Raw genomic sequence first — 57,671 nt, forward strand, 5'->3', positions numbered from 1 at the left:
TTCAAGGCCCATCATTTGGCTTAGTTCGGCAGATAAAACACCTCGATCTGGTCCTTATGCCTTGCGAATCAGGCCTTGACCGGCATGCCGTAATGAACCCGAAGGTTGTCGAGGATCAATAACACCTTCTTGTCGGCGCCCTTGATGAGGCGCCGCAGGAAGTCGATCAGGATGCCGACATTGAGCGCGCCCTCGAAAATCTTCCAGCGCATCGTCCCTTTGTTGTTCACGCTGGAGATGATGGACATACCTTCCCACTTGCTGTTGATGCAAACGACCGGTGTTTCCTCTTGGGGGCAAAGCTTCCCCAAAAAATTAAGGTAACGTTTACTGGAAAAATCTCGGAGTCGATTAAACGGTCTATGGTTCGGGTTCGTGCCAAATTTCTACTGAGTTTTCCAGTTTTGAGCATAGTGCTCTTTTCACCCGATATTCGAGATTGCTGGGGTCAATCTGCAAAGCCTGCTCAAAATACAATCCACTTTTCCCATAATCCTGAAGTTTAAAATAACAGGTGGCCAATTCACTCAAGGGAAATACATCCAGGAGCCGCTTGTCATATGCAATCGCATGTTCAGGGCTGCCAAATGGCCAACTGAGAATGCAGCAATGATAAAGGCTGAAATTCCGGGATGGAAGGACTGCTGAAAATCCGGATGCCCGGAAGTGCCCCGTGTGCGAGGCTTCTTTACGAAAGATACAGTTTTACCGAAACATCGGAAGATGCCTGGTAGGCACGATTGGACTCGAACCAACGACCCCCACCATGTCAAGGTGGTGCTCTAACCAGCTGAGCTACGCGCCTGTATGCCGAATTAGAATTGTAACCGAATTGCCGGGATGGTTCAAATTTCACCGGGGCATGCCGGGTACTACAAGGCTACCGCAGATTACAGGCACGGCAAGCCCATGCGCCTCGGCTCACATTGCTGTGGTCCGGGCGGCAAGGTGGCGTAAAATGCACGTTTTGTTCCTGCATGAATTTCTCTGGCTACCTAATTATGACCATACGCACACGTTTCGCACCCAGCCCTACCGGCTATCTGCATATTGGCGGCGCACGCACCGCACTATTTTCCTGGGCTTATGCCCGCAGGCACAAGGGAGCCTTTATCCTGCGCGTAGAAGACACCGACGTAGAGCGCTCGACGCCCGAAGCAGTGCAGGCCATTCTGGATGGCATGGCATGGCTCAACCTGGATTACGACGAAGGCCCGTTCTATCAGATGCAGTGCATGGGCCGATACAAAGAGGTCATCCGCAACCTGCTCGACCAGGGCTTGGCCTATTACTGCTATGCCTCTTCGGAGGAACTCGATGCGATGCGCGAGGAGCAACGTGCGCGCGGAGCCAAACCGCGCTACGACGGCCGCTGGCGGCCGGAGCCGGGCAAGGTGCTGCCGCCTCCCCCATCAGGCGTAAAGCCGGTCGTGCGATTCAAGAATCCCGTATCCGGCGTGGTTGCATGGAATGATCTGGTAAAGGGACAGATCGCATTCGACAATGAAGAACTGGACGACCTCATCATTGCGCGGGCCGATGGCACCCCCACCTATAATTTCTGCGTGGTGGTGGATGACTGGGACATGAATATCACCCATGTGATCCGCGGCGATGACCATGTCAACAACACCCCGCGCCAGATCAACATTCTCAGGGCACTGGGCGCCAGCGTGCCCCAGTACGCGCACCTGTCGATGATACTGGGGGACGACGGTCAGAAGCTTTCCAAACGGCATGGCGCAGTCAGCGTGATGCAGTATGAAGAAGACGGCTATCTGCCGGAAGCAGTCATCAATTACCTGGCCAGGCTGGGATGGTCGCACGGCAACGAAGAAATCTTTTCGGCGCAGCAGTTCTGCTCCTGGTTTGACCTTGACCATATCACTCCGTCCGCCGCGCAGTTCAACACCGAAAAGCTGAACTGGCTGAACCAGCACTACATCAAACAGGCCGACAACGGAAAGCTGGCAAAACTGGTTGCCCCCCGCCTGCACGCTCGGGGAGTGCTGATCAGCTCCCGACCCGACCTGGAATCCATCATCGCCCTGTACAAGGAACGGGTGGCAACCCTGAATGAGCTGGCAGACGCAGCGGAGGTCTTCTATATCGACCTGCACCCCAACCAGGAGCTGCTCGATGCCCAGCTTTCTGCCGAAGCGCTGCCCGCCCTGCGCGACCTGGCGGAACACCTGAAGGACACCCCCTGGGAAACCGCGGCCATCGGAGCCGCGATCAAGGGAACCATCACCCGGCACGGGCTGAAAATGCCCAGACTGGCCATGCCGCTGCGGGTGATGCTAACCGGGCAGACACAGACGCCATCGGTGGATGCCGTAATTGCCCTGTTCCCGCGCGAAGAAGTACTGGCGCGACTGGCGCGATATATTTAGCATTTAATCGGGCATCCGCCTTTACAAGGACAGGCCCGATCATTATAATGCGCGCACCTTTCGGGGGTATAGCTCAGCTGGGAGAGCGCTTGCATGGCATGCAAGAGGTCAGCGGTTCGATCCCGCTTATCTCCACCAGAATGGTAACAAAAAGCCCTTTAGTCCCCATCGTCTAGAGGCCTAGGACACCGCCCTTTCACGGCGATAACACGAGTTCGAATCTCGTTGGGGACGCCAGACATATCTGCGTATTAGTTTTTACACCTGCCTGTTATTTGTATCTGCTCCCTACCCGGGATTGATTCCGGAGTATATTTCCAGAACGCAGGTCATCCCCTGCTAAACCGTTACCGCACATGGCTCATTTCACGAATTAGAAGAAAATTCACTGCTGACGGCCAGGGCATTTCAATCCCCCACCGGCTCCATTTGATTCCGCACCGGTTCCTGCGCTGAATAAACCCGGCATGGTTTCCCACAGCCTACCCAGACTGCAATTCCCCCTCAGCCTTGAATTCCGCCTGTAATGCAACGTACAGCATATTTTAATTGAGATCACTGATAAAATTAGCTTGTTTATCATATAACCCATTTCTTCAACGATCATGACGGATCCCACTATGCCCAATGACCTCCCCGCTCTTGAAGATAAGCTTGAGTGGCAAACAGAGAAAATGCGTATTCTTGAACATATATGCAAGTGTGAAATGCCTCACATTATGGGTGTCCATGGGGACTGGGGCAGCGGCAAAACCAGTTTTATGCGTCAACTGGAAAAACTCTTGAAAGAACGCTTACTACCTAACGGCGAACCACTCGACCTTCCAGATACAATCATCCCTATCTGGTTCGATGCATGGCAATATCAAAATGAACCGGTTCCGGTTGTCGCCTTGCTCCACGAAATACGCCGTCAGATGCAAGGCATTGAACGGTTGAAAGCTAAATTCGAGGAAATAGGTACAATCGCTCTCTACTCCTTATTAGACGGGGTCTCTGGTATAAGCAGGGCAATCGGCCTAGAGGGGATCAGTGCCGAAAAAATCGAGCAACACGCTGAAAAATGGGAACAGCAACACCACGCACAAGCCCTCGCCTCTGACACCATCCGCAATCAATTAAAAAAAACCATTCAATGCCTGTTGCCCACAAAAGAATACCGCCTGGCGGTATTCATCGACGACCTCGATCGATGCAACCCGAAAGCCGCCTTTCGCTTGCTTGAAGGTTTAAAAATTTACCTCAGCATTCCCAATTGCGTATTCATCCTAGGCATGAACGAAAGAATTCTGGTGGATGCAATACGCGAGGAAATCTCCGCACCCAAAGATACCTCCGGGGAAGAACTTAAACTTCGTGCGGCCCATTATCTTGAAAAAATTTGTACTGACATCTACCGGTTGCCCATTCCGAACGATCCCCTGAAATTTTTATTACATTTTATACCAGACGAAAACCACAAAACCGCTCTACGATGTGCGATTCTCAATAAAAAATCCGATTCAAAGCCAGCGATTCCTTGTCTGCCCCCCAACCCGCGCCGACTCAAGGCGTTAGCCCGTCAATGGCTCTGTTTTTCGCAATACCTGGACTTTCCAGAAGAAAACACCGAACAGCAGAAATACTGGGCGGCGCGCATACTGATTGCAGCTTATGTACATCAATTTCACCGGGATCTGTGGGAACGCTGGCATTTCAATCCAGATTTCTTCATGCAAATCTCGGCATGGTGCAATAACCAGATCACCGAGGAAACTCACGACAAGTACAAATGGATCGGGGCGCTTAAACTCTCCGGAAAGCAAAATAACGACGGAACATGGACATCCGGGTTTCCTAATCCAGGCGATATCGACACTTTCTGGATGGACAGCCTGATCAATGAACATCCCAACCTTGTTGCGCGAGATTTCACGTCTTTGCTGAATCGCACCCGCTTACTCCAAACCTCATCATGACCATCAAACCGCTCGACCCCTCCCTGCCCAAACTTTGGGACGACTTCACGCTACGCCCCTATCTGGGCGAAATCCGTCGCCGCCACGGCATCGTCGAAACGCTTGCGCTGCCATCCATGCGCGACTTACCGCCGCTTCGAATTGAAACCACTTTTGTATCACCGCTATTATCTGAAAAACAGGTATATCCGGACACCGACCCCAGCCAATGGCCCAAAGGGCAAAATCTACTGGATGCATTGGGAGCTTCCCAGCAATTGGTCGTTCTGGGCGACCCCGGTGGCGGCAAAACCACGCTGAGCAAGTGGCTGGCGTGGCGCCTGTCATCGGGGTTAACCTCGCCTCTTCCTCCTGTTCTTGAAGGGCGCATGCCGCTGCCTTGCATTTTGCGTGAAATGCCGCCAGCAGCGTTTACACCAGATATGACTTTACCCGATCTAGCGGGTCTGATGGCAGACATATTGCTCGGCGTCAAAGCCGACGACAACCTCAAAGCCAGCCTACACGCGCGTATGCGTTCAGGACATTATGTCCTCATCCTGGATGGCGTAGATGAAATCCCCGTCGCACACAGAAAAATCGTTGCCGAATGGATCAAACAGGCAAGGTTTCAGAAAGCCTGCGTACTTGCCACCTCCCGGATCGTTGGCTATAAAGACTGCCCGGTTGACCGCAGCATTCCAGAACCCGATGATGACCTGAAAATCCAATCCTATCCGAGCTCCCATGGAGAGCTGCCAGTTTGGCTGGATGCAAAAACAGATATACCCGGGTTCGAGAAATGGGCGAAAATCCTTTACCTGATGCCATTTGACCAGCACCGCATCAACATTTTCGCTGAAAACTGGTACCGGCAACGCTGCGGAACGGAACTGGAAGCAAAACAAAAAACCGAGGATCTGCTTGCCTCTTTAACGAAGTCGGAAGCAACCAGGCAATTGGCCCGCACCCCCAACCTGCTCAGCCTGATGGCCATTGTGCATCGCGAACGCGCCCATCTGCCGGATGGCAAGGCACTGCTCTATGATGAGATTGCCAACGCCTACATCAATACCATCGACCAGCAACGCAATATCCTGCCTGGGGATGCCCTTGCCCCTTATGGATGGAAAGAACGCAAGACATGGCTGGCTTATATCGGCTTCCAGATGCAGCAACTCCGAATGAATCCAGACATAACAGAGTTTCCGATAAGAGAAATAAGCGACGATGGCCTTCTGGCACAAAAAACAGACGTGGAAGCATGGCTGGCAGAAGCCATGGAAGATTCTGGAGTAAAAGCTCCAATTTCAGCTGCAAGAGAATTTCTCGCGTGGGTGGCGCGCCGTAGCGGCCTGTTATTACCTCGCGGAGAAGATCGCTATGCCTTTGTACACCTGAGCTTCCAGGAATATTTCTGCGCCTGCTACCTTGATTCCCGCATCGTAAGGCCCACCTTCTTTTCCGGGAACACGACAAACCCAGACTCGGTTAACCCAAAAAATCTGCGTACCTGGAGTGGACTTTCCATCTGGCGCGAAACTTTTGTTTACCTTTTTGAACTTCTCTCAGCAGAGCGCGGCTCCGACTGGGTAGATGCCCTGGCAGATATCCTGTTTAGCCAAAGTTCTGATAAAAACCGGGATTTCGAGAAAAATCTTGGGACGCTTACTGGACTCATTCTCGCGAATCAACACATCCGCAGCAACGGAAAATGGAAAGAACAGCTAAAACATATTGATTTTCGCGGCACTTCTGTCTCCGACCTCTCGCCTCTGGCAGGGCTAGGAAATCTGGAGACGCTTGATCTTGAGAGCACTTCTGTCTCCGACCTCTCGCCTCTGGCAGGGCTAGGAAATCTGGAGATGCTTAATCTTGAGAGCACTTCTGTCTCCGACCTCTCGCCTCTGGCAGGGCTAGAAAATCTGAAGACGCTTTTTCTTAGTAACACTTCTGTCTCCGACCTCTCGCCTCTGGCAGGGCTAGGAAATCTGGGGATGCTTGATCTTAGGAACACTTCTGTCTCCGACCTCTCGCCTCTGGCAGGGCTAGAAAATCTGAGGGTGCTTTTTCTTAGTAACCCTTCTGTCTCCGACCTCTCGCCTCTGGCAGGGCTAGAAAATCTGAGGGTGCTTTTTCTTAGTAACACTTCTGTCTCCGACCTCTCGCCTCTGGCAGGGCTAGGAAATCTGGGGATGCTTGATCTTAGGAGCACTTCTGTCTCCGACCTCTCGCCTCTGGCAGGGCTAGAAAATCTGAAGACGCTTTTTCTTAGTAACACTTCTGTCTCCGACCTCTCGCCTCTGGCAGGGCTAGGAAATCTCTCAATCCAGTATGAGTGATTATAACCTGCGCTCAACCATTAACAGACGAACAGCTGTTCCAGATACTGCAGCGCCAGTCTCGCAGCACTGGGGTATGCTACTGCGGGCTGGCCAAAATACAACGCAATTGTTACACACTGTTTGCACGAGGTAAGCTTGTAGCATATCAGGGGAATCTTACGGGTGTCAGGAATGTAGTCTGCCAGAAAAACAGGGAATCCCCAGGGAAATCGCAATCTGGAAGAAGACTGCTGTTTCAGACCGAATTCCAATCAAGACTCGGCGTTGATCCGCCATCTTAGAAACCTGAAGCACCGGATAGCTGCTTGTTAAACACTTCACCGGGGCATTGCACCCCTGGGGATGGAAACCTGCGGCAGGCAACCCATACTCCGCCTGCCGCAAATTTTGGGAACGAAAGCGGATTTTTATTTCTTCTTGATTTTTGCGCTGGCAACTGCGTCTTTCAATTTGCTGCCAACCTTGAACTTGACGACATTTTTGGCAGCAATCTTGAGCTCCTTGCCGGTGGCCGGATTGCGACCGACCCTGGCAGCACGCGTTTCAACGGCAAACGTGCCAAAACCAATCAGCTGAACGTTGCTTCCTTTGGTCAGCGAGGTCTGAATCGTGGCCATCAATGCGTTCAGGGTTTCCTCCACGCTGGCCTTGGTCTGCTTCGTGGATTTGGCTACTGCATCAATCAGCTCGGTTTTATTCATAGTATTGACTCCCTAGTGGTTGAAAAGACGGTGCACTGTACCAAGTCATGCCATCAATTACAAGAAATTATAAAAACTATTCATGCGTTGAGTAACATTTTTTTAACAGATGGCGTGGGTTTTACCCATTTAAAAACCTATTCTGCAAGGAACAAGGCCGAAAAACACCGCACAACAACCCAGGAGATGGCGGCACGGACCAATATAACATTTTGATTTATAATAATCTAATATTTACCACCCTGATCATTCTCCACCAACGATCCGGTTTGCGGCTACCGTCACGCCAGCCTTTAACCACGCCAGCAGCAAAAACCCTCGTGAATGCAGCATTTATGCCATCAGGATGGCGTCGCATGCCAGAGCACCTCCATCCCGGCTTCGCCCGGCTGTGCCTGGTACGTGCTGGCTATGGCTATGCCGGGAATGCACACCAGGACATCACCGCAAAACAGCAGCGGCAGTGCATCGCGTTGCCAGGGCAATATTTCATGCTGCTGCAGCAGATTTTTCAGGCTATGCTGGCGACTCGCAGCCCCCATGCGAATGCGCTCTCCTCCCCTGCGTGGACGTATCCTGATTTCCCCGGGGTGGAGTTTGTCGAGACGGATGCCCTGCCCGGTGACCGGCATGAAAATAAGCGTGCCATGGGGAACAGGCAGGGATATTTCGGGTTCGCCATGCCAGACCAGGCAGAAATCTGCCACGGGCGGCAGCGCAGGCATGGTATAGGCACGGTTGCGGTATCGCCGCATTTGCCAGCCCTGCCAGTCGATGCACAGCTGTGCATCGTCACGCGCATTGCACAATTGCCGGTGCATTTCTTGTAACCGCGTGCTGTCCGGGATAGGCGCACCCTGTACGGCCAGAAAATAGCGCAACAGATTTTTGCCGCGGGCAATCTCCAGCGCGCGCAGCTGGCTTACCTCCAGACGATGATCTGCAACCGCTTCGCGCGCATCCTGTCTTGCCAGTTCGTCCAGCAGCCCGGCCGCTTCGGCAAACAGCCGCGCGCTGCGTGCGAGCGTTTTCCGGCAGGCGGGGAAACGCTGTTCCAGCAGCGGAAGAATGCGGTGACGCAGGAAATTGCGCGGGTAGGCTTCATCGGCATTGCTTTCGTCTTCGACCCATTGCAGGGCGTGCTGACACGCATAGTCAAGCAGCCGGGAGCGCGGCACATCCAGCAGCGGTCGCAACAGGACCGGCGCACCTGCGCGATGCTTCACCGGCGGCATGGCGCTGGCTCCGCGCACGCCTGACCCGCGCAACAGTTGCAGCAGCAGGGTTTCCGCCTGATCATCCTGGTGGTGCGCCAGCGCCAGATAATCCGCCTGTTGTTGCGAGAGCGCATCGTGCCGCAGCTTGCGTGCCGCCGCCTCGATGCCCAGCGAGCGCAGCGGCTGGATGTCCACCCTTTGAATTTGCAGCGGCACGCCGTATAACGCGCATAGATCCCCGCAGAATGCTGCCCAGTCGTCTGCCTGCGAGCTGATTCCATGATGCACGTGCATTGCACCTAGACGCCATGCAAAGCGCAGGGAAAGCTGGTAAAGCAGGTGCAGCAGCACCACCGAATCCAGCCCGCCGCTCAGGCCGAGCAGGATGGAGCTGCCGCGGGGAATCAGGGGGGCAAGGACTTCGGCGACGTGCCCGGACAGGTCAAAGTTCGGTTTCCCTGAATTTGCCATAGCCCATGATGCGGTTGAAACGGGCTTGCAGCAGCTCGTCCATGGATTGGGATTGCACCTGCTTGAGCACCTCCTGCAGGTTTTTTTTCAGGGTTTGCATCATTGCCTGGGCATCACGGTGTGCGCCCCCGGTCGGTTCGCTGATGATCCTGTCTATCAGCCCCAATGCTTTCAGCCGGGTTGCGGTGATGCCCAGGGTTTCTGCTGCATCGGCGCATTTGTCCGAGTTTTTCCACAGGATGGCGGCGCACCCTTCCGGCGAGATGACCGAATAGGTGGCGTATTGCAGCATCAGCAGAGCGTCCCCGACTGCAATGGCCAGCGCGCCCCCGGACCCGCCCTCACCGATGATTGTGCAGATGATCGGCACGCGCAGTTCTGCCATGACATACAGATTCTTGCCGATGGCTTCGGACTGGCCGCGCTCTTCGGCGCCGATTCCGGGATAGGCACCCGGCGTATCGATGAAGGTCATGACCGGAATACCGAATTTCTCCGCCAGGCGCATCAGCCGCATGGCCTTGCGGTAGCCTTCGGGACGCGGCATGCCAAAATTGCGGTATTGCCTTTCCTTGGTATCGCGCCCTTTCTGGTGGCCGATGACCATCACGCTCTGGCCTTTGAAACGCGCCAGCCCACCGACAATGGCCGGGTCATCTGCAAAGGAACGGTCTCCGTGCAGTTCCTGAAAATCGGTAAACAGGTGCTGGATGTAATCCAGGGTATAGGGCCGCTGCGGATGGCGTGATACCTGGGAAATTTGCCATGGGGTGAGTTTGGCGTAGATCTCCTTGGCAAGGGCAAGGCTTTTCTGTTGCAAGCGATTGATCTCGTCGGAGATATCCACCGCCGAATCGTTATGCACAAAACGCAGTTGCTCGATTTTGTTTTCCAGCTCGGCAATAGGCTGCTCAAAATCCAAAAAAGTGGCTTTCATAAATTCCGTAATGGTTTGCTTGTTGAAATGATACCGTATCCGGCCCGTTACCATCCAGAAACATCCGGGGCTGCGGGCGTAGCAGAATGTCCCGGCCAGTTCGGGCGCTCACCGGCGATGCCGGGCAGTGGATTGCTCCGGCATGGTTCTTCCTTATCCGCCAGCCGGTCCGGGAATCGCTCATCCCCGGCATTTTACCAGTTGACCCGGACCGGGGAAATTCTTGCGGGAGCGGTATTTTATTTTAACTACCGCAACGCGTATTTCTCCAGGGGCTTTGCCAGCCGCCATAGCTTCCATGCCGCGTTATTTTTCAGTACAAACCGGTAACCGAGCCTTGCGCCGGGCAGATCCAGCGATAGCTGCCTGACCCTTCCGTTGCGCAATGCTTCCCACAGCGGAACCAGATACCCCTGTTCCAGGCGCAGGACGGAATCGCGCCAGGCATGCAGGTCGCCCTGCAGCAGCGGACGCTGCAAACCTTCCCAGGCAACCAGCATATCGCCATCCAGGGCAGGCAGGCGGGTCCAATCTCCCGCTGCCGGCCCGGGATCAATACCAGCCGTGCGGGCAAACGCCCCCGCCAGGAAACTGTCACCGCAAACCCGTTCGTAAGGCGAAGCGATTTTCCCTGTCGCTCTTCCCCCGCCCCATAGCCACACGCTATTGACAGGCAGATCGCCGCGCGTCTCGCGCGTTCGGTTTACCTCATGATCAAAAAAGATCATCTGGATTTCATTGAATATCTTGTGCCAACGCAAGGCATCCTTGCCTTTCGGCAGGTGCATTTGCACGCCTCTGCCGGATGCCTGGGCCAACGGGGTAGTCACAATTTCCGGAGCATTTTCCACGCGCAGGTACCAGCGCTGCGGGCTGGGCGCGAAAAAATGCAGGCCATCGGCATTAAAATGCAGGTTCAGGCTGGCGCACAACTGTGCCGCCTCTTCCGCGCCCAGCACAAGATCGGGTTGCAGAAGCAGCTGCGTGCGCCGCATCTGCAAATGCACCGGGTCCGCGCGCAGCCAATAGCCGTCTCCCGGCTGCATCCCGTCTGCTGTCAGGGTAACTAGTGCGATGGGTTCATCCTGCTGCCGTTCCATGACGAATTTCTGGCAAAGCCATTGTTCCAGCGTGTCACATGAATACCCATTCTCCGGCAGCGGTTGCAAAGTGGCTCGCGCCAGCATTTTTTCCAGAAACGGCACCGGCAACCCGGCGCAGGCATCGGCACAAATCTCCTGCGGCAAAAACAAGCCGGGAATAACAATGTCTACATTTCTCATGGCGAATTGACCCGAAAAACAGGATGCGAAGCGGAAGCAGCCCGGCTGTACCCCTCTACACCGCTGAAATGGAACAGGAAGTCGCCGCAAAGCCAGCCTTGCACGGCGAACGGCATGTTATTTGCGGAAAGGAAATTTTCTGCGGGCGCCCGTTTCCCGCCCCACGATGCGCCCTCTTGTGGCAAACTAGCACACAATCTGTTTCCCATTTTTTCAGGCATTCATAATTTGCGTCCTTACGAACTCTTTATCGGTCTGCGTTATACCCGTGCCAAGCGGCGCAATCATTTTATCTCCTTTATTTCGCTGATCTCCATGCTGGGCATGGCCCTGGGCGTGGCCGCGCTGATTGTTGTTCTCTCCGTGATGAACGGCTTCCAGAAAGAGATCCGCGCGCGCATTCTGGGTATTGCGCCTCACCTGCAAATCAGCGTGGAAGGAAGCTCCATGTCCGACTGGCAGCCCGCACTGCGACTTCTGTCCGGATACCCGCAGATTGCGGCTGCTGCGCCCTTCGTGAACGGGCAGGGCATGTTGTCGTTTAACCAGAATGTGCAGGGGGTCATGGTACGCGGCATTCTGCCACAGGATGAGCTCAAAATTACAGACCTGACCGACAAGATGAAGACGGGTTCGACGGATGCATTGCAGGAAGGCGGCTTCGGTATTGTGCTGGGCTCCGACCTTGCGCGCACGCTGGGGGCCAGGCTACATGACAAGGTTTTGCTGATCTCGCCGCAGGGGCAGATTACCCCGGCCGGGATGATGCCGCGCCTCAAGCAGTTTCGCATAGTCGGCATATTCGAGATCGGCATGGCACCCTACGACAGTTCGCTTGCGCTGGTTCATCTCAAGGACGCCCAGAAGCTCTATCAAATGAATGATTCTGTCAGTGGCGTCAGCGCCCGCCTGCATGACCTTGACCTCGCCCCGCAGGTAGCAGCCGAGATTGCGCAGCACCTGCCTCTCACCCAGTATGTCAGCGACTGGACGCGCCAGCACGCCAACTATTTCCGCGCGGTACAGATCGAAAAAAAAATGATGTTCATCATTCTTTCCCTCATTGTGGCGGTAGCCGCATTCAACATTGTCTCCACGCTGGTGATGGCCGTTACCGACAAGCAGTCCGATATCGCCATTCTGCGCACGCTGGGTGCCTCTCCTGCCAGCATCATGAAGATATTCATCGTCCAGGGCGCACTGATCGGCCTGATCGGCTCAGTACTGGGCGTAACGGGCGGCATCCTGCTATCGCTGAACATTGATACCGTCGTTCCATTCATTGAAAGAATGCTGGGCATGCAATTTCTTTCCAAGGATGTATATCTGATCAGCGAATTGCCCTCGGACCTGCAGCGCAAGGATGTCCTGACCGTGGCGGGCTTTTCCTTCTTCACCAGCCTGCTTGCGACGCTGTATCCCAGCTGGCGCGCATCCAGGACGCAACCGGCGGAGGCGCTGCGCTATGAATGAAATTGTCATTTCCTGCCATGGCTTGCGCAAAACCTTTGTACAGGGCGAACTGAACGTGCCGGTGCTGAAAGGTGTCAACCTGGACGTCATGCGCGGCGACCGCATCGCCATCCTGGGCAGCTCCGGCTCCGGTAAGAGCACCCTGCTCCACTTGCTGGGCGGGCTGGACAGGGCCAGCGAAGGCAGCGTCTCCATTCTCGGACAGGACGTACAGGCCATGAGTGAAGCGGAACGCGGCATTCTGCGCAACCGGACACTGGGCTTTGTGTACCAGTTTCATCACCTGCTGGCAGAGTTCACCGCGCTGGAGAACGTGGCCATGCCGCTTCTGATCCGGGGCATGAACCGGGAACAATCCGCTCCGGTTGCAGCCCGTATGCTCGAGCTGGTCGGCCTCGCCCAGCGTACCGGGCACCTGCCTGCCGAACTGTCGGGCGGCGAGCGACAGCGGGTCGCCGTCGCGCGCGCGCTGGTGACCGAACCTGCCTGCGTGCTGGCAGACGAGCCGACCGGAAATCTGGATCGCACCAGCGCGCAGGCATTGTTCGAACTGATGCTGGAACTGAATACCCGGTTGCACACCAGTTTTATTGTAGTCACCCATGACCTGGAGCTGGCGGGAAAAATGCAGCGTCAGCTTCGCCTGATGAATGGAGTGCTGCACGAAACCTGACGCAGCGTAATCCTTCCGCAACAGAATCCGGAAAGTTACGATGACGGAACCACGGAAACCTGCAAACGCTCTTACGGGCTGATCCGGCCTGCATGCAGCGCCTGATGTGGACAGGACGGGACGTCGACCGGACTCTCCGGCATGGCCGTCCTGATATCCCCCTACGGTTTCAGTACGAAATCGACGCGATTCGGCTTGCCCTGATCTTTTTGATCTTTCGCCACTTTCCCGGGAGCCACCAGGAACATTCTTTCGTTCGACACTTTCCCACGTTCTTCCAGATGCCGTTTGACTACCAGCGCGCGGCGCTCAGCCAGTGCCTTGAGTTCATTTTCCCCAATCGGCGCGTTGATATACATCAGGTTTTCCATTTCCTTCGCCGGAATGGATTTCGGCAAGCCGATGAAATTGCGTGGTTTGGAGAAACTTTCCGCCTTGTAGGCGAGTTTCAGATATTTTACATATTCATCAGGCCCGACCGTCACCTCTTCAGGGTTAACAGACTCATCGCCCCCCAGTTTCAGCTTGAGAATTTTTTGCGCCTTGACCTTATTTGCAATATAGACACGCCGCGCGCCATCCAGGTCTGTAACCGGATCATAGCGGCCCATGATTTCCAGTTTAAGCGCAGGACGGTCGTTCAGCGCCTTGGACAAGGTGGCAAGCCTCGTCTCTGCCGCAGGCGACAGGTTGCTCAGACCGGGTTCGAACTCCACATAGGCCAGTTCGTCTCCTCCGCCTAGAGCCGCAGCCAGCAGTGAAAACGGTGAGATGATCGCTTTGGTCAGCAGGTTGATGATAACCTTGAAAATAAGCCCGCCGATGCTAAATTCCGGGTCGGACAGGGAACCGGAAATCGGCAGGTTGATATCAATCTCGCCGCGGCTGTTTTTTAACAACGCAACGGCAAGCAATACCGGCAGCTTGGTGGCATCCGGGCTGTCCACCTTTTCGCCAAAGGTCAGCTGATCAATAAAAACGTTGTTGCTGGCATCCAGCTTGCCATTCTGGATGTTATATTTGACATCCAGTGACAATTTTCCCTTTGTGACCGGGTAGCCGGCATATTTCGCCGAATAGGGAGCAAGCCGCGTCAGCTCGATCCCCTTGGCATTGGCTACCAGATCGAGGAAAAGCTGGGCACCCAGCGGATTGAGCTTGCCGGTAATGGCCAGCGAGCCATCATCGTCAATCTTTCCGTTCATGATGACATCCGCCGGCGTGGGATCATCCGAGGCAACCTTGGAAACCGATCCCGCCAGCCCGGTCAGATTGGCAGTGTAGCTAGGCTTGATGAAATTGTCCGTAAAGTTGATGTTCCCGTCCTGCAGTGTAATCTGTCCGATGCGAATCAAGGGTCTTGAATCGGCGCTCTGGCTGCCTTCCACCTTTCCGGCATTTGGTTCCTGCTGGGCTGCGCGGGCAGGCATGGAGGTGCCGGACAATCCTTCCGCTGGCGGCAGCTTGCCCGGAGAAGGTGCGGATTGCGTCAGACTGGTTGGTTTGGATTTTCCCTGGTCGTTTTTTACCAGAATATCCTGCAGGTTAAGGTGTCCATCGGTATTGACAATGATCCGTGCATAAAAATCGGAAAGCGCGATATTGCCAAGAGAAACTGCCAGCGGATTTTTCTGCGTATTGACCTGGGCGTTGACATTGCCGAAATACAGCGATTTCCAGCTCACAAAATCATCCCCGGTAATTTTATCCAGTGTATGGATATCCGCCAGGTTGAGCGAACCGGCATAGCTGGCGCGAACCGGGCGATGTTCCGGAAGTTGCAGCATCAGTTTACCCTTGGCACCTATGCTTCCGCTGGTGAAAACGGCATTAATCTGATCGGCAAAATACGGCTGGAATGCATTCACTGCCAGTCTCTTTCCATCGATTTGCAGATTTGCGCCAAACGGGCTCAAAGTCAGGCTGCCGTTCGCGCTCAGGGTGCCACGCTTGTTGTGGCTGAGTTTCAGGCTCAACGGGGAGGGGGAAGCGGCAGTACCTGGCGGTACCAGAGCAAGGTTTCCTAGGGTTATATCGACATTGCTCAACTGCTGCACTGCCGGTTTTCCTTCATTCCTGGAGGCCACCTGTTCGTCAGCAAACTGGAGATCTGATTGCTCGATTTTCAATTGTTTTAATGCAGCCTGCCATGGCCTGGATGCGACAGGGGGGACACTTTCCGTTGCGGGTTGCTTACCGGACCCGGAGCGATCAGCAAGCATCGACATCAGATCAATTTTCCCATCGGGGTCGCGCTTGACCCTGATTTTTGCGGCATTCACGGTAACGCCGTCCAGCGTGGCAATTTGCTTTGCCAGATCGAACTCCAGCCCATCGAAGGCAATATCGCTGGCAGAAATGCTGTTGTTTTTTTCCTTTGGCAATTTTACCTGGAGGTTATGCAGGCGGACGCTGGCTTGGGTGAACAGCAGATTGATTCCTGTATCAGGCCACGCAAGCTGGTAAGGCAGTTTGGCATCCAGCAGCGTGCCCCCCAGATCTGCTGTGAAGAATGGGGCAAAGTATGGACGCAGGTTTTGCGGCTTCAGGGATGTGATCACCACCTCGCCCTGCATGGACTTTCGGCGGAGCGACAAAGACCCCTGATGATCCAGAATCTCGCCCGCTTCCGTTTCCAGCCGGGCATTAATCTGCGCAGGAAAATCAATGTCAGTGCGTAGCTTGGACAGGCTTGCATCCAGGCGCTTGACCACCAGCGCTGCAGGGCCGAAGGCAGGGTCGGTTGTCCCATCGCCCCAGCTCAAACGCCCGTTCACAATTTCGGCACGTTCAAGCGAAAAGACAAACGGCTGGGGCTGCGATTTTTCAGGAGATGGTTTAGGGGCGGCCGGCTTGCTGTCCCGCCCTGTTGCAGGCAGTTTGAACGCATGCAGCAAATTAAAGGAGCCATCCTTCATCCGGCTTACTTCTATGTCAGGCCCTTCCAGTTTAATCTGGCGCAACCTTGCCAGATTGTTCAAAGGTTCCACTCTATCCAGCAGAACCGTAAGTTTGTCCCACTGGATCAGCGGTGCTCCTGATTTTTCCTGCAGATGCAGCTTGCGTATGCCGGCCTGTCCACTGAGAACAACCTTTTTCGAGCTGCTTGTCTGTTCAAAACCAAGGTTCAGGCGCGTATCCAGCAAACCGGAAGTCAGCTCGAAATTAAGCGGTACCGGAACAAAAGGCATGTACGCCGGAAGCGCCAGACCATCAAGATTGATCTGCACGAAAGTTTCAATGGACGACGTAAAGGGCTTGGATTTCCCCTTGATCACAAGTGGAGTGCCATTGATCTTCGCGCTGAAGGCAGGCAATGTGAAAATTTCGACCTTGTGCGGCAAATTAGATAGAAACGGGATGGACAAATTCAGATCGGAAATGGCATGGCGTGATTTCAGCACGCGATCGTCATAATCGATGCGTCCCTGCTGGACACTGATATTATTAAAAGAAAAGTACGAAGGGGGTTCATCCGGCTTCTGTTTAGCCAGTTTTTCCAGAATCCTGTTTACGATGTCAGAGAAATTGAAAAGATTCTCCCCGGTACGGATGATGCGCACAACCGGTTTTCCGATCCGGATTTCGTTCACTACTGGCGCCAGATGGATAATGCTGGCCGTAGAAAGATTGGCATAAAGTTCATCTATGGCCAGGATCTTTGCCCGCTGATCCAGTTCATAGACGGAGATGTCACGTATCGTTGCCGTCAGCCCGAAGGGATTGATCGAGACTTCCCCGAAATCTACCCGTCGCCCGATTTCTTCGCCAATTTTTTTGGCTACGAATGATTTGACTATCGGGGGGCCGACAAAAAACAGAAGAGCGCAAAAAACAATAAAGACAATAGCAGCGATCCGACCCGCCGATAACAGCCTGCGTTTGCGCTCAGGGGTGAGGTTCAATGCAAGTTTGTTCATAGCAGTGGGTGTCATTTGCCATCCTGTCAGGCCATGCTCAGGCCGCTTAACTGCGCACCACAGGCGCAGATAAAGATACAACCAGCCCAGGCTGCAATGCCATTAACTGTTTCACATGGCGGCAGATGGCGTCCGGCCGTAAACTGGTATTTTCAGTGCGCAATCCCCCTGCGGGGAACATGGGGGGAAAAATACGAACCCGACGCTCCCCGTGAAAAAACGATTTGCCCGGAAAAACAGAAAGATTGCCGGCAAAAACAGGGGCATGTACAGCGATCAAGGATCTTTCAGAAATTTTTTCTTCCCGCCGGTTTAACGGGGATCTAATTATCCGTGTATTCCCAGATCCGGAATCCCGAGTCTCAGGATTCCGAAGCAACCATCAGCGACGAGAAATAATGGCACCCAGAAGAAGGCCTACTGCTGCGGCAATACCCACGGCCTGCCAGGGGTGAACATGCACATAATTATCGGTCGCCGTGGCAGCTGCCTTGGTTTTTTCGACTACTGCAACCTGGGCATTACCCAGACGTTCCTTGGCAGCCTGCAAGGATTCCCCTGCCTTGGCCCGCGCGGCCGCTATTCTTTCCCCTGTCTGATTGGCAGTTGCCTTCAGCAACTCCTCTGCATCTGCAACTACGACTCTCAAATCATCCATGAGCTTCTCCTTTGAAATATCCACTGTTGCGGTTGTCACTCCAAACGTACTTCCTGAAGTTTTTGCTTCTGGCATGTTCATGATCCAGTTCCTTCCATTAAGAAACGCCCGTGGCGTTAGGGTTTTACTCCTGTAATCACCTAAACCGTTTTCACTATAACAACCAAAACTGATCAAAGCAAGCATGTTCATGGCTCTGTGCGATCCATAATCGGGAATATACCTTCCATTCGCTCCTGTAGCTGCGGATTTTCAGCGGGTCCTGCCGTTCCCAAGCAGGTAGCGCGGATATCATGATCTTCTGCGCTGCCTCACTGCTTCGAACAGACATATGGCTGTGGCCGCGGCAACATTCAGCGATTCACAGCTGGCCGACATGGGAATGGTGATATGCTGGCCTATTATGGTCCGCAGGCTGTCTGACAGGCCTGCCCCTTCATTTCCGATGGCAAAGGCAATATTTCCGCGGAGACAGCAATCATACAGGCAGGCCGCTGCATTCACTTCCATAGCAAAAATATTCCCCTGGAATGCAGCCGCAATTGCATGCAAGTCCATGGACTCGTAGATGGATAGTGCAAAATGTCCGCCCATCCCCGCGCGCAGCACTCTGGGTGACCATACATCCGCACACCCTCGGGATAAATATATCGTATCGCAGCCTGCCGCTGCAGCAGAACGCAGAATGGAACCCAGATTCCCTGGGTCCTGGACATCCTCCAGTAGCAGGGAAAAGCGGTTTTCTACCGGAATGGCCGGAACATGCGGCAACGGAATGAGGGAAAGGATTCTGCTGGTCGATTTCAGTTCGGACAGATCGGCAAACAGCCCGGCATCCAGTTGCAAACGCGGCACATCAGGAAACATGTCCAGTAAATTCGTTACCTCCTGATTCTGCATGGAATTTTCCGTCAGAATCATATATAACGGTTGCTGGTTGCAGAACTGATGATAAGCCTGTAACAGATGGGTGCCATCCAGTAAGGTCTGCCGGATTTTCCGGCGATAACGTGCCGAACCCGCCAGCCTGAGCAACTCTTTAAAAAAAGGATTACTGCGGGAATGAATGAATTTCATGACTCAGTTCGCACGTGCCATTCACGCTTCGTCCTGTTCGAGAAGGACACTGATTTCTTCCAGCGACGGCAGTTCCTGCAAGGAACGCAGATTGAGATCATCCAGAAATTTTTTAGTGGTAGCGTACAAAGCGGGTTTTCCGGGAACATCGCGCGTGCCGATTATCTCAATCCAGCCACGCATCTCCAGTGTTTTCAGAATTTGCGAAGATACCGCAACACCGCGTATTTCCTCAATATCACCGCGCGTCACCGGCTGTCGGTAAACAATGATCGCGAGGGTCTCCATAACTGCCCGCGAATAGCGGGGAGGTTTCTGCGGGGAAAGACGGTCCAGGTAAGGCTGCATTTCAGGCCGCACCCGAAAACGCCAGCCATTGGCTACCCGGTTGAGTTCCACTCCCTTTTCTGCATATTCCTGTGCCAGCTGCTCCAGGTTCTGTTCAATAAAACGGCTTTCCAGTGGAAAATCGCTTAGTTTTTTCAGTTCCACCAGCGACAAGGGCTCCGTGGAAGTCAATAGGGCAGCCTCCAGGATTCTCCTGAATTGCGCCGCATCCGGCAACGTATTTGTCCCTTTACTCTGCGGTAAGGCTTCTACTTGCCCGGACATAGATACATCCCAAGGTTTCCGTTTGCATAATTTCGACCAGTGTTTCCTTGGCCAGCTCCAGAATTGCAATAAAAGTCACTACCAGGGACGCAATACCACCCTTCATATCGAACAGATTCGCAAAGGGCTCAAACTCGCCATGCCGCAGCGTGCTTAACACCCGGGTCATTTGTTCGCGCACCGACAATTCCTCACGGCGAATCTTGTGGTGAATATTCCGTTTGGCGCGTCCCAGCAGGACCATCCAGGCTTGCTGCAGATCTTCCGCAGTAAGATTCGGCAAATTTTGCGTTGTAACCCGTTCGATCACAACCTGAACCAGTTGGAAATCGCGCCCGGCCTGCGGCAGCTCGTCCAGTTTTTTCGCGGCCATCCTGATCTGCTCGTATTCCAGCAGGCGACGCGTCAGCTCGGCACGCGGATCCTCTTCTTCCGCATCCATTTCTTTCGGCGGACGTGGCAACAGCATGCGTGATTTAATCTCCATCAGCACCGCAGCCATCAGCAAATATTCGGCGGCCAGCTCCAGGCGGTTGCGCTGCATGATCTCAATATAGGCCATATATTGCCGGGTAAGCTGGGCCATGGGAATATCGAGCACATCCAGATTATGCCTGCGAATCAAGTACAGCAATAAATCCAGGGGCCCCTGAAAAGTCTCAAGGACGATTTCCAGGGCATCCGGAGGAATGTAGAGATCGTGTGGCAGTTCCAGCAATGGCTCGCCATGAATGTGAAATCCCTGCGCACTCCCTGAAGATTGCTCCTGATTTTTCACGTTTTACGAGTACCTGACTGATAGACCAGAGAGTGGCATGTTCACTGGATCAACGATAAGCAAGTCCCATCGCTTCGCGTACCTCTCTCATCGTCTCAGCAGCCAGCCGGCGTGCCTTATCGCTTCCCTCTGCAATAATGCTGCGTACCAAGGCAGTATCCTCCAAAAATAGCTGGGCTCGCTCACGCATCGGCCTTTGCTCCGCCAGCACTGCATCAACTACCGGCTGCTTGCATTCGATGCATCCTATGGATGCACCCCTGCATCCCTGCTGCACCCAGTTCCTGGTGTCTTCACCCGAATAGACCTGATGTAGCTGCCACACCGGACAGTGATCAGGATTGCCGGGGTCGGTTCGACGCACGCGCGCCGGATCGGTAGGCATGGTGCGGATTTTTTTTGTCACGCTAGGCTCGTCCTCACGCAGACTGATTGTATTATTGTAGGATTTGGACATTTTATGCCCGTCCAGCCCGGGCATTTTGGAAGCTGCGGTGAGCATGGCATGCGGTTCGGATAAAATCATTTTTCCACAGCCTTCAAGATAACCGAACAGTCTCTCGCGATCAGCCGAACCGAGATTCTGCTGTTCTTCCAGCAATGATCTGGCAAATTGCAGCGCCTCGTCATCCCCCTTCTCCTGGTAACGAAGACGGAACTCATTATACAGTTTTGCATTTTTGCCCCCCATTTTCCTGACGGCAGCCTGTGCTTTTTCTTCGAAATCCGGCTCACGGCCGTAAATATGGTTAAACCTGCGCGCAATTTCTCGCGTGAACTCGATGTGTGGCACCTGATCTTCGCCTACCGGTACCTGGGTGGCACGATAGATGAGGATATCCGCGCTTTGCAATAGCGGGTAGCCGAGAAATCCATACGTGCCCAAATCTTTGTCAGACAGTTTTTCCTGCTGGTCCTTATAGGTCGGAACACGTTCCAGCCAGCCACGCGGAGTAATCATGGAAAGAAGAAGATGTAGCTCGGCATGCTCGGGAACCCTGGATTGAATGAACAGTGTTGCCCGGCTCGGGTCCACTCCAACCGCCAGCCAGTCAATGACCATATTCCACACGCTTTCTTCAATGATCCTGGGGGAATCATAATGCGTAGTCAGCGCATGCCAGTCTGCAACAAAAAAATAGCACTCGTATTCCTGCTGCATTTTCACCCAGTTTTTCAAAACGCCATGATAATGTCCAAGGTGCAGACTACCGGTTGGTCTCATGCCTGATAAAACACGATCAACAAACATAATTTTTACTTTATAGTCCGAAAATAAAATTAATTAACTGAATCAATCCCATCACGGGCGGACCCAGTATCCATCCCAAAACAGGCGTAACCGCAAGAAAAATCAAAACAAACATGCCATATGGTTCTACTCTCGCCAAGGTCAGAGCCAGCCGGTGCGGCAGCAGGCTCACGGCCATGCGCCCGCCATCCAGGGGCGGGAGCGGCAGCAGATTCAGCACCATTAATACCACGTTGATTTTGATCCCGATCTGCGCCATCTGCAATAACGGTTCAGCAAAGTAATTTCCGTGCAGCGTCAATGCCAGCCTGGCAAGAAGGGCCCAGAATAAAGCCATGAACAAATTGGCAATCGGACCGGCAAATGCAACCCACAGCATATCCTGCTTGGGGCGGCGCAATGCGGAAAAATTCACCGGGACAGGTCTGGCCCACCCGAACAGAATACCGCCCATCCATAACGTCAGCAACGGCAAGAAAATTGTGCCCACAGGATCAATATGGCGAATCGGGTTCAAGCTGATGCGCCCCTGATTATAGGCTGTCATATCCCCAAAATGCCGGGCAACATAACCATGCGCCGCCTCGTGCAGGGTAATGGCAAACAAAACCGGAATCGCCGCAATTGCAATAGTCTGTATCAGCTGTTCAGCCTGCATTTATTTCTCGATTATAAATGGCGAAACATCGCCTTTTCCCGATCTTACAACCACTGGAATATCCTGGGTCAGGTCTATCACAGTGGTTGGATCCAATCCAACAGCACCACTATCTACTACCAGATCGACCTGATGCTGCAAACGCTCCCGAATCTGTTCTGGATCATTCAAAGCAAATTCTTCATCAGGCATAATCAGGGTGGAACTGATTAGCGGTTCGCCCAGCTCTTCCAGCAATGCCAATGCAACCGGATGCTCAGGAATGCGAACCCCGATCGTACTACGCCGGGGATGCTGCAGGCGCTTTGGAACTTCCTTGGTTGCCTCAAGGATAAAGGTATAACTTCCTGGAGTGTTATTCTTCAACATTCGGAACTGAATATTGCTCACCCTGGCGTAACGAGCCAGCTGGGACAGGTCACGGCAAACCATCGTCATGTGGTGTTTGTCATCCACTCCACGTATTTTCCGGATGCGTTCCACGGCATTCTTATCCCCAAGGCAACAACCAAGGGCATAACAGGAATCGGTCGGATAGGCAATCACTGCCCCATTTTTCAGCAGGGCGACAGCCTGCTTTATCAATCTGGACTGTGGATTGGCTGCGTGTATAGTGAAAAACTGCGACATGGTTAGCGTTTCGCTTCCCACGCCAGCCATATGGGACGGCAATCCAGAGGAAAATCGGGCAGGCGTCCCAAATCCCGGTAGCTTTCTCCTGGCCCGTGAAAGTCGGATCCGCAAGAGGCCAGTAAATTAAATTCCTTGGCATAACGGGCAAACTCGACATACTGTTCCGGCGTATGGCTGCCGCATACCACCTCGATTCCTTGTCCGCCCAAATTGATAAACTCGCCCAGCAATTCGCGCATGGTCTTCTGTCCCATTCCCTTGCGGGCTACGGTATAACGGCCTGGGTGCGCCAGCACGGGAAATCCGCCGCTGCCGCTGATCCAGCTTACCGCATCCTGCAGGGAAGCCCAGTGATGCGCCGCATATCCGGGTTTATTTTTTACCAGATAATTCTTGAATACGCTACGCACATCCCTGCAGTGGCCTTGTTCAACCAGAAACCGGGCAAAGTGGGTACGGCCGATCATGCCGCGGTTGCCTGCATACCGGTAAGCCCCTTCCAGCGACCCGTGAATGCCGGATTTAGCCAGTGAATCGGCCATCAGCTGCGCACGAGCGCCCCGACCATCTCGGATACTGCGTAAACCTTCTGTCAGCGGCCTGTGTGATGGATCGATGTGCAGGCCAATAATGTGCAGGGTATGGCTACGCCAGGTCACGGAAATTTCCACGCCGTTAATGAACTGCATGCCATGCTGTTTAGCTGCATCAGACGCTTCAGTTAACCCAGAAAGATCGTCATGGTCAGTCAGGGCAAGAAATTTAACCCCACGTTCCGCTGCTCGGGCAACCAGGGCTGTTGGCGACAGGAGTCCGTCCGAAAAAGTTGAGTGACAATGCAAATCGTAATCTAACATTTAGTAACCATAAATATTCTCACCCACTCTATCTATCCGGATAGACGTTCAAAGCCGAGAACCTGAGGCTTCATTCCGGTCGGGTAAAACCGGTTTCTTATTCTCGAAAGCAATTCTTCTCCACAGCGCAAAAGGCCGGATTCCTGGTCAATCTGTATTACCTTCTTTCCTGTCATTTAATCGATTTTTTCTGAATAGATTGTTTCAGCACGATGTACAAAGGCATCTACAAAGCTATTGGCTATGTAGTGAAAAATTGGGCCAAACACTTTTTCTAGTAGTTTGTTTGAAAATTCATAATGCAACTGGAATTCTATTTTACAGGCAGCTTCCGAAAGCGGTATAAAATGCCAGTCTCCGTCAAGATGCTTGAATGGACCGTCTTTCAGCGTCATTTCGATGTGATGGGGTGTCTGGCGCACATTCTCAGTGGTAAAACTCTGCTTTATATGATGATAATTGATATGGACCGTCGCATGTACGGTACTTCCGTCTACCGAGGTAACGCTGGCTCCACCACACCAAGGCAAAAAATGCGGATAATCTTCAACATTATCAACCAGCACGAACATTTGTTCCGCACTGTAGGGAACCAGCACTAATTTCTCAACCAAAGCCATTCTAGCAGTACATCCGTGCAAAGCTGGTAAAATATGTCAATTATGAGCATAGTTCAAAATAAAAAAGCATTCCATGACTACTTCATCGAAGATCGCTATGAAGCAGGTATCATCCTGGAGGGATGGGAAGTCAAAGCAATCCGTGCCGGGCGCGCCAATCTGAAAGAAGCGTATATTACCGTGAAAGATGGCGCCCTGTATCTCTTCGGTTCGCACATCAGCCCATTGCCCACTGCTTCCACCCACATACATCCTGACCCCGTTCGTACGCGTAAGCTTCTACTGCATGCAGCCGAAATCAACAAGCTGATCAGCAAGGTGCAGCGCGCCGGATATACCCTGATGCCATTGAACCTGCATTTTAAAGGCGGGCTTATCAAAGTGGAGCTCGGTCTTGCAAAAGGGAAAAAAATGCACGACAAGCGTGATACCGAGCGCGAAAGAGACGCACTCCGGGAAGCGCAGCATGCCATGAAAAAATCACGCGGGTAACGGCATCCCCCAAAAATATTTATAGCCTCATCCGCATATAAATGCCAGCACACTGCAACTGCCATCCAAGACCCGCATACACGCACAATTACCCCAGGCAGGTTCTTAGGTCTACATAACCACCGCAACTAACATCAAAGAGAACCCAGACTTGCCCTGCATACTGCTATCGAAAACAGAAGATATAGTCCGGTTCCCACAAGCATCCAGTATCCATCAAACTGCTTTAGCCAGTTCTGTACGCAGGGCAGCAACTATAGAATCATAATGATTCGGATCCGTATTCCTGGATGCCTCATATATGGCAGTACCTACCACAAAGGTATCGGCCCCGGCTCTGGCGACTTCTGCAATATTACCCAGATTCACATCACCATGCACTTCCAGCGCAATGTTGCGACCGCTATCATTAATCTTTTTACGCGCCGTGCGCACTTTATCAAGCGTTGCAGGAATAAATTTTTGTCCAACAATCAGGCCGGTCTGTTTGGACATGATCAGAACAACATCCAGCTTGCCGATCACGTGGTCAAAATAACTGAATGGGGTAACGGGATTCATGGCCAGCCCGGCCTTGCAACCATTCTCATGTATTAAATCCACGACACGTTCGATGTTGTCAAAAGATGGAAGATTATATTCATCCCGGTCCGCAGCTTCCGGATGAAAAGTGATGATGTTTGCACCTGCCTTGGCGTAAGCAGGAACCAGATCAGTAAGAGACTGATCCACATTGTACCCGCTCGTCAAATGTACTTCGATTGGTGCTTGTGTGATGGGTCGAATGGCCGCACACGCCTTCAGACCATTCTTGTATGTAGGCACAAAATGCCTGTTCATCACTTCCAGGTGAATAATGTCTACCCCGGAATCCAGGACATCGACAATTTCCTCTCCAAGTTTGGCGAAATTGGCAGAAATAATACTTGCTGCGATCTTGTACATTAAAATACCTTTAAAATGAAGTTACACAGTTTTTTATTTTACCCGAAAATCCTGTGGCGCCAATTTCCGGCTGTCGCTCAAAAGAACGATATAGGGTATTTCTATATGCCAGCTGCTCCCCCCAGCACTGCTGTCGCAATGGTAGACAGACCAATAACCAGATTCAAGCCGACCAATCTGCGTATAGTGGCCAACATCGCCCCTGATCCTGGCCAATCCTGAGAAGCAACCTTTAACCTGAAGCGCCTGAAACTAATAAAAAACACATATATGAAGATTGACACCATCCCCATGCCAAACAGGGCCATCAAATGAACATGGCTGGAGACATGGGTCAATCCGCCATACAAATAAACCATACAGAAACCAGTGATCAACAAAATAATGACTGACAGCCACACCCAGTTAAAAAAACGTGCAAACACATTATCCCAGAGACGCAGCCGGTCCGGCGGTTGGAGTATTTCCCCAGCGGCAGCACGCAGTATCATATAGGCAAAGAACATCCCCCCCACCCAGATTACCACTGCCAGGACATGGAAAAATTTTAAAAAACTCATCAATCTTTCATTCCCTGTTGCAGGATTTCTCTTACCGGCCTGAAGCTGTTCCTGTGTTCATGGGTTGCTCCATATTTTTTTAATGCTGCCAAATGAATCTTAGTAGCATACCCTTTATGAGCGGCGAACCCGTACTGTGGAAATGTTTCATGCAGCAACAGCATCGCAGCATCGCGCGCAGTCTTAGCCAAAATAGAAGCTGCAGAAATCGAAGCGACACTACTATCCCCCTGCACAATCGCACGGCTTGGTATGCCGGTATCCGGGCAATGCAAACCATCCACAAGAACTTCTTGCGGGCGGAGCTGCAATTTTTCTACAGCTCGGCGCATGGCCAACAGGCTGGCATGAAAAATATTTACTGTATCAATCTCCTGAACAGAAGCCTCCGCTATCGCCCAGTCTATAGCATGTTGTTTGATTTCCAGAGCCAGATGGTTACGTTGCTTTTCGCTGAGTTTTTTTGAATCGTCCAGTCCCAATATTGGGTGGGAATCATCCAGAATAACCGCTGCGGCAAAGACGGGGCCTGCCAGCGGACCACGACCAGATTCATCCACACCGCAGACCAGTAGCGACGGCTTCATCTGGAACCTTCATTTTGCAACCCCAGATATGGCAGGATGGCATGTGCCGCTTTATGAGCATTGCCCTGCCGTAATAGTGTATGCATATTGTTAAGTATTGCCTCCAGTTCGGCAACGGCTTGCCTGTTGAAAACCCAGTTTAGCAGCGCTTGTGCAAGGTTTTCAGGAGTAGCCTCATTTTGCAGTAATTCCGGCACTATAAATTTCCCGGAAAGAATGTTCGGCAATCCAAAATAAGGCTGGTACGCCTTTGTTTTCAAAAACCAGTAAGACAGGGCTGGCATCTTGTAGGTAATCACCATGGGGCGCTTGAGCAGCGCAACCTCAAGTGTGGCAGTACCTGAAGCAACCAGTACCACATCTGAAGCAGTAATCGCTTCGTGGGCATGACCAAACAGGATCCGGAAAGGCAAATCCTGGCCGCCGCAATGCCGCAGGATTTCCATAAAAATATGATGTGTTTCACTCGTCGCCAGAGGTACCAGAAAAATCGCCTCAGGCAAAGTTTTGAGAATCAGTCTTGCAGTATCAATATAGGTTGCAGCCAGCTGACTTACTTCACTCTGACGACTTCCCGGGAGAAACGCAAATATTTTGCCTTTTACCGGCAAGCGCATCTCTTTTCGTATCGCGTCCCTATCCGGCCTCTCAGGCAATATTTCAGCCAGGGGGTGACCGACATAGGTTACCGGAATACCAGCTTGCTCATATAGCGGTGCTTCAAAAGGAAACAGTGCAAGCATGTGCGTCACCGCCTTCCTGATCTTGTGAATTCGCTCACCGCGCCATGCCCAGATAGACGGACTGACATAATGCACTGTTGGAATCCCGCGCTCCTTAAGCTTTGACTCAAGACCCAGGTTAAAATCCGGTGCATCCACTCCAATGAAAACATCCGGCGGATGATCACTGAAATACGCCTGGAGCTTGCGGCGTATCCCCATAATTTCAAACAAATGCCTGAGCACTTCAACATATCCGCGAACCGCAAGCTTCTCCAGTGGAAACAATACTTGCATGCCGATTGCCTGCATTCTGGGGCCGCCGATACCGACAAAGCGTACGCCAGGCACAACCCGTTTCAGCTCTTCCATCAGATGACTGGCAAGCAAATCTCCAGAAGCTTCACCGGCAACAATACCGATCACTTTTACTGGCTGTGTCATATAACAAAGTTAACGTAGGATACCGCGTTGCGAACGGCCAAGGAAATCAAGCAATACATGCAACTCTGGATATTTATCCGCTTGCTCGGAAATTCCTGCCTTCGCCTGCTCCAAGGACAGGCTAGATCTGTACAGGGTTTTATAAGCGCGTTTAATGGCCATGATCGCGGCATCTGAAAATCCACGCCGCTTCAACCCGATAGAATTGATACCATGAGGAGCGGTCGGATTTCCTGCGGCGGTGACATAGGGGGGAACATCCTGAGAAAGCGCAGCCCCCATCCCGGTGATTGCGTGCATGCCAATTTGACAGAACTGATGTACCAGGGAAAACCCGCCCAGAATTGCGTAGTCTTCAATCCTGACGTGTCCGGCCAATGATGCGTTGTTGGCAAATATTGTATGACTGCCAACCTGGCAGTCATGTGCCAAATGCACATACGCCATGATCCAGTTATGATTCCCTACCCGCGTTACCCCGGCATCCTGTGAAGTACCAATATTAAATGTACAAAATTCACGAATTGTGTTGTTATCACCAATTTCCAGCCGAGTCGGCTCCCCTGCGTATTTCTTGTCCTGCGGGATTTCACCCAGCGAACAGAACTGAAAAATACGGTTGTTCTTCCCAATTCTGGTATGCCCGTCGATCACAACATGAGGGCCAATATGCGTATTTTCGCCAATCTCGACATGCTGACCAATGATTGAATATGCACCTACCTCAACATTGTTTGCCAGTTTAGCGTCCGGATGGATAAGAGCCGTCGGATGATGCATTACAGTTCACGCACTGTACACATTAATTCGGCCTCTGCCACTGTCTGCCCGTCAACTTCGGCAGCAGTGGAAAATTTCCACAAACCACGCATATTTCGAATAAACGATGCTTTCAGTATTAACTGATCCCCTGCAGTTACCGGCTTTTTGAAACGCGCTCCATCAATACCGACAAAATAATACGCCGACTTGTCGTCCGGTCTGGAATCCCTTGTCTTGAATGCGAGAATAATCGCAGCCTGTGCCATCGCCTCAATGGTCAATACCCCAGGCATGACCGGATGATGCGGAAAATGACCGCCAAAAAATGGTTCATTGATCGTAACATTTTTAACAGCCACGATATCCTTGCCAGGCTCGCACGACAACACGCGATCAACCAGCAAAAAAGGGAATCGATGCGGCAAATATTTCAGAACCTCGTATATATCCATTTGAGTGTCCGTGCTCATGAACCTTCCTTCCTCAATGTTTCCACCTCATGCTGCAGTGCTTTCAGTTTATTTGCCAGTTCATCCAGATGGCGCAGCTGAGCCGCATTTTTGCGCCACGTCTCATGCGAACTGAATGGAAAAATTCCAGTGTAGGTACCGGGCTCACGAATGGATTTTCCGATCATCGTATAAGAAGAGATCTCTACATGATCCCCGATCTGGGTATGCCCCAGAATACCAGTGCCGCCACCAATTCGACAATGACGCCCAATAACCGCGCTCCCTGCTATCCCCACACATCCGGCAATGGCGGTATGGGCGCCGATACGGACATTGTGCGCCACCTGAATCAGGTTATCCAGCTTGACCCCTTCCTCAATCACAGTGTCGTCCAGTGCTCCACGGTCTATGGTTGTATTCGCACCGATTTCCACATCGTCACCGATAACCACACGTCCGATCTGGGGAATTTTCAGCCAGCGGCCTTTATCCATGGCCAGACCAAATCCATCCCCGCCAATGACCACACCAGAGTGTACAATCACCCTGCTTCCCAGTATACAATTGCTATATACCACCACATGTGGATGCAGAAGAGTATTGTCCTCTATGACTACCCTAGAGCCAATGCAACATCCTGCCATTACCGCACTGCCAGCCCCTACCCTGGAATCTGCTCCGACTACCACATTCGGACCAATATAGGCCCCAGGGTCAATATACGCACTTTCTTCAATCACAGCACTGGGATGAATACCGGAAGTGACTGGATCCGGAGGATTCAGGAAGGCTGAAACCTTAGCAAAATAAAGATAAGGATTATCGCTGACAATACGGGGCAGCTGCGTTGATTCCGCATCTGCCGCACCGACTATAATTGCGCTGGCACCGGTACTGGCCAAGAACGGGCGATATTTACCACTTGCCAGAAAGGTAAGATGTCCTGCCTGCGCGTTTTCCAGCGTAGCAATTTGATGAATGACTGCCTCGGAATCCCCCAGCAATCGGCCTCCGAAGCGCTTTGCTATTTCATTAAGACTATATTCCGCCCTCTTCATAGAATTCTGGCAGCTTGCGACACTTTATTTTTCATTCGCCATATATTTCAGGACTTTTTCAGTAATATCAATATTGGGATTACGATACACCGCTTCTTGCAAAATCAGATCATATTTTTCTTTTTCTGCCAGGGTCTGAATGGCTTTATTGGCATGTTCCAGAATAATTGCCATTTCTTCATTTTTACGCAGATTCAAATCTTCACTGAAGCTACGCTGCAGGCGCTGCAAATTCATATTCAGATTGGCCAATTCACGTTCCTTGTTACGTTTTTCAGCTTCCGGAACCGTCAATCCTTCCTTTTCTATGAAAGTCTGCAGATCTCTCCCCTGCTTGATCATTTTTTTGATCTCCTGGTCACGTGCAGAAAATTCCTTCTCGATTCGTTTTTCTGCCTTCACAGCAGGAGCAGATTCGCGCAGAACACGCTCGGTATTGACTATGCCAACCCGAAAATCAGCCGCAAATGACTGGGCACATCCAAGAACCAGCAATATATGTAAAAATTTTATTCCCGGAATTTTCATCTTTATCTCCTAACCAAATTCCTAACCAAATTTAAAATAGTGTGCCTAGCGTAAACTGGAACGCCTGCAGCCTATCACCCGGTTTCTCATTTAACGGCATCCCAATGCTAACTTTAAGTGGCCCCATCGGTGATACCCATATGACGGCCAGACCCGTAGTATAACGCAAGTTGTCGGTTAATCCCGTTTCTGCCACGCCCCATACCGAACCGGCATCCACAAAAACACTCATGCGTACTGATCTGTCTTTTCCCATCCCAGGCATCGGAAATAACAACTCAGCATTTCCGATCAAACGTCTGGTTCCCCCCAAGGAATTATTGTAACCATTAGCGGTGTCGCGTGGTCCTAGGGCAAATGGTTTATACCCGCGCACCGAACCGGGCCCACCTGCATAAAAATTCTTGAAGAACGGCACGGGGTTGCCGCCATAACCGTCCGCGTATCCAGCTTCCCCATTGATCATGAAAGTGAAGTTATCGGTTATCGGATGAAACCAGGAATGCTGGTATGTAAGTTTATAAAATTGCTGATCCGCAACTGGCAAGGCAACTTCCACAAATGCACGCTGCACCATTCCTGCCGTAGTCCAAATGGCGCTGTCCCGGCTATCCTGACTCCAGCCAACGGAAGCCAGCAGATTGGTTGTGGAAGGGCCATAGAATTTTACATAGTCCTTCATCTGCGAAGAACTGAGCTCGGTGAGCGTCAGGTCAGTATTCTCTGCGGAGATGGCATAATGAGTATGCTCAAAATCGCTGATCGGCACACCAATACGCATCCCTCCTCCTATAGTAGAAGACAAGTATGGCGCAAGAGCAGTATATGTTGCATTTATATCCCGCTTAAAGATGTCAAATCCCTGACTGACTCCATTGTCAGTGTAATAAGGGTTCGTATAGGAAAGCGAATAGATTTGGTTAATTTTTCCGGTATTCACCTGGGCAGTCAGGTTCTTGCCTGTCCCGAATAAATTGCGCTGTGTTACCGAACCAGTGAATACCAGCCCAACAGTACTGGACATCCCTGCACCAATTGAAAAATTGCCCGTGGATTTTTCCTTTACGGTCATACTGACATCCAGCTGGTCATTGACGCCCGGCACAGGAAGAGTTTCAACATTCACTTCACTAAAGAAGTCCAGACGGTCTACTTTTTGCTTGGACCTCTTAATCTTGGCCGTTGAGTACCATGCGCCCTCCATTTGGCGGAATTCACGCCTGATTACTTCATCACGGGTTTTAGTATTCCCTGAAATATCAATATGCCGCACATAAGCTCTAGATCCAGGATCGACCATAAAGGTAAATCCAACTTGATGTTTTTCTTTATTCACATCCGGAACCGCATTGACATTCGCAAAGGCATAACCATCCTCACCAAGACGGTCACTGATTTGCTTGCTCGAGTCGGTCAGTTCTTTCCGGGAAAAAACATCACCCGTTTTTATCTTGATTAATTTACGTGCCTCTTCATGAGACAAGATATTCTCGGGCCCTGCCACGTTTACCTCGGAAACAGAATACTTGGGGCCCTCTGTCAGATTAACCGTAATGTAGATATGCTCTTTATCCGGCGTGATAGATACCTGGGTGGAATCTATCGAAAACTCGAGATACCCCGAATCCAGATAAAAAGAACGTATGGATTCCAGATCAGCAGACAGTTTCTGTTTGGAATATTGATCGTTTTTCGTAAACCAGCTGATCCAGTTTGGTGTATCCAGTTGCATCAGGCTCCTCAGTTTTTTTTCACTGAAAGCACGATTGCCAATAATGTTAATATTCTTGATCTTGGAAGTTTCACCTTCTGTCACATTAAAAACGAGAGCAACACGATTACGGTCGAGCTCGGTAACAGAGGTATTGACTAACACACCGTATTTCCCTTTAGCCACGTACTGGCGCTTAAGTTCCTGCTCAGCCTTATCCAGCGCAGATTTGTCGAAAATACGACCATCCGCCAATCCAAGTGATTTCAGATTTTCACGCAAGGTATCCTTTGGGATATCTTTGACGCCGTTAATTTCAACACTGGCAATGGATGGACGTTCGTTCACCAGAACGATTAACACGCCTTGCCTCACTTCAAGGCGAACATCCTTGAAAAAACCGGTCGCAAACAAAGCACGGATTGCAGCTGCTGCATGCTCATCATCCAGTGTGTCACCAACCTTGACCGGCAAATAGCTGAATACCGTTCCTGCTTCTGTTCGTTGTATCCCTTCAACACGAATATCTTTCACCTCGAAGGGCTCGATAGCCTTGGCAGACACAGTAGATAAAAGCAGCACCAGGCCCGCTAGAATTTTTAATTTCATTTATTGTTTCAACCTAAAACAGGCGGCTAATGTCGTTCAAGAATGCTAGAGCCATTAAGGTAACAAGTAATGCAATGCCAATTTTCTGTCCGACAATCCATGCATTGTCAGACATTGGACTACCCTTGATCAGCTCAACAGTATAATACAGCAAATGCCCTCCATCCAATAAGGGAATGGGAAGCAAATTCAATACTCCCAGACTAATGCTTATCAGCGCAAGAAAATTTACATATGCAACCAGGCCCATTTGTACAGACTGACCGGCATAATCGGCAATGGTTATCGGACCGCTCAGATTTTTCAGCGACATTTGTCCTGTTACCATTTTTCCTAACGCCTTCAAGCTAACTTTGGCAATTTCCAGTGTTTTACGTGCCGCATGAAACAAAGCCGGAAGCGGTGCATAACGTACTTCCTCCATTAATAAATCAAATTCCCGACGGTCTACGTAAGGCGCAGCACCAATCTTTCCCACTGTCATATTTTCTTCACTGATTACTTCCGGAGTTAGGTGAAATACCGATATATTCCCGTTCCGCTCAATTTCCAGTTGCAGTGGCTTTCCTGGATGACTACGCACTTCTTGCACCAGTTCATTCCAGCTCTCCATGTACTTGCCATCCACACGCAGAATTTTATCTTTCGGAAGTAGTCCGGCACGCTGAGCAACCCCATCTTTTACCAGATCACCGATCACAGGAGGAATCAAAGGCTGGTAAGGCTGCAGGCCAAGTGCCTGCAAAAAATTCTCCCCCAATGCATCCGGAGTCAGCCCCTCCAGATTGAGCAAGTGCCTGACTGTATCTCCTTCTTGGGTTCGTACTTCAATCCGTGCTTCAGGTACTCCCTCTAATGCAAGATCCAACAGCATCCAGCTGACCTGCTCCCAACCCAGAACAGGTTGTTCATTGATGCTGACGATGGTTTCATGTGACTGGAGCTGCGCTGCTGCCGCCGCAGTATCCGGCACTACCTCTCCAATCACAGGTTTGAGGGTTGGCACTCCATAAATAAATAGTGCCCAGAACATCATAATGGCCAACAGGAGATTGGCGACAGGTCCGGCAACGACGATAGCCATCCGCCGCAGTACAGGCTGACGGTTGAACGCGAGATTCAGCTCATGGGCCGGCACCTTCCCCTCTCGTTCATCCAGCATTTTCACATAGCCACCCAAGGGGATCGCGGAAACCACCCAGTCCGTATCGCTATTTGCAAAGCGCTTGGTAAACAGCACCTTGCCAAATCCAACCGAAAAACGCAATACCTTGACCCCGCACATTCTGGCCACCCAATAATGTCCCAATTCATGGAACACAACCAGAATTACAATGGCCGTTATAAACGCCAGAAGTGTGGTCACGAAACGAAACTCGCAGACTGGATCAATTCGTTGGCCATCATGCGCGCAGCTGCATCAGCTGCAAGCACATCCTCCAGCACATCGACTTCAGATACTGGCAAATTGGCCAGAACCTGTTCTATTAAACGTGGAATAGCAAGAAAAGAAATACGCTTTTCCAGGAATGCAAACACAGCCACCTCATTGGCTGCATTCAACACCGCAGGGGATGTCCCACCTGTTCGCAGCGCTTGATAGGCCAAACCAAGACCCGGGAAACGTACCAAATCCGGGGCAATAAAATTGAATGTAGCCACCTTAAACAAATCCAATGGTTCCACACCAGCTTCAATTCGTTCTGGATAGGCAAGCCCATAGGCAATCGGCGTCCGCATGTCTGGATTACCCAGCTGCGCCAGCACCGAACCATCCACATACTGCACAAGCGAATGAATAATGCTTTGAGGATGCACAACGACCTGGATCGCCTCGGCGGGAGCATTAAAAAGCCAGTAAGCCTCAATCACTTCCAGCCCTTTGTTGATCATGGTGGCGGAATCAACTGAAATCTTGCGCCCCATTGCCCAGTTGGGATGTGCGCATGCTTGCTCCGGTGTAACATGTCGCAACGCGGACAACGTACTATTAAAGAAAGGGCCGCCCGATGCAGTTAGCAAAATTTTACTGACCCCACTGGCAGCGAGGCTGTTCCCTCGGTAGCATGAATAATCATGTGGTAACGCCTGAAAAATCGCATTATGCTCGCTATCAATCGGCAGCAGTGTGGCTCCATTTTTTTGCACTGCATCCATGAACACGCGCCCTGACATTACCAGCACTTCTTTGTTTGCCAAAAGAATTTTTTTACCGGCACGCGCAGCCGCCAATGTAGGACGCAAACCTGCAGCACCAACAATAGCTGCCATCACGGTATCAACCTCGGGCAACGATGCGACTTGTTCCAGTGCTTCAATACCGCATAACACCTCTACATCCAGTCCGGTTTCGGCAATGCGCTGCTCTAGGCGTGCAGCTGCTGCATCATCCATCAATACGGCATAACGCGGAGAAAACCGGACACATTGATCAAACAGAACATCATCACGACTCTGTGCGGTCAACGCCTGTACCCGATATCGTTCCGAATGCCGGGCAACCACATCCAATGTGCTGGTTCCAATACTTCCGGTAGAACCCAGAATAGTCAGGTAACGAACTCCCATCATGCGAGCCTTTGATACAGCATCAGCATTGCTGCCAATGGTAATGTGGAGGTCAATGCATCAATGCGGTCCAGCAATCCGCCGTGGCCAGGCAATAACGCACCACTATCCTTGACACCAGCCTGTCGCTTCATGGCCGATTCGAACAAGTCTCCGATAACCGCCAATCCTACCCATCCCCACGCAGCCATCAATACTCCAGGCATAGCCCCGTTAATAACAGAAAAATCCATCTTCCAGGCAATCAGTAACACATAAACCGTTACCCCAATCAACGCACCCAGCACTCCCTCCCATGTTTTACCGGGGCTAACATTAGGCGCAAGCTTGTGCTTGCCAAATTTGCGTCCACTGAAATAAGCAGAAGTGTCAGCTACCCATACCAGCCCCATAACTGCCAGCAACCACCAGGGACCTTGCTCACGCAAATCAATCATCGCCAAACCAGTCGGAATCAGAATGATCCACCCAACCAGCATTAACAAAAACGGTATGTGTACTTGCCAAGCAGCATACAACCAAAGAGGAACAATAATCAGCCATAGCAACGCTGACATCCCGTATATCAGGAAATGCAACGGTTCTTGCAGGATTGGATAGTATATGTCAAACCATACGATAAGCCCCATCATGAAGATGGTCAGCCACAGGTAGGCATGAATACCCTGATTTGACAGCCTGGACAAACGAGCCCATTCCAATGCACCTTGCATTACCATGATTAGTACCAGAACGGACCATCCTAAAGCAGGCAACAGAAAAAGAGCTGAAAGAAACAACACCAACAGCAGAATTGCTGTAATGGCACGTTGTTTAATCACCTGTTCGACCACTTTGCATTCCCTCCTCCCGGACCTGCTCACTAGTGCGGCCGAACCGACGTTCGCGCTCGCGATAGGAGTGGATTGCCAACTTCAATGCCTCGGCATCGAAGGATGGCCACAAAATATCGGTGAAATACAATTCGGTATAGGCCAACTGCCATAACATGAAATTACTAATTCGCTTTTCACCACCAGTGCGAATGAACAAATCCGGCTCGGGTGCATAGCTAATGGAAAGATAGGCCTCTAGATCTTCCTCTTTAAAACGGTTCATCCGCTCCGGGTGTGCTTGCAACATTTTCTGCATGGCTTGCATTACATCCCAGCGGCCACCGTAATCTGCAGCAACCGTGAGTGTCAAGCTGGAATTATTTGATGTTAATTGCTCCGCATCACTAATGCGTCGCTTGAGATTTTCATCAAAGCGGCTTCGATCGCCTATTACTTTTAATCGAATGTCATTTTCATGTAATTTTGATACTTCTCGTTCAAGCATTTTGAGAAAAAGTTGCATCAGAAAAGAAACCTCTTCCTGCGGACGCCGCCAATTCTCACTGCTGAAAGCGAACAGGGTCAAATAGCTTACCCCAAGTTCACGGCATTCTTTCACAATCTCGCGCACTGTTTCCATACCTCGCTGATGACCCGCAACGCGAGGCAAAAATCGCTGTTTCGCCCAGCGACCGTTGCCATCCATGATAATGGCAATATGACATGGTATTGGATTTGTATTTGGAACGGCGCGTGCAGAGCTCTGAAATAACGCCATCACGACTCTCTGGAAGAATCTTGGGACACCTGCAACCTTGTGAATCTCACAAGTGAGCAATCTGCCCACTTTTTCATGATATACGCCCCATATAACAATATGGCTAAACTGCCATCAGATCTGCTTCTTTTAATTGCAGCAGCTTATCCACTTCTGCTACAAAATGATCCGTAAGTTTCTGCACCTCATCTTGCCCACGGTGTTCTTCATCCGTACTAATCTCTTTATCCTTGATCATTTTTTTAAGTTGCTCATTGGCATCCCGACGTATATTACGTATGGCAACCTTGGCGTTCTCTGACTCGCCACGCACAATTTTTATCAAATCGCGACGACGCTCTTCAGTCAGCATTGGCATGGGAATCCGGATCAAATCTCCATGAGTCGCCGGATTCAATCCAAGATCCGCGGAGCGGATCGCTTTTTCAATCGCAGCTATCATATTTTTCTCCCATGGTTGCACTCCGATTGTCCTGGCATCAATCAGCGTTACATTGGCAACCTGACTAATCAATATTGGATTGCCATAATATTCCACTGTCACATGATCCAGAATACCCGTATGTGCCCTACCGGTTCGCACCTTACTAAAATCCGCCTTAAGCGTTTCTAACGATTTTGCCATTTTCTGCTCAGCATTTTTTTTGACAGCAGCAATCATCCCCTCTTGTCCTCTCTCAATAACAATGTACCAGCGTTCCCTCATCCTCACCCATCACTACTCTCTTCAGTGCATCATGCTTGAATATACTGAATACAATTATAGGCAAGCGCTGGTCGCGGCATAAAGTCAGTGCCGTCGCATCCATGACCTTGAAATTTTTACTTATCGCTTCATCGAAACTCACTTTCTGATAACGAACAGCAGCAGGATCCAGCTTCGGATCAGCGGTATAAACCCCGTCCACCTTAGTCGCCTTAATGACCACCTCCGCATCCATTTCTACGCCACGCAGTGCTGCGGCAGTATCGGTAGTGAAGAATGGATTTCCTGTACCTGCAGCAAATATCACCACTTTTCCATCTTCCAGGTAACGCAATGCCTTGCCCCTGATAAACGGTTCAGCAACCTGCTCCAAATTAAGCGCCGATTGCACCCGGCAGTCCAAACCAGAGCGTTTCATCGCGTCCTGCAAAGCCATGGCATTCATCACGGTGGCCAGCATTCCCATATAATCAGCAGTTGCACGATCCATTCCTTCCGCGGCAGGGGCAACCCCACGGAAGATGTTGCCACCACCAATCACGACCGCCACCTGTATACCCAGACCGACCACCTCGCCAATTTCTCTGACGATACGTTCAATCACTGCTCGATTGATACCATGAGTGTCATCGCCCATTAGTGCTTCCCCTGACAGTTTCAGGAGAATTCGCTTATATACTGGAACGACTGACATTTATTTATACTTTCGCAGCAGCGGCAACTTCTGCAGCATAATCCACGGCCACTTTTTCTATGCCTTCGCCCACCACAAACACCTGAAAAGCATTAACCCTCGCCCCACGATTAGCCAACAATTTTTCCACCAGAATATCTGGATCCTTTACAAAGGGCTGACCAAGAAGCGTAACTTCAGACAAGTATTTAGCAATACGTCCCTCCACCATCTTTTCAACGATATTGGCTGGCTTGCCGCTTTCTGCCGCCTGAGCGGTGTAAACCTTGCGTTCAGTATCGAGAAGATCCTGGGACACCTGATCCTTCGATACACAAATCGGCTTGCTTGCAGCAATATGCATAGCCAAATCCTTGGCCAATGCATCATCACCACCGCTCAGATCCAGCAGCACTCCAATTTTGCTACCATGCAGATAAGTTGCCAGCTTACCTTCCGTACTGAAACGGACAAACCGGCGCACAGTGACATTCTCCCCCAGTTTCATAACCAGAGTCTTGCGTGCATCTTCCACTGTTTCTCCACCAGCCAGCACAACAGAAGCCAACGCTTCACTATCCTGCGGGTTGTTTTGTGTGGCAGCCTGGGCCACACTATTTGCAAACTCTACGAAATTATCATTTTTCGCCATGAAATCCGTTTCGCAATTCACTTCAACCAACGCACCTGTCTTTCCGTCCGCACTGATATAGGCACTCACTATACCCTCGGCAGCGACGCGCGAGGCTGCCTTGCCGGCCTTGACACCACTTTTAATGCGCAACAATTCTTCGGCTGCCTTGAAATCTCCACCAGTTTCAACAAGCGCCTTCTTACATTCCATCATACCGAGACCAGTTACCTCACGTAAATCCTTTACCATCCCTGCGGTAATTTCCGCCATTTCCAGCTCCTTGAAAACATAACCAAAAAAAGGGGCTTTCGCCCCTTTTAGCCTTGCTAAAACAATTACTCTGCGACTTGCGCCACAAGCTCATCAAGCGCCTGCTCTCGTCCTTCAAGAATAGCATCTGCCACTCCGCGCGCATACAAACGTATCGCCTGACTGGAATCGTCATTACCCGGGATTACATAATCCACTCCAGATGGGGAGTGATTAGTATCCACCACACCAATCACCGGGATATCCAGTTTGCGCGACTCGACAATAGCTCCTTTTTGATAACCGACATCAATCACAAAAATTGCAGTAGGCAAACTTTGCATGTTCTTGATCCCGCCAAGGCTGCGATCCAGCTTCTCCAGTTCCCGCTGCATCATCAAGCCTTCCTTCTTGGATAACTTCTCCATGGCTGTAGCATCCTGCATCATGGCTTCCAGATCATGAAGCCGCTTAACAGATTGCTGCACGGTCTTGAAATTAGTAAGCATACCACCCAACCAGCGGTGATCCACATAAGGGCTGCCACAGCGAAGAGCCTCCTCTTTTATGATATCCCGGGCCTGACGCTTGGTCGCCACAAACAGTATGGTTCCCTTGTTTGCAGCAATCTTGCGCACAAACTTCAATGCGTCGTTGTACATTACAACGGTTTTTTCCAAGTTGATGATATGAATCTTGTTCCGATGGCCAAATATGAACGGAGCCATCTTTGGATTCCAGTAGCGAGTCTGATGTCCGAAATGGACACCGGCTTCCAGCATTTGACGCATGATTACAGCCATTGTTTTCTCCAAACAAACGTATAGGGTTAAATCTTCCACTTGCGAGATCGACCCTTACGGGCACCCCAATTAAGCAAGTGTGCTAATTTCCTGATATTTAAAACTTAAAACCAAGTTAATCTAAATGAACAGGTCTGATATTATAACCCAAGCAGTTATTCAACTCAAACGAAGCCAGGCTGGGTCTTTATCCTCCCCAAAGCTGAAACTATTCGACAGATCAGATTTACAAACACTGTAATGCTCTATAATTGCAAAAGTAAAATATTTTCCGGTTAACTGCCCATACATCAGAAAACCTGAAAGAAAATCCCTGACGTGCCACTTTAGAAAATATGGCTGTTATCCATGCTCACAAGGAACAAAAGCCAGAAAAACAGCACAACAACATGTTTCCAAATTAATTATATCTCTGAGAGGGAATTAACGATTATGAATTCTTTTATTATTGAAGGTGACACATGGTAGCTGAAACACACCCCGGCCTAGCTGATGATTTCAAAGAAGGAATAAAACTTGCCACTACCAATGATTTCATCAAGGCGGCAGAACTATTCAAACGGCTTGCCGAAAAGGGGCATGCAGAAGCACAGTTTTATCTGGGGCTTATGTACGAGGGGGGGCGCGGAGTATCAAAGGACGACCATCAAGCTGCATTCTGGTGGGAAAAATCTGCTGAGCAGGGTAACATCCTGGCACAGAACAATCTCGGCCTCATGTACGAACAAGGCAGAGGAGTCCTGCAGGACTACAGCAAAGCAGCATACTGGTTCCTCAAGGCTGCTGAGCAGGGCGACCCTGAAGCGCAATATACCATTGGATTCATGTATGCGAACGGTGAAGGTATTTCGCGGGACTACCTTCAGGCAATATTTTGGCTAACTAAAGCTGCAGAGCATGGAGATGTTGCAGCGCAGTTCAAGGTAGCACAACTACATCTTGGAGTTCTTTACACACCTGACAACAACGTCAAACAAGATTTTATTGAGGCCTACAAATGGTTCAAGATTGCCAGCCTGGAAGGAGATCAGAACGCCAAGGACGGGCTGGAGGTTGCTGAATCCTACCTTGCACCATCCGCCATTGAAGAGGCACAAAGACGGGTGGATGAGTGGATTGCAAACAGCAGGAAACAGCATCCTTAAAAATCCACCACTATAAAGAAAAAACCGGCAGCATTCCTTAATATGTAGTAGTTTCGATTTGACCCGACAGTCACTCCCGACAAATCGGGTAACCGTCAGATCGGGGGTAACCGTCAGATCGGGTTCGCGACTACTACAGATAAGGTGACGTTCTAAACTGCACGACTCGTCACCTTATGCTTCCCGATTTATTTGACGTGTTCCGCCCGCCATTTCCGCGCCATGGCCTGCGCCTGTTCAACTTGGGTGGCGTCCAGCTTCCATTCGGCATGTTTCCTGTGCAGCTCAGCCTCATCTATTCCTTCTCCGGCTGCCAGGTTAAACCACATGTGCGCTTTCATCCAATCCTGTGGTACACCCTTTCCAGTTTCATACAGCAGTCCAAGTCTGTACTGCGCCTGAGCATTGCCTTGCTCGGCAGATTTAAAATACCACGAGGCTGCTTCATGAAAATCCTGTGGGAGCCCATGTCCTTTTTCATAAAGCTCGCCTAGACCATTTTGGGCAAGATGATTACCCTGATCTGCTGATTTGCGATACCACCACGCAGCTTCCTTATAATTCCGTGGCATTCCTTTCTCATGATGGTACATATAACCCAAATTGAACTGTGCACCGGAATGTCCCTTGCCTGCTGCCTGATGGTATAGCCCTGATGCCTCAGCATAGCTTTGCGGCACACCCAAACCATACTGATACAGAAGCCCAAGCGCAGACTGCCCATCGGGGTCTCCCTGCTTGGCTGCAAGCTGATACCAATCCGCCGCCTGCTTGTAGTCCTGTGGAACACCATGCCCTTTTTGATACATTACACCCAAGTTATATTGAGCATACGCATCCCCGGTAGATGCCATCTGGCGAAATTCCTTAAGCGCAGCAGGATAATTACCTTTCTCGTACGCCTCAGTTGCATCCTGCAAATCAGCATGTGAGCTGGCACTAATTGCAAACAAGGCCACTGCCAGGAACACTCTGAATTTATTTACCATAATTGAATTGTGCATTTTCGTTCCTCGTAATTTAAGTCTATCAACTCGACAGATTCGGTTTTACCCTGCACTTTCGCTGCTACCACCTGCCAATACAACTTACCAGTTTTACTAACACCATTATTACAGTACCACTAAGCTGGAGAGGTTAATTTGATCTCTGCCAAAGCGCATCCTATCACTATCATCCTCAGCACTCAAACCCCATTCAAGCCAATAATTCCCAGTTACGCCAAATTTCCAGGTAATGCTTTCAGTTACTTGTCTTTGTACTGTTTAAATACAATTATTTTGTTACCAAACAAGCTACTGACTGCCTATATCATAAATTCACACAAAACATGATCATCAATAATGACCCTAAAATTGCTATCCCGAATATTACCAATGCAAAAAACTTGCAAATGCAGTATATACTTGCATTTAGAATAAAATATGCTGGGAGATTGAAATGTTTCAAGGATTAACATTCGTCGCGTTATTCCTCCTGTTCGGACTGAGCGGGAATATCGCTCATGGTGAAACCCAACCCCAACCGTTACCTACTGCTTCACGGGGTGAGTTATTGTATTCGACTCATTGCATTGCCTGTCACAGCACTCAAATACATTGGCGTGAAAAAAAACTGGTTAATAACTGGGAAAGCCTGCTTTCGGAAGTACAGCGCTGGCAAGAAACCTTAATGCTCGAATGGAACAAGGATGACAACAAGGAGGTCACACGCTATCTGAATGTCATATATTATCACTATACCATAGCAGAATAAACGGCATATTTTACAGAGCTCTGATCACACCTTAACCATTTTGGCTCTGCCAAAATACTATTCCTGGCAGATTTACCAGAAGCAACTGCAAAAAACCAAAAAAGTTAAGCAGATAAAATATCTGTCTCATTCATCTTTGAAGATATGCCACGCGTCATGTAAGAACCCGCATCCCTGTTATAACAAAAATGTCTGCATATAGAACGTCGATTTAAAGATAAAATTCAGTAGCACCAAAAAGAATTTCTTCTTTACATTCTTACATTTGCAAACTTTGGATCAGAATAAACAGTACAAAAAACTTTTCTTGGCTTTCTTTTTTTGCTACTGCGTATTACCTAACATTTTAAAGCTTAGCGTTAATGAGCAACACAAAACCGAAAGATTCTAACACCTATTGCCACACTTACTGCATACCCGGGAAATATCCAGATCAATGGCGAAAATTCAGCATAGAAAATTTGAACAAATTGACTTCAAAAATATCATCATAATTTACAAACATATGATGTTCAAACAGGATTAATTGCCAGACCAGATTGACCGCACTCGCTTCCCCTCAAAAAAGACCGTTCCTTCTTTAAATTTTCTGGTCTCTTCTGTATAAATAAAAACTCTTGGAATTTGCATTCATATGGCCGTAAATCACTACGAAAATTTCCCTGTTGCCTCTATTCTCCTGCCCAAACCTATCAGGCATGCGGTTGAAACCATTTATCACTTTGCCCGCCAGGCAGACGACTTCGCTGACGAGGGCAATTGGTCAAATTTGGAACGATTCAGTAAGCTTGACCATTTCCGCACTGAGCTTTTGTGCATTGCTGCAAATGAGGAACCACAAACCCCCTTGTTCCGCGAACTGGCGTTCATCATCGAAAAACATCAGCTTCCCCTGCAATTATTTCATGACCTGCTTGATGCCTTTGCGCAAGATGTGGTCAAAAAGCGCTACGCGAATTTCGACGAAATCCTGAATTATTGTCGCCGTTCCGCCAATCCGGTCGGCAGATTACTGTTACATCTGTATCAGGAAGCCACTCCTGTAAACCTGGCCTATTCCGATGCCATATGCTCCAGTCTGCAACTCATCAATTTTTGGCAGGATATTATGAAAGACTACTCCATCAACCGAATCTATTTGCCACAGGACGAAATGGCGGATTTCGGGGTAACAGAAATGCATATTGCACAGTGCCGTGCAGACCAGGAATGGCGTAATCTCATGCAATTTCAAAGTCTCCGCGCACGCAACATGCTGCAAAGCGGAACTCCGCTAGGCAGCATACTCACCGGTCGCATCGGCATGGAAATGAGACTGATCATTGCAGGCGGCAATCGCATTCTGGACAAGCTGGAAACCGTTAAATTCGATATGTTTCACCACCGCCCTGTATTACGTCCTTTGGACTGGATTATCATGCTTGGTAAATCTGCGCCATTTGGTTTTTGAAGGAACAAACCAGCCAGCTACTCAGAATACGTTAATATGACACCCGATCAATACTGCAAAGACAAGGCGGCTCAAAGCGGTTCAAGTTTCTATTACAGCTTTATGTTCCTCCCCCCGGACAAACGTCGTGCAATCACTGCACTATATGCTTTTTGCCGGGAAGTAGATGATGTGGTAGACGAAAATTTGAATGCAAACGTGGCACGTGCCTCACTGGCCTGGTGGCATACCGAGGTAATTGCCATTTACAACGGGAGCCCCCAGCATCCGGTTACTCGTGCGTTGGCCCCGGTAGTCAGGCAATACCACCTGCCACAGGAACATTTTCATGAAATCATCAAGGGCATGGAAATGGATTTGCTCCCACATCAATATGCAGATTTCCCATCCCTGAAGCAGTATTGCTATCGCGTGGCATCCATAGTAGGAATACTCGCCGCCAAAATATTCGGCTATACCAACCCTGACACCCTCAAATATGCACAGGATCTGGGCCTTGCATTCCAGCTTACCAATATCATCCGCGACGTTGGAGAAGACGCCCAACGCGGACGCATCTATCTCCCTATGGAAGAATTAAAACTTTTTGGTATAACCAGCAATGAAATTCTTCACAGGCTGGACAGTGAAAATTTTCAAAAACTCATCCAATTCCAGATTGATCGCGCACAACATTACTATTACCAGGCATTTGCACAGCTTCCCGCTGCAGATCGCAAGGCGCAGCGCACCGGTCTTATAATGGCAGCAATTTATCAGGCAACCTTAAAAAAAATCACTGCCAGCGGATGCCCTGTACTTACTAAGCGCGTCTCACTTACGCCTCTCCGCAAGCTTTGGATCGCGTGGAAAACCTGGATGCAGAACTAATTGTCTATGACTTGACCGTGAATGTTACCAGCTAAATAACTCGAACCAGGTAAACATCATTCTGCAAAATTCATGGCTTCAAATTTTACCAGCCATACCTGCATGTACGATTTACACACCAATCCGGCACGGCAGAATTTTTGCCTGAAGGCAATACCTAACCTTATCTGGATGCAACGCCTGAATCATCAGGAAAAACGAATAAGACCAAGGCACTGTAGCCCATTTTGACCCAGTTTAAACAGCTAACGCAAACCATGAATCCAGACCATGACCGACAAAAGAAATATCATGTCGCCATTATCGGTGGCGGATACGCCGGTATGGCGGCAGCGGTAACCCTGAGTACGGCAGGAGTACCCGTTACGGTATTTGAGACTGCCAGAACGCTCGGTGGTCGTGCCCGTGGCGTTTGGCATAAAAATACACAACTCGATAACGGCCAACATATTCTGCTGGGCAGCTATCACCATACTTTACAATTAATAGAACAGGTCGGCGGCAATATTGAACAGGACTTCCTGCGGTTGCCATTGCAATTGAAACTGCACAATAGATTCGAATTGAAAGCATGGCGTCTGCCCGCTCCCCTGCATCTTCTTGCCGGGCTTCTCGGCGCAACCGGGGTATCTTTTAACCATCGCCTGTCAGCTGCAAAATTCATGTTATCGCTGAAACGCAGCAAATTCACCCTAGACTACGATGTCAGTGTATCGGAACTATTGCACTTCCATAACCAAAATATAAACCTGGCCAGATTTTTATGGGAACCGATCTGCATTGCAGCCCTCAACACACCAAGCCATATTGCCTCTGCAAAAGTGCTGCTGCATGTGTTGCGCGACAGTCTGGGCGGTTCGCGTAGCGATAGCGATATCCTACTGCCTCGCATCAATTTTTCTGCGCTATTTCCAGAACGAGCCGCCGAATACATCAAACATCATGGTGGAAAGATTCTCACTGCCTGCAAGGTAGATGCCATTGTTCCGCATGGCAATGAAATCGAACTCATCATTCATTCTTCGACAGCAAATCATTCCTCGCATCCGAGGATATTCAGCCATGTCATATGTGCAGCATCACCAGTGAACGCCACGCGACTGTTAAAATCTGAACCTCAGATTGCATGCATTGCAGAGCAAATTGCTGCAATGCAACACCAGCCCATTTATACAATTTATCTGCAATATCCTGAAAAAATTCACTTGCCCTGCCCAATGCTTGGTCTGGACAGCTGTATTGCTCAATGGCTGTTTGATCAGGGGCAGATCTCCGGACAAAATGGGCTGATCGCTGCGGTAATCAGCGCACAAGGAAAACACCAAAAATTAACGCATGATCAGCTTGCGAAAGAGATCGTCCGCGAAATATACGAGCAATTGAATATAGCGGAAGTCCCAATATGGCAGAAAGTGATCGCAGAAAAACGAGCCACCTTCTCCTGCGTAACGAACCTGTTCCGCCCCATTCATACCACGCCTCTTGCCAACGTACTATTGGCTGGGGACTACACAGCTGGCGACTACCCTGCCACTCTGGAAGGAGCCGTAATAAGCGGGATACGCTGCGCGGAAAAAATTACGTCCGAAATCGGGTTCTCCTGACAATTTTCCAGAAATTCCCTTATCCCGGAAGGCAAGAACACCGACCGATGTGAGAATATCTACTTTTCCGGCATTAACGATCGTGAATTTTCGCATCCCCTGCTTCTTGACCACAATTATCAACCAAAACCGGTTTTCCGGCTCGCCCGAGACCTCCAGTTCAAGCTATCCCTATTTCATCTTCCTGGCTTTCCATTCCAGACTAAATTTCATATTCAACATTGCTCCCAGAAAATAATATCTGGTTATTCAGCGCAACCTCAACCAACCAGAAATTTTTCTGCTCTCACTCAAATAGCAAAGCACCTATCCTATCTGAACGAATGAATAACCACACCCGGGCACAGAAATGCAGCGATCCTAATATTGAGGCGGAGCAAAATTATCAAAGCGTGTATATTCGCCACGAAAAGTCAGCTCAATCTTGCCTATCGGACCATTACGCTGCTTTCCGATAATAATTTCGGCTTTTCCTTTATCAGCTGAATCCTTGTCGTACACTTCATCACGATAAATAAACAGGATTAAATCCGCATCCTGTTCAATAGCACCGGACTCGCGCAAATCGGACATCATCGGTCGTTTGTTTGGGCGCTGTTCCAGGCTGCGGTTCAGCTGCGACAATGCAATTACCGGGACATGCAACTCTTTTGCCAATCCTTTGAGAGAGCGTGAAATTTCAGAAATCTCGGTAGCCCGATTTTCACTTGCCTTGCTGGACGGAGAAGACATCAATTGCAAATAATCAACAATAATCAAGCCCAAACCATTATTCTGACGATGCAACCTGCGTGCTCGCGAGCGTAACTCAAGCGAATTGAGCGCAGCGGTTTCATCGATAAAAATTGCTGCATCATTTAAACGGCCCAGCGCATGGGTCAAGCGGGGCCAGTCATCATCCTGCAACCGGCCCGTGCGCAAATCATGCTGATTGAGCTTTCCAACAGAGCCTATCATGCGCATCGCCAACTGAGCGCCACCCATTTCCATGCTGAATATTGCCACCGGCTTGCAGCTATCCAATGCAACATTCTCGGCAATATTGATGGCGAAGGCCGTTTTCCCCATGCTTGGGCGACCAGCAACAATGATCAACTCGCCAGGCTGCAACCCGGAAGTCATCCTGTCCAGATCGGTAAACCCGCTTGCCACACCAGTCACATCGCTGGAATTATCACGACCGTACAAGGTTTCAATACGCTCCACTACCTTTGTCAATAAAGGTGGAAGGGGGGTAAAACCCTGGCGACCACGTTCACCGGCCTCAGCAATTTCGAAAACCCGGCTCTCCGCCTCATCCAGCAACTGGTCCGCATCCCTTCCAGCCGGGTTATAAGCGCTGGTCGCGATTTCACTGCCAACTTCTGCCAGTTTGCGCATGACGGCACGCTCACGCACAATCTCTGCATACCGTCGAATATTGGCGGCAGACGGCACATTCTGCGCCAGGGAACCGAGATACGCCAATCCACCTGCCTTATCCAGCTCAGCATTGGCTTCCATGGATTCTGCCACAGTAATCACATCCACTGGCTTGGCATGCTCAGTCAGGCGCGCAATATGCCGGTATATCAAACGGTGTTCAAAACGATAAAAATCCTGTTCGCTGATCAGATCAGCAATTTTATCCCATGCGCTTGGGTCCAGAAAAATGCCGCCTAATACTGACTGTTCTGCTTCCACCGAGTGGGGCGGCAATTTTAATGCATCCAGCTGGGAATCTGTGGAAGGAATATGGAAGTTCTGCATGGTTCCGGGTTATGGCTCGTCAACTGGCTTTGGCATTTTATCACCGGAAAACACTGGGAAAATTATTACCTGCAGAAATAAAATAGAGCTGTTGCCAGCTCTATTTTATTTCCAGAAAAACATTCGGATATTATGGCTTTTGCTCGCCCAGTACTGAAATTGTGATATTTGCCATCACATCCGTATGCAATGCAATAATGGCCGGATAATCACCAATTTGTTTTATATGTCCTGCCGACATTCGAACCTGGCTTTTTTCCACACTAAATCCTTGTTGAGCCAATGCAGCAACAATATCGGCATTGGTCACTGAACCAAACAGCTTACCGTCTACACCCGCTTTTTGCATAATTTGAACGATCAGACCATTGATTTTCTCTGCACGTACCTGCGCTTCTGCAAGCTTGGCCTGTTCCGCAGCTTCCAGTTCAAGACGCCGTGCCTCGAATTCTGCCTTATTGGCATCGGTTGCACGCTTGGCCTTGCCCTGCGGAATCAAGAAATTACGGGCATAGCCATTTTTAACGTTGACTATATCTCCCAATTGGCCAAGGTTCACCATTTTTTCCATAAGTATAACTTGCATGCTCAGCTCCTTCAGTGCAAATCTGTGTAAGGCAGCAACGCCAAAAACCTTGCGCGCTTGATAGCAACGCTCAACTGGCGCTGAAAACGAGATTTGGTTCCGGTAATACGTGCCGGAATGACCTTGCCATTTTCGGAAATAAATTCCTTCAATATGTTCAGATCCTTATAATCCACCTCAGGAATTTTTTCTGCAGTGAACCGGCAAAATTTACGACGCTTGAACAATTGACGCGAAGAGTTCGTCTTCTTGTCATCTTTTTTCTTAAATACACGAGCCATTCTGTGCTCCTTATTCCAATATAATATTATCAATGTGCAACACGAGCTGGCTGGTTCGCATGCTGCGCTGGGCTAGAAACCCTTCTGCCTTTACCCGCTGCCCCACTTGCAACTGGTTAACCTGCAAGGCGGGGGTACCCAGTGCCAATGCAGGGATATCGCAATTCACCTGACGCACCATTCCAGCCTCCGTCTGCATGGAAGAATGACGAATTCTGAATGCGACCCGCGCCAGTCCTGCAGGGGTGTATCGCAAATCATCCAGTTCAGCAAGCTCTCCACAAACAGAAAACCGGTTGCAGTCCAAACTCAATCAGGAAACTACAGGAACATCCGTGGGAACCGCTGCATCACCCTGGGCAACCTGTCCTGAACCTGCTGCAGGCGCAGTCAGCGAGCGGGATTTCTCCTCTCTCATCATTGCCGAAGGAACCGTCACCGCAGCCTTGGTTTTGATGGTCAAATGACGCAGCACAGCATCATTGAACCTGAATGCATGCTCCAGCTCATCCAGAACCTCCTGGCTGCATTCAATATTCATCAGGACGTAATGCGCCTTGTGGATTTTTTGAATCGGGTAGGCCAACTGACGACGCCCCCAGTCTTCCAAACGGTGAATCAGACCATCTTTAGCTGTTACCAGGGTACGGTAACGCTCCATCATGGCTGGCACCTGCTCACTTTGATCAGGATGCACGATAAATACAATCTCATAATGCCGCATTGGATCTCCTTTTGGATATAAAGCCCCCCGCCATGCGCAACAGTGGAGCAAGGTTTAACAATTTTTTATTATATCAAACATATAACTATCCGGTCAAACCTTGGCCCGCCCACCCCGGCAATTCACTCAAGCATCCGGGAAACCTGAGTGAAAAAACGGCTATTCAGCTCTTCCAGTCCCAGAGTGTGCAGCACTGCCTGTAAGCGGCTGGCCGCGCGATTGCGCGGCAGGTTCTTATATTTTGCAATGATGAGCTCATTTTTCATTGAATGCTCCCAGCCAACCAGCTCCGTCACCGTCACCTGATATCCGTGCGCTTCCAGTTGCATGCAGCGCAGGACATTGGTTACATGGCTTCCAAATTCACGGGTATGTATGGGATGGCGCCACAGTTCAGTCAAATCACTTTTCTCAAGGCGTTTATCCTTGTTCTTCCTCAGCACGGCTGCCACCTCAGCCTGACAGCAGGGAACCAGGACGATGAATTGCGCCTTTTTACACAGTGCAAAGCGTATGGCATCATCGGTAGCCGTATTGCATGCATGCAGAGCTGTAACCACATCCACAGCAGGCGGCAAGCCCGCAGATTCAACCGACTCCTCAACTGAAAGATTGAGAAAAGTCATCCTGGAAAACCCCAGCCGCGATGCCAATTCCTGCGAGTGCCGGACCAGATCAGCGCGCGTCTCAATGCTGTATATATGTGACGCATCGTTCAACGCCTTGAAAAACAGGTCGTACAGAATAAAGCCCAGGTACGACTTGCCAGCCCCATGGTCTACCAGAAAAATATCGCGCCCATCCTGCTTGATTTTTTGCAACAACGGCTCGATGAACTGATAGAGGTGATAAACCTGCTTGAGTTTGCGTCTGGAATCCTGATTCATCTTCCCATCACGGGTAAGAATGTGTAGCTCCTTCAGCAAGTCGATTGACTGATCCGGCCTGATTTCATGCATTGCAAATAATTACCCAATGAAATTATAGCGATCTATCCATTATTGAAAAAACACAGAGTGGAAACACAAACCCATTCAAGATAATCTTTTGTCATGAATTTGTATGTCGCCATTAGCCACTATCAGATGCTTAAGATTTTCCATCTCTCAAAGTGTAAAAACGAGAATCCCACTGAATAGCAGCCGGGAAGATTTCAGATTCTTGCACTACAGACCATAAAGCGACAACAGAATCCGGCAAGATGCTTTTTTATTTTGTTACATTTTTCGACGTTTTAAAAACGGTTCTTTCGTCTTGTTTCCTTCTGACGAGAAACTTCGGATAGCCTGCACGAACAACGCACATATTTTGCATATCTTGGAAATTGGTCAGAACAGAGTGGACTATTATGCGACAATTTTTCAGACCGGGTAGCACCAATGATATAACCTAACAGGTGCTTCAATAGCAAGAAGCAAGTGCACCCATTATAATAAGTTGCGCAATCGGTATGATTGAAACAACATGTCCAAACATTAAACAACTGATTGGCTTCCAGCCCTTGCAGAAATTATTTCTTCCGCGTCTGCTTTGACTGCGTCACAAATCCTCTTGCCACAAAACTCACCTGTTTCATGGCAACTCGAATCTACCGTTAAGTACGTGCAACCTTACTGGGTGTCGGAATTCTTCGAGTTTGACTTTAATTTGTCAGGGAATTTCCCAAAAAAATCTTGAACGGGGTGCTTATCCCCATGATGGCCATCAAGTGTCTGCGAGGCGTTGTATGCAATTGCATCAACCGCCTTTCTGATCAATTCCTTCTGCATCGATTTGTCCTGGTCATCCAGAGACTCCAACTGTTTTTTGTAGCTGTCATATGATTTAGCCAAGGCTTCTTTATGAGCATATTCCTGCTGCAACCGTTGGTATTCGCTGCGTCTTTTGGAGGCAACAAAAGCCAACCAAATTATCGGAACATAAATTGGAGTTTTATGAACCAGCCCTTTAAGAACTGATTCCCAAGTATCAAAATTATACAATTCAAACCAATGGTCTCCACCTATTTTGAAAGAAGATAGTATGGCCACAAAAAACATCAATACAATGGACATCAAGAAAACAACGGTTGCATATTGAATCGGTTTATTGAATGAACGCTTCAATTCCCCATACGCTGCCGCCAAACCGGCGCTAGTCGCTCCCGGTAATAGGCTCTCAATCTGTTTGTTTAAGGCGTTGTATTTATCCACCTGCTTATTTTCAAATTGACCAAGCATCGTAATGCGATCTTCAAAATCTTTCTCAAGTCCACCTTCTCGAATGTCGTCTTCGTTGAGTTTTCCAAAAATCTTCGTGTGAAACTCAGCAAGGTCATCCTCTTTTTGTTCTACGTCGGAAAGGATTTGATTAATTTCAGCCCGCCTGGCTAATATTTCCTCTTCTGCATCAGCCAATAACTGTTTTTTTGATGGATTTTTCGCTTCTCCAACCAGGATTTCATCATGATATGCGTTAATTTCATTGACCTTGTCCTCAACTTGTCTCGCGCACGTTTCAACTTTTTCTTCCAAGCCGCCCTGTCCTTCATTACCAAATAGCTTCGCATTAAGTTTTTCAACTGAATCGTAAGATAATTGAATCTCAGATTGGCTTTGCTTAGCCTCGCTTCTCATGTCCTGTATTTCGCCCAATAACCCGCCAGCACTAGCCTCAAAGCTTTCCATGTAACCTGACACAACTTCCGCAAACCCTTTGACAGCCTCCTGCATAGCTTTGGCTGCTTTTCCATAAGCAACCATATAGGGCCGAACATACGTGATCAGGTTATCCGCATGAGCGTTGGCTTGCTGTATGTGGACTATGTTGCGATCGCTGTTGAATAGGACTATCCGCTGGGCACAGGGTTTTGCCTGGGTATTGAAACTATCCCAAGTGCCTGATGGGATCAGTTCTGGATCAATCGAATTGATCATTTTATCTATGAATGTGATGATCTTTTTCAATCGGGCCAATTCCTGAACCGAGGTAATAACGGTCTGGTCGTCCACTTTGGCAGTTTTTAACTCCGCCAGTAATTTGTCCCACTCCGCATGAATAAGGATGATCGTTAAACTGTTGAATCCAGCGAGACATCTATACACCTCAATCAACATATTGATTTTAATATCTTAGCAGATTGAATATAACTATAATAATTTTTTATGCAAACGCTTATTGAACGGGACACAGATACCTTTATAAACAAGGGTCTTAGGAAGTTAAAGCGGTTTCAATCTCAACAATTTGAGTATTTCAAGGTAAAGATTATCACGACGATGATTAAAACGATATTCAGTTTCTTTCAGATGCAGATAGAACGTATGTCCAGGTACACCATTAAATTTGGCCAACCTTCGTTTTGCATAGCTCCAGAACGACTCAATACCGTTAATATGTCGATCGCCATTCGCAAATTCATTGTCTCCGTGATTCACTCTGAAATGTTTGTCAAACCCAATATCAACCAGGCCGTCATATCCCCTCCAGCCATCCGAATGAATGATGGTAGCGGGTTCCACATGCCCTCTGATGATGCCTTGCAGCGTGGCTTTGGAACAGTCTGGCACGATCTCGGTATACACTTTACCTTGCCGTTTCAGCAACCCGAATACAATCGTTTTACCATAGGCACCCCGCCCGCGTTTACCTCTTACACGATGCGCCCCGAAATACGATTCATCCACTTCTACCGCGTCTTTAAGTGGAGTAGCAACCTCACAGTCTTCCGCCATGCGAAGGCGAATTCCAAGGTAGATGCTGTTTACAGACCGTACCGAAATTCCAATCAACTTAGCCGTATTGGTAGCAGTAAGATCGAGTGCAAAACATTTTACAAGTTGCCTGAATTTAGCCTCGCTGATTCGTGAACGGACATAGTATCTATTTTTATTAACCATATTAGGAAGTTAGCACATTTTATAATGCCCTTAACTTCCTAAGACCCATAAACAATAACAATGACCGTAAGCCACGAACTGATAAAACTTTGTGAGTGCAGAAATGGAAGAAGCCTTGCATAATCACAGCCCGGAAAACAATACCGCACAACGGCTCACGCTGCCTGGATGGCAATTGGTACCCAGTCACGCAAGTGTTACTGACTGTAAAGATATGGTGTAAAAACCGAAAAATCCAGTGATTCGCCAGGAAAATCACAATTTCAAATTGGATTTCTATAAATACCGCCTGAAAGGCATTTTTAAAGAAACAAGGAGCTCTAAACTGATGCTCACCTATGGTTTTCTTATTTTAAAATTAACTATTTACAGGGGGCGTATTCGTGACACAGAAACCCATCCAGATTATCGACACCGATCTACCCGCACTGCTGCGTTCCATAGTCTCCAACCATCCAAACCATACTGCCATTCGTTTCGAAGGCAAGGACACCAGCTTCCACGAATTTACGGCACTCACTGACCGTGTGGCCGCCGGACTGCACGCGAAAGGGATTCGTAAGGGGAATCACGTCGGATTGTATTGTCCAAACTCTGAGGCATTCGCCGTAGCGTATTTCGGCATCATCAAAGCCGGGGCCACTGTAGCGCCAATCAATCTCCTGTTCAAACCGTCAGAGATCGAGTACATACTGCGCGATGCAGATGCAGTCGGGCTGATCTATCACGAACTGTTTGCTGATTCGGTCCATGCCTTCCGGAACCAGTTGCCCGGTCTGAAAACGTTCATTCGTATCGGTACTGCACAACCGGAAACGGGCGACCATGCCTGGGCGGATATCGCATCTGCCACTGCACCCGTTCCGAGCGTTTCATTCAATCCCGCAAGCGATGTCGTTTCAATACTATATACATCGGGCACAACCGGGCAACCCAAAGGAGCGATGCTCACGCACCGGAACCTTGCCAGCAACACCGCCAGCGTTATGGAAGCCATGCATTTCACAGCCGGCGAAACCGTCATTCTGACGGTATTACCGATGTTTCATGCTTTTGCCGCAACCGCATGCATGCTGACGCCGCTACTGCATGGGCTTACCTTCGTGCCCGTTCCCAGGTTTGATCCTGGCTCGCTCGGGGATACGATTATACAGTCGGGCGCGAATGTCCTGATGGCTGTCCCCAGCATGTTCAACGCACTGCTGCGCTTGCCCGACGAGCAGGTCTCTAAATTTCGCGGCCTGAAGTACTGCGTTTCCGGTGGCGCCGCAATGCCGGTAGAGCTGATGAAAAGGTTCGAGCAACGTTTTGGCGTGGCCATATACGAAGGGGACGGGCCCACTGAGTGTTCTCCGGTTACCTGTGTCAACCCGATCAACGGCACACGCAAACATGCATCGGTCGGCCTGCCTGTGCCGCGCGTAAAGATGAGCATACGCGACAAACAGGGACAGGAGGTTGCCACAAGTGCCATTGGCGAAATCTGCGTGTGCGGCCCAAGCATCATGAAGGGCTACTGGAAACGTCCCGCCGAAACAGCCGAAAGCTTCTACGGGGACTGGTTCCGTACCGGGGATTTGGGATATCAGGATGCCGATGGGTATTTCTTTATCGTCGACCGCATCAAGGACATGGTGATCGTAAACGGCATGAATGTTTACCCACGCAAGGTGGAAGATGTTCTTTATCGGGATGCACGCATCCTGGAAGCGGCGGTTATTGGCGAACCGAATAAAACCCACGGCGAGATCCCCGTCGCATTTGTCGTCCTGCAACCCGGGCAATCGGCAGGCTCCGCCGATATCCGCAGGTTCTGCGCACAACACCTGGGAGCCTTCGAAATTCCACGCAAATTCATCTTCGTCGATGCCCTGCCGAAAAATGCCGCGGGTAAAATCCTTAAGCGGGAGCTGCGCAGACATGGCGAAATCGAGCGTGGCATAGAATGCTGATCCAGCATATTGTCAGCATTACCAATCCGGGCCAGATTCTGAATAGCGGTCCAGCATTTTTCCCGGCTGAAACTCTGCCCGGGCTTTCAGTTATAATTACCGTTATTTAAACAAGTCACAATCATGGAAGCCGAACAACTCAACGCAATTACCCATCAGTTACAGGATCTCCATTTGCGCAGTACTGAACTACGGAGGTATCTTTGACTTCGATGGCAAACAGGAACGGCTTGCCGAAGTCGTAATTCTTGCCGAAGACCCCTCTATCTGGCAGGACAACAAACGGTCTCAGGAACTGGGGCGCGAACGGAAACTGCTGGAAGGCATCGTCCATACGCTTGATCAGCTAGGTCAGGATCTGGATAGCACAAGTGAACTGCTGGAGATGGCGCTGGAAGAAAATGACGATGCCGGCCTTCTAAGCATTTCGCAAGACATTCAAAAAATAGAGCAGAAAGTAGCGGACATGGAGTTCCGCCGCATGTTTTCCAAACCAATGGATTCCAACAACTGCTTCCTCGACATTCAGGCAGGTTCCGGAGGAACGGAAGCCCAGGACTGGGCCGCAATGCTGTTACGCATGTACCTGCGTTACTGCGAAAAAAAGGATTTTCAGGTCGAAGTGCTGGAACAGTCTGATGGAGAAGTAGCCGGCATCAAGAGTGCGATCCTGAAAATCACTGGTGAATATGCTTATGGCCATCTTCGAACCGAAACCGGGGTGCACCGGTTGGTGCGCAAATCTCCCTTTGATTCCGGTAACCGGCGGCACACATCCTTTTCCAGCGTATTCGTATATCCGGAAGTGGATGAATCCATTGAAATTGACATCAATCCGGCAGACTTGCGCGTAGACACTTACCGCGCCAGCGGCGCAGGCGGGCAACACATCAACAAGACCGATTCAGCTGTACGGATCACGCATATCCCTACCGGCATCGTGGTGCAATGCCAGAATGACCGGTCACAGCACCGCAATCGCGCAGAAGCGATGGCCATGCTGAAATCACGCATGTACGAGGCTGAACTACGCAAACGCAATGCCGAAAAACAGCTTATGGAGGACGAAAAAACCGACATCGGCTG

54 protein-coding genes, 3 tRNA genes and 1 pseudogene (1 of these 58 running past the window's edge) are annotated in these 57,671 nt (G+C 50.0%); 15 read left to right on the top strand and 43 right to left on the bottom strand.

Annotated elements, in window-relative coordinates; all coding sequences use genetic code 11:
- Positions 1-71 precede the first annotated feature (71 nt).
- The 3 genes and pseudogenes from KJA68_RS03920 to KJA68_RS03925 all read right to left on the bottom strand — a co-directional run.
- A pseudogene (locus KJA68_RS03920) lies at positions 72-296 on the bottom strand (transposase); the annotation flags it as partial.
- Positions 297-360: 64 nt separating this feature from the next.
- On the bottom strand, positions 361-531 hold the full coding sequence (locus tag KJA68_RS11095) for a tetratricopeptide repeat protein (RefSeq protein ID WP_420887626.1): 171 nt from the start codon (positions 529-531) through the stop codon (positions 361-363).
- Between the two features lie 197 nt (positions 532-728).
- A tRNA-Val gene (locus tag KJA68_RS03925) sits at positions 729-805 on the bottom strand.
- Positions 806-1,001: 196 nt separating this feature from the next.
- Here KJA68_RS03925 and gltX point away from each other — a divergent pair.
- From gltX to KJA68_RS03950, 5 genes are all read left to right on the top strand, one after another.
- Complete coding sequence (gltX, locus tag KJA68_RS03930) at positions 1,002-2,393, top strand: glutamate--tRNA ligase (RefSeq protein WP_213035637.1); 1,392 nt, start codon at positions 1,002-1,004, stop codon at positions 2,391-2,393.
- A gap of 62 nt (positions 2,394-2,455) precedes the next feature.
- Positions 2,456-2,531: transfer RNA gene (locus KJA68_RS03935), tRNA-Ala, on the top strand.
- A 23-nt stretch (positions 2,532-2,554) separates the two neighbouring features.
- Positions 2,555-2,630: transfer RNA gene (locus KJA68_RS03940), tRNA-Glu, on the top strand.
- A 383-nt stretch (positions 2,631-3,013) separates the two neighbouring features.
- Positions 3,014-4,351, top strand: a complete 1,338-nt coding sequence (locus KJA68_RS03945; protein WP_246487052.1) for a KAP family P-loop NTPase fold protein — start codon at positions 3,014-3,016, stop codon at positions 4,349-4,351.
- Positions 4,348-6,672 carry an NACHT domain-containing protein gene (locus KJA68_RS03950; protein ID WP_213035639.1) on the top strand — a complete coding sequence of 775 codons (2,325 nt, stop codon included), beginning with the start codon at positions 4,348-4,350 and terminating at the stop codon, positions 6,670-6,672. The genes KJA68_RS03945 and KJA68_RS03950 overlap by 4 nt, the downstream gene beginning before the upstream one ends.
- Before the next feature lie 410 nt (positions 6,673-7,082).
- Here the strand turns inward: KJA68_RS03950 and KJA68_RS03955 are convergent, their stop codons facing one another.
- From KJA68_RS03955 to KJA68_RS03970, 4 genes are all read right to left on the bottom strand, one after another.
- Positions 7,083-7,376: an HU family DNA-binding protein gene (locus KJA68_RS03955; RefSeq protein WP_213035640.1), complete on the bottom strand. Its 294-nt coding sequence runs from the start codon at positions 7,374-7,376 to the stop codon at positions 7,083-7,085.
- Positions 7,377-7,717: 341 nt separating this feature from the next.
- Positions 7,718-9,064: a tRNA lysidine(34) synthetase TilS gene (gene tilS / locus KJA68_RS03960; protein ID WP_213035641.1), complete on the bottom strand. Its 1,347-nt coding sequence runs from the start codon at positions 9,062-9,064 to the stop codon at positions 7,718-7,720.
- A complete protein-coding gene (locus tag KJA68_RS03965) occupies positions 9,036-10,001 on the bottom strand; it encodes an acetyl-CoA carboxylase carboxyltransferase subunit alpha (RefSeq protein ID WP_213035642.1) in 966 nt (321 codons plus the stop codon). The genes tilS and KJA68_RS03965 overlap by 29 nt, the downstream gene beginning before the upstream one ends.
- Before the next feature lie 248 nt (positions 10,002-10,249).
- On the bottom strand, positions 10,250-11,284 hold the full coding sequence (locus KJA68_RS03970) for a hypothetical protein (RefSeq protein WP_213035643.1): 1,035 nt from the start codon (positions 11,282-11,284) through the stop codon (positions 10,250-10,252).
- A 228-nt stretch (positions 11,285-11,512) separates the two neighbouring features.
- Between KJA68_RS03970 and KJA68_RS03975 the strand changes: the two genes are divergently transcribed.
- The gene (locus KJA68_RS03975; RefSeq protein WP_246487059.1) at positions 11,513-12,757 is read left to right on the top strand and encodes a lipoprotein-releasing ABC transporter permease subunit; all 1,245 of its coding nucleotides are present in this window, start codon (positions 11,513-11,515) and stop codon (positions 12,755-12,757) included.
- Positions 12,750-13,430: a lipoprotein-releasing ABC transporter ATP-binding protein LolD gene (gene lolD / locus KJA68_RS03980; protein WP_213035702.1), complete on the top strand. Its 681-nt coding sequence runs from the start codon at positions 12,750-12,752 to the stop codon at positions 13,428-13,430. Before KJA68_RS03975 ends, lolD begins: the two co-directional genes overlap by 8 nt.
- Positions 13,431-13,591: 161 nt before the next feature.
- On the opposite strand, the gene KJA68_RS03985 is transcribed toward lolD, so the two are convergent.
- The 10 genes from KJA68_RS03985 to KJA68_RS04030 form a co-directional block, all read right to left on the bottom strand.
- Complete coding sequence (locus KJA68_RS03985) at positions 13,592-17,365, bottom strand: DUF748 domain-containing protein (protein ID WP_213035644.1); 3,774 nt, start codon at positions 17,363-17,365, stop codon at positions 13,592-13,594.
- A gap of 367 nt (positions 17,366-17,732) precedes the next feature.
- Entirely contained in the window at positions 17,733-18,008 is a 276-nt protein-coding gene (locus KJA68_RS03990) for an ElaB/YgaM/YqjD family protein (RefSeq protein WP_246487053.1), read from the bottom strand.
- 291 nt (positions 18,009-18,299) lie between these two features.
- Complete coding sequence (locus tag KJA68_RS03995; RefSeq protein WP_213035645.1) at positions 18,300-19,085, bottom strand: TrmH family RNA methyltransferase; 786 nt, start codon at positions 19,083-19,085, stop codon at positions 18,300-18,302.
- Positions 19,086-19,106: 21 nt separating this feature from the next.
- Positions 19,107-19,697, bottom strand: a complete 591-nt coding sequence (gene scpB / locus KJA68_RS04000) for an SMC-Scp complex subunit ScpB (protein ID WP_213035646.1) — start codon at positions 19,695-19,697, stop codon at positions 19,107-19,109.
- The gene (locus tag KJA68_RS04005; RefSeq protein ID WP_213035647.1) at positions 19,663-20,475 is read right to left on the bottom strand and encodes a segregation and condensation protein A; all 813 of its coding nucleotides are present in this window, start codon (positions 20,473-20,475) and stop codon (positions 19,663-19,665) included. The genes scpB and KJA68_RS04005 overlap by 35 nt, the downstream gene beginning before the upstream one ends.
- Before the next feature lie 49 nt (positions 20,476-20,524).
- Entirely contained in the window at positions 20,525-21,727 is a 1,203-nt protein-coding gene (locus KJA68_RS04010) for a tryptophan--tRNA ligase (protein WP_213035648.1), read from the bottom strand.
- A gap of 10 nt (positions 21,728-21,737) precedes the next feature.
- On the bottom strand, positions 21,738-22,385 hold the full coding sequence (locus KJA68_RS04015) for a site-2 protease family protein (protein ID WP_213035649.1): 648 nt from the start codon (positions 22,383-22,385) through the stop codon (positions 21,738-21,740).
- On the bottom strand, positions 22,386-23,015 hold the full coding sequence (locus KJA68_RS04020; protein WP_213035704.1) for an L-threonylcarbamoyladenylate synthase: 630 nt from the start codon (positions 23,013-23,015) through the stop codon (positions 22,386-22,388).
- 2 nt (positions 23,016-23,017) lie between these two features.
- Positions 23,018-23,875 carry a 3',5'-nucleoside bisphosphate phosphatase gene (locus tag KJA68_RS04025; RefSeq protein WP_213035650.1) on the bottom strand — a complete coding sequence of 286 codons (858 nt, stop codon included), beginning with the start codon at positions 23,873-23,875 and terminating at the stop codon, positions 23,018-23,020.
- Positions 23,876-24,051: 176 nt separating this feature from the next.
- Positions 24,052-24,495, bottom strand: coding sequence for a type II toxin-antitoxin system RatA family toxin (locus KJA68_RS04030; protein ID WP_213035651.1), 444 nt, complete (start codon positions 24,493-24,495; stop codon positions 24,052-24,054).
- A 42-nt stretch (positions 24,496-24,537) separates the two neighbouring features.
- On the opposite strand from KJA68_RS04030, the gene smpB reads away from it, so the two are divergent.
- The gene (gene smpB, locus KJA68_RS04035; protein WP_213035652.1) at positions 24,538-24,987 is read left to right on the top strand and encodes an SsrA-binding protein SmpB; all 450 of its coding nucleotides are present in this window, start codon (positions 24,538-24,540) and stop codon (positions 24,985-24,987) included.
- A 216-nt stretch (positions 24,988-25,203) separates the two neighbouring features.
- Here smpB and KJA68_RS04040 read toward each other — a convergent pair whose 3' ends face one another.
- The 17 genes from KJA68_RS04040 to rpsB form a co-directional block, all read right to left on the bottom strand.
- Complete coding sequence (locus tag KJA68_RS04040) at positions 25,204-25,932, bottom strand: ribulose-phosphate 3-epimerase (protein WP_213035653.1); 729 nt, start codon at positions 25,930-25,932, stop codon at positions 25,204-25,206.
- Positions 25,933-26,033: 101 nt separating this feature from the next.
- Positions 26,034-26,492 carry a CopD family protein gene (locus tag KJA68_RS04045; RefSeq protein WP_213035654.1) on the bottom strand — a complete coding sequence of 153 codons (459 nt, stop codon included), beginning with the start codon at positions 26,490-26,492 and terminating at the stop codon, positions 26,034-26,036.
- Positions 26,492-27,079, bottom strand: a complete 588-nt coding sequence (gene rnhB, locus KJA68_RS04050; protein WP_213035655.1) for a ribonuclease HII — start codon at positions 27,077-27,079, stop codon at positions 26,492-26,494. The genes KJA68_RS04045 and rnhB overlap by 1 nt, the downstream gene beginning before the upstream one ends.
- The gene (lpxB, locus tag KJA68_RS04055) at positions 27,076-28,245 is read right to left on the bottom strand and encodes a lipid-A-disaccharide synthase (protein WP_213035656.1); all 1,170 of its coding nucleotides are present in this window, start codon (positions 28,243-28,245) and stop codon (positions 27,076-27,078) included. Before lpxB ends, rnhB begins: the two co-directional genes overlap by 4 nt.
- A 9-nt stretch (positions 28,246-28,254) precedes the next feature.
- Positions 28,255-29,025: an acyl-ACP--UDP-N-acetylglucosamine O-acyltransferase gene (gene lpxA / locus KJA68_RS04060; RefSeq protein WP_213035657.1), complete on the bottom strand. Its 771-nt coding sequence runs from the start codon at positions 29,023-29,025 to the stop codon at positions 28,255-28,257.
- A complete protein-coding gene (fabZ, locus tag KJA68_RS04065) occupies positions 29,025-29,477 on the bottom strand; it encodes a 3-hydroxyacyl-ACP dehydratase FabZ (RefSeq protein ID WP_246487054.1) in 453 nt (150 codons plus the stop codon). Before fabZ ends, lpxA begins: the two co-directional genes overlap by 1 nt.
- Positions 29,474-30,517, bottom strand: a complete 1,044-nt coding sequence (gene lpxD / locus KJA68_RS04070; RefSeq protein WP_213035658.1) for a UDP-3-O-(3-hydroxymyristoyl)glucosamine N-acyltransferase — start codon at positions 30,515-30,517, stop codon at positions 29,474-29,476. The genes fabZ and lpxD overlap by 4 nt, the downstream gene beginning before the upstream one ends.
- Positions 30,518-30,541: 24 nt before the next feature.
- Positions 30,542-31,045, bottom strand: a complete 504-nt coding sequence (locus tag KJA68_RS04075) for an OmpH/Skp family outer membrane protein (protein ID WP_213035659.1) — start codon at positions 31,043-31,045, stop codon at positions 30,542-30,544.
- Positions 31,046-31,076: 31 nt separating this feature from the next.
- On the bottom strand, positions 31,077-33,365 hold the full coding sequence (bamA, locus tag KJA68_RS04080; protein ID WP_213035660.1) for an outer membrane protein assembly factor BamA: 2,289 nt from the start codon (positions 33,363-33,365) through the stop codon (positions 31,077-31,079).
- A 13-nt stretch (positions 33,366-33,378) separates the two neighbouring features.
- Positions 33,379-34,731 (bottom strand): RIP metalloprotease RseP, encoded by a 1,353-nt coding sequence (gene rseP / locus KJA68_RS04085; protein WP_213035661.1) that lies wholly within the window; start codon positions 34,729-34,731, stop codon positions 33,379-33,381.
- On the bottom strand, positions 34,728-35,936 hold the full coding sequence (gene ispC, locus KJA68_RS04090) for a 1-deoxy-D-xylulose-5-phosphate reductoisomerase (RefSeq protein WP_213035662.1): 1,209 nt from the start codon (positions 35,934-35,936) through the stop codon (positions 34,728-34,730). Before ispC ends, rseP begins: the two co-directional genes overlap by 4 nt.
- A complete protein-coding gene (locus KJA68_RS04095; RefSeq protein ID WP_246487055.1) occupies positions 35,933-36,766 on the bottom strand; it encodes a phosphatidate cytidylyltransferase in 834 nt (277 codons plus the stop codon). The genes ispC and KJA68_RS04095 overlap by 4 nt, the downstream gene beginning before the upstream one ends.
- Positions 36,747-37,526, bottom strand: coding sequence for an isoprenyl transferase (locus KJA68_RS04100; protein WP_213035663.1), 780 nt, complete (start codon positions 37,524-37,526; stop codon positions 36,747-36,749). Before KJA68_RS04100 ends, KJA68_RS04095 begins: the two co-directional genes overlap by 20 nt.
- Before the next feature lie 103 nt (positions 37,527-37,629).
- Positions 37,630-38,187, bottom strand: a complete 558-nt coding sequence (frr, locus tag KJA68_RS04105) for a ribosome recycling factor (RefSeq protein ID WP_213035664.1) — start codon at positions 38,185-38,187, stop codon at positions 37,630-37,632.
- 16 nt (positions 38,188-38,203) lie between these two features.
- Positions 38,204-38,926, bottom strand: a complete 723-nt coding sequence (pyrH, locus tag KJA68_RS04110; protein ID WP_213035665.1) for a UMP kinase — start codon at positions 38,924-38,926, stop codon at positions 38,204-38,206.
- Positions 38,927-38,930: 4 nt separating this feature from the next.
- Complete coding sequence (gene tsf / locus KJA68_RS04115; RefSeq protein WP_213035666.1) at positions 38,931-39,809, bottom strand: translation elongation factor Ts; 879 nt, start codon at positions 39,807-39,809, stop codon at positions 38,931-38,933.
- A 65-nt stretch (positions 39,810-39,874) separates the two neighbouring features.
- The gene (gene rpsB, locus KJA68_RS04120) at positions 39,875-40,591 is read right to left on the bottom strand and encodes a 30S ribosomal protein S2 (protein ID WP_213035667.1); all 717 of its coding nucleotides are present in this window, start codon (positions 40,589-40,591) and stop codon (positions 39,875-39,877) included.
- Positions 40,592-41,052: 461 nt separating this feature from the next.
- Between rpsB and KJA68_RS04125 the strand changes: the two genes are divergently transcribed.
- Positions 41,053-41,736, top strand: a complete 684-nt coding sequence (locus KJA68_RS04125) for a tetratricopeptide repeat protein (protein WP_213035668.1) — start codon at positions 41,053-41,055, stop codon at positions 41,734-41,736.
- A 188-nt stretch (positions 41,737-41,924) separates the two neighbouring features.
- Here the strand turns inward: KJA68_RS04125 and KJA68_RS04130 are convergent, their stop codons facing one another.
- Positions 41,925-42,740 carry a tetratricopeptide repeat protein gene (locus KJA68_RS04130; RefSeq protein WP_213035669.1) on the bottom strand — a complete coding sequence of 272 codons (816 nt, stop codon included), beginning with the start codon at positions 42,738-42,740 and terminating at the stop codon, positions 41,925-41,927.
- A gap of 436 nt (positions 42,741-43,176) precedes the next feature.
- Here KJA68_RS04130 and KJA68_RS04135 point away from each other — a divergent pair, with 436 nt between their 5' ends.
- The 4 genes from KJA68_RS04135 to hpnE all read left to right on the top strand — a co-directional run bounded on the left by KJA68_RS04135 (position 43,177) and on the right by hpnE (position 47,415).
- Positions 43,177-43,491 (top strand): hypothetical protein, encoded by a 315-nt coding sequence (locus tag KJA68_RS04135; protein ID WP_213035670.1) that lies wholly within the window; start codon positions 43,177-43,179, stop codon positions 43,489-43,491.
- Between the two features lie 634 nt (positions 43,492-44,125).
- Positions 44,126-44,941: a squalene synthase HpnC gene (gene hpnC, locus KJA68_RS04140; RefSeq protein WP_213035671.1), complete on the top strand. Its 816-nt coding sequence runs from the start codon at positions 44,126-44,128 to the stop codon at positions 44,939-44,941.
- 36 nt (positions 44,942-44,977) lie between these two features.
- Positions 44,978-45,811: a presqualene diphosphate synthase HpnD gene (gene hpnD / locus KJA68_RS04145; RefSeq protein ID WP_213035672.1), complete on the top strand. Its 834-nt coding sequence runs from the start codon at positions 44,978-44,980 to the stop codon at positions 45,809-45,811.
- A 257-nt stretch (positions 45,812-46,068) separates the two neighbouring features.
- Positions 46,069-47,415 carry a hydroxysqualene dehydroxylase HpnE gene (gene hpnE, locus KJA68_RS04150; protein ID WP_213035673.1) on the top strand — a complete coding sequence of 449 codons (1,347 nt, stop codon included), beginning with the start codon at positions 46,069-46,071 and terminating at the stop codon, positions 47,413-47,415.
- 360 nt (positions 47,416-47,775) lie between these two features.
- Here hpnE and dnaB read toward each other — a convergent pair whose 3' ends face one another.
- From dnaB to KJA68_RS04190, 8 genes are all read right to left on the bottom strand, one after another.
- Positions 47,776-49,164 carry a replicative DNA helicase gene (gene dnaB, locus KJA68_RS04155; RefSeq protein WP_213035674.1) on the bottom strand — a complete coding sequence of 463 codons (1,389 nt, stop codon included), beginning with the start codon at positions 49,162-49,164 and terminating at the stop codon, positions 47,776-47,778.
- Between the two features lie 130 nt (positions 49,165-49,294).
- Positions 49,295-49,750 carry a 50S ribosomal protein L9 gene (gene rplI / locus KJA68_RS04160; protein ID WP_213035675.1) on the bottom strand — a complete coding sequence of 152 codons (456 nt, stop codon included), beginning with the start codon at positions 49,748-49,750 and terminating at the stop codon, positions 49,295-49,297.
- An 11-nt stretch (positions 49,751-49,761) separates the two neighbouring features.
- On the bottom strand, positions 49,762-50,031 hold the full coding sequence (rpsR, locus tag KJA68_RS04165; protein WP_213035676.1) for a 30S ribosomal protein S18: 270 nt from the start codon (positions 50,029-50,031) through the stop codon (positions 49,762-49,764).
- Between the two features lie 10 nt (positions 50,032-50,041).
- On the bottom strand, positions 50,042-50,344 hold the full coding sequence (gene priB, locus KJA68_RS04170; RefSeq protein ID WP_246487056.1) for a primosomal replication protein N: 303 nt from the start codon (positions 50,342-50,344) through the stop codon (positions 50,042-50,044).
- Positions 50,345-50,755 (bottom strand): 30S ribosomal protein S6, encoded by a 411-nt coding sequence (gene rpsF, locus KJA68_RS04175; RefSeq protein ID WP_246487057.1) that lies wholly within the window; start codon positions 50,753-50,755, stop codon positions 50,345-50,347. It lies immediately after the preceding gene.
- A gap of 122 nt (positions 50,756-50,877) precedes the next feature.
- On the bottom strand, positions 50,878-51,714 hold the full coding sequence (locus KJA68_RS04180) for a class I SAM-dependent methyltransferase (protein WP_213035677.1): 837 nt from the start codon (positions 51,712-51,714) through the stop codon (positions 50,878-50,880).
- A gap of 651 nt (positions 51,715-52,365) precedes the next feature.
- Entirely contained in the window at positions 52,366-53,850 is a 1,485-nt protein-coding gene (locus tag KJA68_RS04185) for a coiled-coil domain-containing protein (RefSeq protein ID WP_213035678.1), read from the bottom strand.
- Between the two features lie 105 nt (positions 53,851-53,955).
- Positions 53,956-54,633, bottom strand: a complete 678-nt coding sequence (locus KJA68_RS04190) for an IS1595 family transposase (RefSeq protein ID WP_213035679.1) — start codon at positions 54,631-54,633, stop codon at positions 53,956-53,958.
- 383 nt (positions 54,634-55,016) lie between these two features.
- On the opposite strand from KJA68_RS04190, the gene KJA68_RS04195 reads away from it, so the two are divergent.
- Both KJA68_RS04195 and prfB read left to right on the top strand, forming a co-directional pair.
- Complete coding sequence (locus KJA68_RS04195; RefSeq protein ID WP_213035680.1) at positions 55,017-56,585, top strand: long-chain-fatty-acid--CoA ligase; 1,569 nt, start codon at positions 55,017-55,019, stop codon at positions 56,583-56,585.
- Between the two features lie 123 nt (positions 56,586-56,708).
- Positions 56,709-57,671 (top strand): peptide chain release factor 2 gene (gene prfB, locus KJA68_RS04200; protein WP_213035681.1). Its coding sequence is split into 2 segments (ribosomal slippage): positions 56,709-56,789 and positions 56,791-57,671, totalling 1,104 coding nucleotides (it continues 142 nt past the right edge of the window); the frame shifts between segments, so codons are not numbered across the junction.

The organism is Candidatus Nitrotoga fabula (assembly GCF_905221025.1).
GTDB classification, from domain to species: domain Bacteria; phylum Pseudomonadota; class Gammaproteobacteria; order Burkholderiales; family Gallionellaceae; genus Nitrotoga; species Nitrotoga fabula.

What these genes read in the sequence shown, in the direction of transcription:
- KJA68_RS03990 (WP_246487053.1), bottom strand. Translation starts at nt 18,008, where the DNA reads ATGGATGATTTGAGAGTCGTAGTTGCAGATGCAGAGGAGTTGCTGAAG.
- KJA68_RS04125 (WP_213035668.1), top strand. Translation starts at nt 41,053, where the DNA reads ATGGTAGCTGAAACACACCCCGGCCTAGCTGATGATTTCAAAGAAGGA.
- KJA68_RS03945 (WP_246487052.1), top strand. Translation starts at nt 3,014, where the DNA reads ATGCCCAATGACCTCCCCGCTCTTGAAGATAAGCTTGAGTGGCAAACA.
- KJA68_RS04020 (WP_213035704.1), bottom strand. Translation starts at nt 23,015, where the DNA reads ATGTCGCAGTTTTTCACTATACACGCAGCCAATCCACAGTCCAGATTG.
- KJA68_RS04075 (WP_213035659.1), bottom strand. Translation starts at nt 31,045, where the DNA reads ATGAAAATTCCGGGAATAAAATTTTTACATATATTGCTGGTTCTTGGA.
- KJA68_RS04185 (WP_213035678.1), bottom strand. Translation starts at nt 53,850, where the DNA reads ATGTTGATTGAGGTGTATAGATGTCTCGCTGGATTCAACAGTTTAACG.
- tsf (WP_213035666.1), bottom strand. Translation starts at nt 39,809, where the DNA reads ATGGCGGAAATTACCGCAGGGATGGTAAAGGATTTACGTGAGGTAACT.
- KJA68_RS04180 (WP_213035677.1), bottom strand. Translation starts at nt 51,714, where the DNA reads ATGCATGAAATCAGGCCGGATCAGTCAATCGACTTGCTGAAGGAGCTA.
- hpnC (WP_213035671.1), top strand. Translation starts at nt 44,126, where the DNA reads ATGGCCGTAAATCACTACGAAAATTTCCCTGTTGCCTCTATTCTCCTG.
- KJA68_RS03995 (WP_213035645.1), bottom strand. Translation starts at nt 19,085, where the DNA reads ATGAAATTCATTCATTCCCGCAGTAATCCTTTTTTTAAAGAGTTGCTC.
- KJA68_RS03955 (WP_213035640.1), bottom strand. Translation starts at nt 7,376, where the DNA reads ATGAATAAAACCGAGCTGATTGATGCAGTAGCCAAATCCACGAAGCAG.
- rpsF (WP_246487057.1), bottom strand. Translation starts at nt 50,755, where the DNA reads ATGCGGCATTATGAGATTGTATTTATCGTGCATCCTGATCAAAGTGAG.
- rpsR (WP_213035676.1), bottom strand. Translation starts at nt 50,031, where the DNA reads ATGGCTCGTGTATTTAAGAAAAAAGATGACAAGAAGACGAACTCTTCG.
- scpB (WP_213035646.1), bottom strand. Translation starts at nt 19,697, where the DNA reads ATGTCCGGGCAAGTAGAAGCCTTACCGCAGAGTAAAGGGACAAATACG.
- KJA68_RS04015 (WP_213035649.1), bottom strand. Translation starts at nt 22,385, where the DNA reads ATGCAGGCTGAACAGCTGATACAGACTATTGCAATTGCGGCGATTCCG.
- KJA68_RS03965 (WP_213035642.1), bottom strand. Translation starts at nt 10,001, where the DNA reads ATGAAAGCCACTTTTTTGGATTTTGAGCAGCCTATTGCCGAGCTGGAA.
- gltX (WP_213035637.1), top strand. Translation starts at nt 1,002, where the DNA reads ATGACCATACGCACACGTTTCGCACCCAGCCCTACCGGCTATCTGCAT.
- KJA68_RS03985 (WP_213035644.1), bottom strand. Translation starts at nt 17,365, where the DNA reads ATGACACCCACTGCTATGAACAAACTTGCATTGAACCTCACCCCTGAG.
- KJA68_RS04010 (WP_213035648.1), bottom strand. Translation starts at nt 21,727, where the DNA reads ATGTTTGTTGATCGTGTTTTATCAGGCATGAGACCAACCGGTAGTCTG.
- KJA68_RS04025 (WP_213035650.1), bottom strand. Translation starts at nt 23,875, where the DNA reads ATGTTAGATTACGATTTGCATTGTCACTCAACTTTTTCGGACGGACTC.
- fabZ (WP_246487054.1), bottom strand. Translation starts at nt 29,477, where the DNA reads ATGAGCACGGACACTCAAATGGATATATACGAGGTTCTGAAATATTTG.
- KJA68_RS04130 (WP_213035669.1), bottom strand. Translation starts at nt 42,740, where the DNA reads ATGCACAATTCAATTATGGTAAATAAATTCAGAGTGTTCCTGGCAGTG.
- hpnE (WP_213035673.1), top strand. Translation starts at nt 46,069, where the DNA reads ATGAATCCAGACCATGACCGACAAAAGAAATATCATGTCGCCATTATC.
- pyrH (WP_213035665.1), bottom strand. Translation starts at nt 38,926, where the DNA reads ATGTCAGTCGTTCCAGTATATAAGCGAATTCTCCTGAAACTGTCAGGG.
- dnaB (WP_213035674.1), bottom strand. Translation starts at nt 49,164, where the DNA reads ATGCAGAACTTCCATATTCCTTCCACAGATTCCCAGCTGGATGCATTA.
- KJA68_RS04040 (WP_213035653.1), bottom strand. Translation starts at nt 25,932, where the DNA reads ATGTACAAGATCGCAGCAAGTATTATTTCTGCCAATTTCGCCAAACTT.
- rnhB (WP_213035655.1), bottom strand. Translation starts at nt 27,079, where the DNA reads ATGAAGCCGTCGCTACTGGTCTGCGGTGTGGATGAATCTGGTCGTGGT.
- lpxA (WP_213035657.1), bottom strand. Translation starts at nt 29,025, where the DNA reads ATGCATCATCCGACGGCTCTTATCCATCCGGACGCTAAACTGGCAAAC.
- tilS (WP_213035641.1), bottom strand. Translation starts at nt 9,064, where the DNA reads ATGGCAAATTCAGGGAAACCGAACTTTGACCTGTCCGGGCACGTCGCC.
- KJA68_RS03970 (WP_213035643.1), bottom strand. Translation starts at nt 11,284, where the DNA reads ATGAGAAATGTAGACATTGTTATTCCCGGCTTGTTTTTGCCGCAGGAG.
- KJA68_RS04045 (WP_213035654.1), bottom strand. Translation starts at nt 26,492, where the DNA reads ATGAGTTTTTTAAAATTTTTCCATGTCCTGGCAGTGGTAATCTGGGTG.
- frr (WP_213035664.1), bottom strand. Translation starts at nt 38,187, where the DNA reads ATGATTGCTGCTGTCAAAAAAAATGCTGAGCAGAAAATGGCAAAATCG.
- rplI (WP_213035675.1), bottom strand. Translation starts at nt 49,750, where the DNA reads ATGCAAGTTATACTTATGGAAAAAATGGTGAACCTTGGCCAATTGGGA.
- lolD (WP_213035702.1), top strand. Translation starts at nt 12,750, where the DNA reads ATGAATGAAATTGTCATTTCCTGCCATGGCTTGCGCAAAACCTTTGTA.
- smpB (WP_213035652.1), top strand. Translation starts at nt 24,538, where the DNA reads ATGAGCATAGTTCAAAATAAAAAAGCATTCCATGACTACTTCATCGAA.
- KJA68_RS04030 (WP_213035651.1), bottom strand. Translation starts at nt 24,495, where the DNA reads ATGGCTTTGGTTGAGAAATTAGTGCTGGTTCCCTACAGTGCGGAACAA.
- ispC (WP_213035662.1), bottom strand. Translation starts at nt 35,936, where the DNA reads ATGATGGGAGTTCGTTACCTGACTATTCTGGGTTCTACCGGAAGTATT.
- hpnD (WP_213035672.1), top strand. Translation starts at nt 44,978, where the DNA reads ATGACACCCGATCAATACTGCAAAGACAAGGCGGCTCAAAGCGGTTCA.
- KJA68_RS03950 (WP_213035639.1), top strand. Translation starts at nt 4,348, where the DNA reads ATGACCATCAAACCGCTCGACCCCTCCCTGCCCAAACTTTGGGACGAC.
- lpxB (WP_213035656.1), bottom strand. Translation starts at nt 28,245, where the DNA reads ATGACACAGCCAGTAAAAGTGATCGGTATTGTTGCCGGTGAAGCTTCT.
- KJA68_RS04190 (WP_213035679.1), bottom strand. Translation starts at nt 54,633, where the DNA reads ATGGTTAATAAAAATAGATACTATGTCCGTTCACGAATCAGCGAGGCT.
- KJA68_RS04100 (WP_213035663.1), bottom strand. Translation starts at nt 37,526, where the DNA reads ATGGCGTTATTTCAGAGCTCTGCACGCGCCGTTCCAAATACAAATCCA.
- KJA68_RS04135 (WP_213035670.1), top strand. Translation starts at nt 43,177, where the DNA reads ATGTTTCAAGGATTAACATTCGTCGCGTTATTCCTCCTGTTCGGACTG.
- bamA (WP_213035660.1), bottom strand. Translation starts at nt 33,365, where the DNA reads ATGAAATTAAAAATTCTAGCGGGCCTGGTGCTGCTTTTATCTACTGTG.
- rpsB (WP_213035667.1), bottom strand. Translation starts at nt 40,591, where the DNA reads ATGGCTGTAATCATGCGTCAAATGCTGGAAGCCGGTGTCCATTTCGGA.
- lpxD (WP_213035658.1), bottom strand. Translation starts at nt 30,517, where the DNA reads ATGAAGAGGGCGGAATATAGTCTTAATGAAATAGCAAAGCGCTTCGGA.